The 57,671-nt window shown below is 40.8% G+C and carries 49 protein-coding genes, 2 pseudogenes and 1 riboswitch; of the genes and pseudogenes, 12 read left to right on the top strand and 39 right to left on the bottom strand.

What is annotated here, in order from left to right; genetic code table 11:
* Nucleotides 1–36 precede the first annotated feature (36 nt).
* The 22 genes and pseudogenes from NE257_RS07810 to NE257_RS07705 form a co-directional block, all read right to left on the bottom strand.
* Nucleotides 37–966, bottom strand: coding sequence for a conjugal transfer protein (locus NE257_RS07810; protein WP_000584387.1), 930 nt, complete (start codon nucleotides 964–966; stop codon nucleotides 37–39).
* A 16-nt stretch (nucleotides 967–982) separates the two neighbouring features.
* On the bottom strand, nucleotides 983–2,005 hold the full coding sequence (locus NE257_RS07805) for a bifunctional lytic transglycosylase/C40 family peptidase (RefSeq protein WP_000768374.1): 1,023 nt from the start codon (nucleotides 2,003–2,005) through the stop codon (nucleotides 983–985).
* Nucleotides 2,002–4,029: a CD3337/EF1877 family mobilome membrane protein gene (locus NE257_RS07800; RefSeq protein ID WP_251886170.1), complete on the bottom strand. Its 2,028-nt coding sequence runs from the start codon at nucleotides 4,027–4,029 to the stop codon at nucleotides 2,002–2,004. Before NE257_RS07800 ends, NE257_RS07805 begins: the two co-directional genes overlap by 4 nt.
* A complete protein-coding gene (gene tcpF / locus NE257_RS07795) occupies nucleotides 4,026–6,479 on the bottom strand; it encodes a conjugal transfer ATPase TcpF (RefSeq protein WP_000941001.1) in 2,454 nt (817 codons plus the stop codon). Before tcpF ends, NE257_RS07800 begins: the two co-directional genes overlap by 4 nt.
* The gene (locus NE257_RS07790) at nucleotides 6,463–6,858 is read right to left on the bottom strand and encodes a conjugal transfer protein (RefSeq protein WP_000723886.1); all 396 of its coding nucleotides are present in this window, start codon (nucleotides 6,856–6,858) and stop codon (nucleotides 6,463–6,465) included. The genes tcpF and NE257_RS07790 overlap by 17 nt, the downstream gene beginning before the upstream one ends.
* 70 nt (nucleotides 6,859–6,928) lie before the next feature.
* Nucleotides 6,929–7,954, bottom strand: a complete 1,026-nt coding sequence (locus tag NE257_RS07785) for a hypothetical protein (RefSeq protein ID WP_251886169.1) — start codon at nucleotides 7,952–7,954, stop codon at nucleotides 6,929–6,931.
* 71 nt (nucleotides 7,955–8,025) lie between these two features.
* On the bottom strand, nucleotides 8,026–8,526 hold the full coding sequence (locus NE257_RS07780; protein WP_000421245.1) for an antirestriction protein ArdA: 501 nt from the start codon (nucleotides 8,524–8,526) through the stop codon (nucleotides 8,026–8,028).
* Nucleotides 8,527–8,587: 61 nt separating this feature from the next.
* Nucleotides 8,588–9,349, bottom strand: a complete 762-nt coding sequence (locus tag NE257_RS07775; RefSeq protein ID WP_000494842.1) for an abortive infection family protein — start codon at nucleotides 9,347–9,349, stop codon at nucleotides 8,588–8,590.
* Between the two features lie 59 nt (nucleotides 9,350–9,408).
* Nucleotides 9,409–9,630 carry a hypothetical protein gene (locus NE257_RS07770; protein ID WP_001009054.1) on the bottom strand — a complete coding sequence of 74 codons (222 nt, stop codon included), beginning with the start codon at nucleotides 9,628–9,630 and terminating at the stop codon, nucleotides 9,409–9,411.
* The gene (locus NE257_RS07765) at nucleotides 9,627–9,899 is read right to left on the bottom strand and encodes a hypothetical protein (protein ID WP_000055367.1); all 273 of its coding nucleotides are present in this window, start codon (nucleotides 9,897–9,899) and stop codon (nucleotides 9,627–9,629) included. Before NE257_RS07765 ends, NE257_RS07770 begins: the two co-directional genes overlap by 4 nt.
* A complete protein-coding gene (gene mobT / locus NE257_RS07760) occupies nucleotides 9,896–11,080 on the bottom strand; it encodes a MobT family relaxase (RefSeq protein WP_000426691.1) in 1,185 nt (394 codons plus the stop codon). The genes NE257_RS07765 and mobT overlap by 4 nt, the downstream gene beginning before the upstream one ends.
* Nucleotides 11,081–11,261: 181 nt before the next feature.
* Complete coding sequence (locus NE257_RS07755; protein WP_001130247.1) at nucleotides 11,262–12,665, bottom strand: FtsK/SpoIIIE domain-containing protein; 1,404 nt, start codon at nucleotides 12,663–12,665, stop codon at nucleotides 11,262–11,264.
* Between the two features lie 21 nt (nucleotides 12,666–12,686).
* On the bottom strand, nucleotides 12,687–13,460 hold the full coding sequence (locus NE257_RS07750) for a Mom family adenine methylcarbamoylation protein (protein WP_000185760.1): 774 nt from the start codon (nucleotides 13,458–13,460) through the stop codon (nucleotides 12,687–12,689).
* Nucleotides 13,461–13,469: 9 nt separating this feature from the next.
* The gene (locus tag NE257_RS07745) at nucleotides 13,470–13,847 is read right to left on the bottom strand and encodes a YdcP family protein (protein WP_001234189.1); all 378 of its coding nucleotides are present in this window, start codon (nucleotides 13,845–13,847) and stop codon (nucleotides 13,470–13,472) included.
* A 20-nt stretch (nucleotides 13,848–13,867) separates the two neighbouring features.
* The gene (locus NE257_RS07740) at nucleotides 13,868–14,182 is read right to left on the bottom strand and encodes a YdcP family protein (protein ID WP_000421280.1); all 315 of its coding nucleotides are present in this window, start codon (nucleotides 14,180–14,182) and stop codon (nucleotides 13,868–13,870) included.
* A 659-nt stretch (nucleotides 14,183–14,841) separates the two neighbouring features.
* Nucleotides 14,842–16,150, bottom strand: a pseudogene (locus NE257_RS07735) (IS1380 family transposase).
* Nucleotides 16,151–16,454: 304 nt separating this feature from the next.
* The gene (locus NE257_RS07730) at nucleotides 16,455–17,153 is read right to left on the bottom strand and encodes a response regulator transcription factor (protein WP_251851991.1); all 699 of its coding nucleotides are present in this window, start codon (nucleotides 17,151–17,153) and stop codon (nucleotides 16,455–16,457) included.
* Nucleotides 17,154–17,164: 11 nt separating this feature from the next.
* Nucleotides 17,165–19,765: a sensor histidine kinase gene (locus NE257_RS07725; protein ID WP_251851990.1), complete on the bottom strand. Its 2,601-nt coding sequence runs from the start codon at nucleotides 19,763–19,765 to the stop codon at nucleotides 17,165–17,167.
* A 12-nt stretch (nucleotides 19,766–19,777) separates the two neighbouring features.
* Nucleotides 19,778–20,314 (bottom strand): potassium-transporting ATPase subunit C, encoded by a 537-nt coding sequence (locus NE257_RS07720; RefSeq protein ID WP_251851989.1) that lies wholly within the window; start codon nucleotides 20,312–20,314, stop codon nucleotides 19,778–19,780.
* 41 nt (nucleotides 20,315–20,355) lie between these two features.
* On the bottom strand, nucleotides 20,356–22,386 hold the full coding sequence (gene kdpB / locus NE257_RS07715; protein ID WP_251851988.1) for a potassium-transporting ATPase subunit KdpB: 2,031 nt from the start codon (nucleotides 22,384–22,386) through the stop codon (nucleotides 20,356–20,358).
* A 12-nt stretch (nucleotides 22,387–22,398) separates the two neighbouring features.
* Nucleotides 22,399–24,075, bottom strand: a complete 1,677-nt coding sequence (kdpA, locus tag NE257_RS07710; RefSeq protein ID WP_251851987.1) for a potassium-transporting ATPase subunit KdpA — start codon at nucleotides 24,073–24,075, stop codon at nucleotides 22,399–22,401.
* 456 nt (nucleotides 24,076–24,531) lie between these two features.
* Nucleotides 24,532–26,532, bottom strand: a complete 2,001-nt coding sequence (locus tag NE257_RS07705) for a KUP/HAK/KT family potassium transporter (RefSeq protein ID WP_251886168.1) — start codon at nucleotides 26,530–26,532, stop codon at nucleotides 24,532–24,534.
* Nucleotides 26,533–26,973: 441 nt separating this feature from the next.
* Here NE257_RS07705 and NE257_RS07700 point away from each other — a divergent pair, with 441 nt between their 5' ends.
* On the top strand, nucleotides 26,974–27,525 hold the full coding sequence (locus tag NE257_RS07700) for an NADPH-dependent FMN reductase (RefSeq protein WP_251869895.1): 552 nt from the start codon (nucleotides 26,974–26,976) through the stop codon (nucleotides 27,523–27,525).
* Nucleotides 27,526–27,607: 82 nt separating this feature from the next.
* On the opposite strand, the gene NE257_RS07695 is transcribed toward NE257_RS07700, so the two are convergent.
* Nucleotides 27,608–28,108 (bottom strand): GNAT family N-acetyltransferase, encoded by a 501-nt coding sequence (locus NE257_RS07695; protein ID WP_251886167.1) that lies wholly within the window; start codon nucleotides 28,106–28,108, stop codon nucleotides 27,608–27,610.
* A gap of 138 nt (nucleotides 28,109–28,246) precedes the next feature.
* Nucleotides 28,247–28,871: pseudogene (gene tenA / locus NE257_RS07690) on the bottom strand (thiaminase II).
* 134 nt (nucleotides 28,872–29,005) lie between these two features.
* A riboswitch (TPP riboswitch) is annotated at nucleotides 29,006–29,094 on the bottom strand.
* A 517-nt stretch (nucleotides 29,095–29,611) separates the two neighbouring features.
* Between tenA and msrA the strand changes: the two are divergent.
* Nucleotides 29,612–30,436, top strand: coding sequence for a peptide-methionine (S)-S-oxide reductase MsrA (msrA, locus tag NE257_RS07685; protein WP_251869897.1), 825 nt, complete (start codon nucleotides 29,612–29,614; stop codon nucleotides 30,434–30,436).
* Between the two features lie 57 nt (nucleotides 30,437–30,493).
* Here msrA and NE257_RS07680 read toward each other — a convergent pair whose 3' ends face one another.
* Complete coding sequence (locus tag NE257_RS07680) at nucleotides 30,494–30,862, bottom strand: winged helix-turn-helix transcriptional regulator (RefSeq protein WP_433961354.1); 369 nt, start codon at nucleotides 30,860–30,862, stop codon at nucleotides 30,494–30,496.
* Between the two features lie 347 nt (nucleotides 30,863–31,209).
* Here NE257_RS07680 and NE257_RS07675 point away from each other — a divergent pair, with 347 nt between their 5' ends.
* Nucleotides 31,210–32,328, top strand: coding sequence for an S-(hydroxymethyl)glutathione dehydrogenase/class III alcohol dehydrogenase (locus NE257_RS07675; RefSeq protein WP_251869898.1), 1,119 nt, complete (start codon nucleotides 31,210–31,212; stop codon nucleotides 32,326–32,328).
* A gap of 1 nt (nucleotide 32,329) precedes the next feature.
* Complete coding sequence (fghA, locus tag NE257_RS07670; RefSeq protein ID WP_071859115.1) at nucleotides 32,330–33,166, top strand: S-formylglutathione hydrolase; 837 nt, start codon at nucleotides 32,330–32,332, stop codon at nucleotides 33,164–33,166.
* A gap of 277 nt (nucleotides 33,167–33,443) precedes the next feature.
* On the opposite strand, the gene NE257_RS07665 is transcribed toward fghA, so the two are convergent.
* The 3 genes from NE257_RS07665 to NE257_RS07655 form a co-directional block, all read right to left on the bottom strand.
* Entirely contained in the window at nucleotides 33,444–34,811 is a 1,368-nt protein-coding gene (locus NE257_RS07665; protein ID WP_251851979.1) for an MFS transporter, read from the bottom strand.
* A gap of 156 nt (nucleotides 34,812–34,967) precedes the next feature.
* Nucleotides 34,968–36,200: an L-lactate MFS transporter gene (locus NE257_RS07660; protein ID WP_040367174.1), complete on the bottom strand. Its 1,233-nt coding sequence runs from the start codon at nucleotides 36,198–36,200 to the stop codon at nucleotides 34,968–34,970.
* Nucleotides 36,201–36,474: 274 nt separating this feature from the next.
* Nucleotides 36,475–36,768 carry a hypothetical protein gene (locus NE257_RS07655; protein ID WP_007207668.1) on the bottom strand — a complete coding sequence of 98 codons (294 nt, stop codon included), beginning with the start codon at nucleotides 36,766–36,768 and terminating at the stop codon, nucleotides 36,475–36,477.
* 77 nt (nucleotides 36,769–36,845) lie between these two features.
* On the opposite strand from NE257_RS07655, the gene NE257_RS07650 reads away from it, so the two are divergent.
* Nucleotides 36,846–37,199 carry a MerR family transcriptional regulator gene (locus NE257_RS07650; RefSeq protein WP_007207669.1) on the top strand — a complete coding sequence of 118 codons (354 nt, stop codon included), beginning with the start codon at nucleotides 36,846–36,848 and terminating at the stop codon, nucleotides 37,197–37,199.
* Here NE257_RS07650 and NE257_RS07645 read toward each other — a convergent pair.
* The gene (locus NE257_RS07645; protein ID WP_007207670.1) at nucleotides 37,196–38,212 is read right to left on the bottom strand and encodes an NADP-dependent oxidoreductase; all 1,017 of its coding nucleotides are present in this window, start codon (nucleotides 38,210–38,212) and stop codon (nucleotides 37,196–37,198) included. The genes NE257_RS07650 and NE257_RS07645 overlap by 4 nt on opposite strands.
* 179 nt (nucleotides 38,213–38,391) lie before the next feature.
* On the opposite strand from NE257_RS07645, the gene NE257_RS07640 reads away from it, so the two are divergent.
* Nucleotides 38,392–39,336, top strand: coding sequence for a Gfo/Idh/MocA family protein (locus NE257_RS07640; protein WP_007207672.1), 945 nt, complete (start codon nucleotides 38,392–38,394; stop codon nucleotides 39,334–39,336).
* Between the two features lie 17 nt (nucleotides 39,337–39,353).
* On the opposite strand, the gene NE257_RS07635 is transcribed toward NE257_RS07640, so the two are convergent.
* The 7 genes from NE257_RS07635 to menB form a co-directional block, all read right to left on the bottom strand.
* Nucleotides 39,354–40,028 carry an HAD family hydrolase gene (locus NE257_RS07635; RefSeq protein WP_052607472.1) on the bottom strand — a complete coding sequence of 225 codons (675 nt, stop codon included), beginning with the start codon at nucleotides 40,026–40,028 and terminating at the stop codon, nucleotides 39,354–39,356.
* A 71-nt stretch (nucleotides 40,029–40,099) separates the two neighbouring features.
* Nucleotides 40,100–41,200, bottom strand: coding sequence for an o-succinylbenzoate synthase (gene menC / locus NE257_RS07630; RefSeq protein ID WP_251886166.1), 1,101 nt, complete (start codon nucleotides 41,198–41,200; stop codon nucleotides 40,100–40,102).
* On the bottom strand, nucleotides 41,197–42,015 hold the full coding sequence (gene menH, locus NE257_RS07625) for a 2-succinyl-6-hydroxy-2,4-cyclohexadiene-1-carboxylate synthase (RefSeq protein WP_251886165.1): 819 nt from the start codon (nucleotides 42,013–42,015) through the stop codon (nucleotides 41,197–41,199). Before menH ends, menC begins: the two co-directional genes overlap by 4 nt.
* Nucleotides 42,015–43,724, bottom strand: a complete 1,710-nt coding sequence (menD, locus tag NE257_RS07620; RefSeq protein ID WP_251886164.1) for a 2-succinyl-5-enolpyruvyl-6-hydroxy-3-cyclohexene-1-carboxylic-acid synthase — start codon at nucleotides 43,722–43,724, stop codon at nucleotides 42,015–42,017. The genes menH and menD overlap by 1 nt, the downstream gene beginning before the upstream one ends.
* Nucleotides 43,696–45,066, bottom strand: coding sequence for an isochorismate synthase (locus NE257_RS07615; RefSeq protein WP_251869535.1), 1,371 nt, complete (start codon nucleotides 45,064–45,066; stop codon nucleotides 43,696–43,698). Before NE257_RS07615 ends, menD begins: the two co-directional genes overlap by 29 nt.
* A complete protein-coding gene (gene menE, locus NE257_RS07610) occupies nucleotides 45,044–46,513 on the bottom strand; it encodes an o-succinylbenzoate--CoA ligase (protein WP_251886163.1) in 1,470 nt (489 codons plus the stop codon). The genes NE257_RS07615 and menE overlap by 23 nt, the downstream gene beginning before the upstream one ends.
* Nucleotides 46,513–47,328 (bottom strand): 1,4-dihydroxy-2-naphthoyl-CoA synthase, encoded by an 816-nt coding sequence (menB, locus tag NE257_RS07605; RefSeq protein ID WP_251851971.1) that lies wholly within the window; start codon nucleotides 47,326–47,328, stop codon nucleotides 46,513–46,515. Before menB ends, menE begins: the two co-directional genes overlap by 1 nt.
* A gap of 98 nt (nucleotides 47,329–47,426) precedes the next feature.
* Between menB and NE257_RS07600 the strand changes: the two genes are divergently transcribed.
* The 6 genes from NE257_RS07600 to NE257_RS07575 all read left to right on the top strand — a co-directional run bounded on the left by NE257_RS07600 (nucleotide 47,427) and on the right by NE257_RS07575 (nucleotide 52,469).
* Nucleotides 47,427–47,789 carry a PaaI family thioesterase gene (locus tag NE257_RS07600; protein WP_251851970.1) on the top strand — a complete coding sequence of 121 codons (363 nt, stop codon included), beginning with the start codon at nucleotides 47,427–47,429 and terminating at the stop codon, nucleotides 47,787–47,789.
* Nucleotides 47,790–48,008: 219 nt separating this feature from the next.
* A complete protein-coding gene (locus NE257_RS07595) occupies nucleotides 48,009–48,719 on the top strand; it encodes an amino acid ABC transporter permease (RefSeq protein ID WP_251886162.1) in 711 nt (236 codons plus the stop codon).
* Nucleotides 48,712–49,446 carry an amino acid ABC transporter ATP-binding protein gene (locus tag NE257_RS07590; RefSeq protein WP_251886161.1) on the top strand — a complete coding sequence of 245 codons (735 nt, stop codon included), beginning with the start codon at nucleotides 48,712–48,714 and terminating at the stop codon, nucleotides 49,444–49,446. Before NE257_RS07595 ends, NE257_RS07590 begins: the two co-directional genes overlap by 8 nt.
* Before the next feature lie 27 nt (nucleotides 49,447–49,473).
* Nucleotides 49,474–50,343 carry a transporter substrate-binding domain-containing protein gene (locus tag NE257_RS07585; protein WP_251886160.1) on the top strand — a complete coding sequence of 290 codons (870 nt, stop codon included), beginning with the start codon at nucleotides 49,474–49,476 and terminating at the stop codon, nucleotides 50,341–50,343.
* 28 nt (nucleotides 50,344–50,371) lie between these two features.
* A complete protein-coding gene (locus NE257_RS07580) occupies nucleotides 50,372–51,565 on the top strand; it encodes a M20 family metallopeptidase (RefSeq protein ID WP_251886159.1) in 1,194 nt (397 codons plus the stop codon).
* A 121-nt stretch (nucleotides 51,566–51,686) separates the two neighbouring features.
* A complete protein-coding gene (locus NE257_RS07575; RefSeq protein WP_251886158.1) occupies nucleotides 51,687–52,469 on the top strand; it encodes a 2-keto-4-pentenoate hydratase in 783 nt (260 codons plus the stop codon).
* Between the two features lie 250 nt (nucleotides 52,470–52,719).
* On the opposite strand, the gene NE257_RS07570 is transcribed toward NE257_RS07575, so the two are convergent.
* From NE257_RS07570 to NE257_RS07560, 3 genes are read right to left on the bottom strand one after another with little or no spacing between them, the layout of a single operon-like run.
* The gene (locus NE257_RS07570) at nucleotides 52,720–53,724 is read right to left on the bottom strand and encodes a LacI family DNA-binding transcriptional regulator (protein WP_251886157.1); all 1,005 of its coding nucleotides are present in this window, start codon (nucleotides 53,722–53,724) and stop codon (nucleotides 52,720–52,722) included.
* 8 nt (nucleotides 53,725–53,732) lie between these two features.
* Nucleotides 53,733–55,460: a glycoside hydrolase family 13 protein gene (locus tag NE257_RS07565; protein WP_251886156.1), complete on the bottom strand. Its 1,728-nt coding sequence runs from the start codon at nucleotides 55,458–55,460 to the stop codon at nucleotides 53,733–53,735.
* Between the two features lie 23 nt (nucleotides 55,461–55,483).
* The gene (locus NE257_RS07560; RefSeq protein WP_251886155.1) at nucleotides 55,484–57,337 is read right to left on the bottom strand and encodes a glycoside hydrolase family 66 protein; all 1,854 of its coding nucleotides are present in this window, start codon (nucleotides 57,335–57,337) and stop codon (nucleotides 55,484–55,486) included.
* Nucleotides 57,338–57,671: the final 334 nt, after the last annotated feature.

The following is a 57,671-nucleotide window of genomic DNA, read 5'->3' as shown; positions in this document are numbered from 1 at the left end:
GATTACAAAGTATCTGTAATCATGTACCAATATTTGTTATTTTACAATCTTCCAATTATCTTGTTTTTCTAATATCAACTCAAATTGCGAGATTTGGGTTGCCTTTGTTTCTTGATCTAAATATTTCACAGCGACATTCACGATTACTTGGTTATCTTTTCTGGTAAAGATAGGATTCACCAATTCCTCGAAAACATATTCCTTGTTAATCATAGGTAACACATGATTACTTACATAGTAAGTCAATTCTTTTTCTGTGGCGGTAGGATAGAGCTGGAAGAACGTTTCTAAAAAGCTAGTGATTTCGTCCATCGTTTCTGTATCTACTGTATGGTCACTTTCTAGCTGTTTGGGTTGGTAGTCCGATTTTTGAGGTTTCTTACTCATTGTCGGATTTTTGATAATAACCATATTATCTGATTCATCTATATGGACAACCACATGAAAGCTAGACGATATAGTTTCCTTGTCTTTGTCTTCGGTAATAACTTGTTCAACAGAAAACAGTACCTCAAAGGTGTTCTCATTCACTTGAGAAACCTGCCACACCTGTATATCGTTCACACTAGAACTAGTAGGAATATCCTTACGAATCATTTCTTCATTTAATACCTGCAATTCTTCCGTCAAATAATGGGTCAATTTTTCATTTCGTTTATCAATGGCTTCTTGGGATTGTTGCCACGAAAAGTAGTCTTTCGCAAAGGATTTCACAAAACTTTCTACTTGGTTGGTATCGACAATCTGCTGTTTAATGATTTCTGTTTCACGGACAGTATGAGTGTCAATGGCAGTAAAATTTTTATAGATTCCAAATCCGACACTACCAATCAATAAAACCCATAAAACAAAGGTTAATTTCTTATGCGTGCCAACTTTAATCATCGGAACTTTTCTTTGCTTGCTCGGTTTTTTAGATTTCTTTGGTTTCTCCTTCTTTTCTTTTCGCTCGATTTTTATAATCATTTGATTCATTCCTTTCTTAGTTATGAATAACACGTCTAGCCCCAATCAGATGGTCTTGCCAATAACGACTGCTTAAGTCGCCATAACCGATTGGGTCGCCTGCATGATAAAAGCGATTTCCCTCTAAATATATCGCCACATGAGTCACATATGTGCCTGCATTATAGGTTGAATGAAAGAAGATAAGGTCGCCTGCTTGGGCTTCTTCCATAGAGATTTCTTGCGTAGCGTCATACTGATCTTGGGCGACACGAGGGAGAGAAATGCCAGCTTTGTCATACACCCATTGTATTAAGCCACTACAATCAAAAGAGGTGGTAGGCGACGCCCCTCCAAAGACATAGGGAAACCCTTCGTATTTCAAGGCTTCGTCCATAATGACTTGCACGGTTTCATCATCAAATTCTGTTGGGGAAGTGTCGGTTAGGTATTGTGAAACCAACTGAACATAAAACTGATTTCCATAGTTATATCGCCAACCACCATTCACAGGTATGGCTATGGGATTGGGATAGTCTGCTTTTTGACCACCCGACTTCTCTTTAGAAAACTGTTCGGCTAATTCATAGGTATATTTTTTCCCATGACTCCTCACATAATTTAAAAAGCCACCGCCATAATTATAAGATTGGATAACAGAATCTATATCCACTCCTTGTTGTTCTGCACTGGTTAATAATTCACTGAAATATTTAACCCCTTGTTTGATGGACTCTTCGGTACTCAAACTGTTGGGCGGTAAACCCAAAGATTCGGAACTTTGCATAACATCTTCTGCTGTACCGCCCGATTCCACTTGCATAATGGCTAAGATATAAGAAACATAGTCTTCAATCCCATATTCCTTACCATATTTTTCAATCAACGGACGGTGTGCCAACACTTCTGGTGAAACGGTCACACCGCCTTGTGAAATAGAAGAATCCTTGTTGTTTTCGCCACTGTCCGTATCATCTGCAAAGAAAATGACTAGGAATAATAAGAGAAAAAAGAAGAGAGAGAAGACCACACTACAAATCACTGTTATTTTTAGCTTCATGTTTGTTGTCCTCGCTTATCCGTTCTTTTATTTAGCTTCCTCTGATTGAATTGCTTCGGTGGTGTCTTTTGTTTTTGCTCTTTTTTCAATGGTCGCTGATGATTTTCACGTTTAGTGTTTTGTGACAAAACAGGCGTGACGGTTTGCTGACGCTTGCGAACATGCTGCTGGTTATTCTGAACAGGAGATGATGGGTTTTCTTTTCGTCTTTTTTCTTTTGCTTTATCCAGCTCCAAACGCTTTTGAGCAATGTTCTTTCGTTTTTGCTCCTGCTGGTTCATACGCTGTTGTTTGCGTTGAGCTTTGGTATCTGCCATAGATTGTTTAAAGTCTGTTACATTATGAGTGACATTCTCTTTTCCTTGATGAAGGGCATATTTGACATGGGTTGGTGTCGCCTGTATCTGTTGTTTAGCCTGCTTTCTTTTATTGACTAGACGATTTTTCGTGTCCAATACATGGGCTGTCTTTTCACCTAATCGTTGCCCGATACCGCCTTGTTGCTTTTTCACATTGGAAAGTGCTGTTTCTTTCTTTGGTGTAGTCCGTTCATTTTGACGAGTATGGTTAGCTTTATTGGTTTGATTCTGCTTTGTTGTCATTGTCTTTTGCTTCGTTGACCCTGCTTTTCCACGAAAAATCTTACTCATACTGCGTTGAAATCTTCTGGTTTGTCGATTCATCATTTGACGAGGTCTGCGAAACACTTGTCTGCCCATGTTTTGAGAGTCGTTGCTTTGTAAAGAGAATAGGCTCATTAAATCGCCCAGTTTAAAATAAATCCCTGCAAAGGTCACAATTTGTAAAAACATAATCATGAAAAAGGGAGAACTTGCTGACAGCGAATAAAGCATAGTGGAAATACTAAAGGCAACGGTAATAATCAAGGTAATACCAGCCCTTGTCATAATCACATTAAATAACTTGGTAATGGCATGCCTGCCCATGCCATCAAAACTCGGCAACATACTTAATAGGAAACTGATTGGCAAAAACATAGCGAAAATAATAAATAGCACTTGCGAAAAAATCATGATTCCTGTTAGAAGGAAAACAAAAATCGAGATACCAATATTGAATACAAACAAAAAGAAGACCGTTCCTAATCGGGAAATGGTCTTCGGGAGTGTTAAATAGGTATTGTCATGATCTTCAATTTCTTCAATCACTACATTTTCTCTATCTTCACCATTGTTTGTATCTGGACTGGTAGCCAATAACTTTTCCACACGGTCTTCACCTAAGGTTTCTATATCGGTTGAGCCATATTGAAGTAATAACCACGGTTGCTTGACTTGAACAGAAAATAGGCTATCACGTATCATATCCACACTGTCTTTGCCTTGACTATCCGTATCGGGAAGGACAATCTTTGTCCCAATATCTAAACTGGCAGTGCTCACATCTTTGGAAAAATCATTGATTTTCGCAATATAATCGGGAGCATACGCAATAAAGGAAGCTGATAGAATAAACACCACCACAAAATTTAACACAGCTCGTATAGCTTTGGTCGTTTCTCGTTTCACCAGTCCTGTATAGGCAACGTAGATTCCAACAATCAGAATAAAAAGAAGAAGGAAGCCGACATAAAAACCCGAACTGGAAAAGCCATTCGGTGTAATCCCTGCAATGGTCTGCATGTTCTCACCAATCGCTTGAGACGTTTGACTAATGAAATCCAAGGCGTAGGCTTCTTTGACCAAATAGCCTGTGGCGTTGGAAAGATAAAGAGAAATCGTCCAAATGAAATTGGTAATGGCATACAGTCCATACATCACTGATTGCCCTATGCCGTCACTCCAATTCCACGGCAGCCAGCCCCAGCTATTGTCCACATAATAATCAAGCTGATAATGATTTAAACCATACTTGGAATACTCGTTGCTTGTATCAATGGTTTCATCAACTAAGCCTGTTGCTTGTACTGCATTGCCCAGCGTGCCTAATAAAAGTAAAATAACGCCCACACAAAGGAGCGTTATCCAACTATAGTGAAGAGATTTCTTTTGTTTTTGTGTCATTTTTCCCCCTCATTTCGCACAGGCGGTCTGGTATCAAAGGCATGAAGCAACTCTTCAAAAATCGGGTGAAACTGCATAACCCCTACACGACCATAGATGTCTGAAACTAAACATTGTCCATTTTCTAATTCACGTAAGCGTTTCTGATTGTTTTCATCTTCCTTGTCCACGCCAAAAAATTCTAAGGTCTTTTTGATTTCCACTAGGTCAGTGGAACGAAAGGCGAATTTCAAGCCAATATTATTCTTCATCTTTTCATCTAGTAAATCGTCGGCGTTTTGAGTAACGAAATAGACCCCTGCATTCATGGCACGCCCTGCCCGAACTAAACGCATAGATAGAGCTTTTCCTTGTGCCACTTGTAAAAAACTCCAAGCTTCATCAAGGTCAACAATTTTAAAAATGGAACGGTCAGAGTGGATAAAGTCTAAAGCAAAGGTACTAATGACAATCAGCATTGCCACACTTAATAATTCCATGGTGGTGTATTCTTCAAAAGAGCTATTGGAATCGGGTAAGACCAAATCTGCCACTTGAATAATATTGAGTTGTTTTTCCAAGCTAATGGATTGGGTGACATTGCCATCACTGAATAACAGATGGGCAAAATCATAATCGACAAAGCTTTCGATATGGTCAGCAATACTATTGCTGATGGGTGTATCTTCTTTTCGCAATTCATCAATCACCAATAACAACCCTCGTTGTTCGCTTTGAGTGACACTCCGAATCGCTTTACGCAGGACAGGAAACTTCTCGCTATCTCGGCTGGAAATGCCTGTTAAGAACGTGAGAATATCAATGGCTAGGCTTTCTGAATCTTTCGGGAGTTTTAAGATCACATAAGGGTCAAGTAACCCTTTATTGTCGTTCTCACTCGTGAGATTAACGATATTGATTTCATGGGCAATATCAGGTAAGGTTTCTTTCCATTTGCCACGTTCAGCTTTTGGGTCTACAATGATTGCCTGTCCGCCAAAGAGTACCGAATAATAGACCAGCATATTGTTAGAGAATGATTTTCCGCCACCTAATGAACCAATAAAAGCAGACGCTAACGCATTCGTCACAGAGCCTTTAATTCCTTGACTTGCAAGGCTGGGTTGGAGATAAATATTTCTGCCTGTATCGAGATTGTAACCGACGTAAATACCAGAATTTTCACCAAGCATTTGTGTAGCTCCGAAACCAAGACCAGCCAAAAAATCCGACGTGACATATTGAATATAGTCATTGATATATCGCTTGCTTGAGGGAATAAATTCATTATGCAAGCCTAGCATATCGCCAAAAGGTCGTACTAATTTGATAGACAAATCATCATAAAAATCTTTTACTTCATCACAACGTTGTTTCAACTCGTCCAGATTTTTTGCCGATACCCGTACCACATAGCTTAGTTTGTACATGGATTCTTTGGTTTGGTCTAGGTTGGTTTCTAATTCGTCGACAGATTCTAAAGCGTCCACCACATTGGTACTGGTTTCATTGTCGCTTTCCCATGCGTGACTATCCAAGTCTTTCAATTCTTTCTTTTTGTTGCGAACGGTAGACAGAGCTTTTTTATTAGCAACAATTTCAACATTCATGCTGGTATCAATCGGGAAAGTGAACTGTTGTTGCTGGTAATAAAAAATCTCACTATTGGGGAAATCCAATTCGCCGACGATACTGTTAATCGTAAAATACGCCACATAAGTGGTAGTATCTTCCTGTTCCATCCGTAAGTAGCGTTGCTTTTCTTCGATTAAACAGCGAGTGGGTTTAATAATATCGTATTTCTTTACCAACACTTTTTTATCTTCATATCGTTTGGGTAAATGGTAGTCGTAGTCATCAAAAGGAATCCCTGTTTGACCGTAAAGGTGGGCAATGATATACCCAAAATCATCTTTCCCCAATGGGCGAATGTGAAAGCGTCTGGATAATTTACTTTCTAATAACTGTTCCATTTTAGAAAAGCGTTCGATTTCTGACATAGGCATAGAAACAAAATCGCCCATCAACTTGTGATTCACGCCATGAAAGAATTCCGCAAATGCTTTTTGAATGTCTTTGCCAATATTTTTGACCGATACTTCCTGTTCATTCAGCAAGAGTTTAAAACCAATAAAAAAGCGATAGTCCACTTGATTGTCACCAATCATAGAAACTAACGCTTCGGTCTGTTCATCTATTTTTTCGTAAGCTATCTCTTTTAATCGTCCAGTGATTTCTTTTTTCGATTGTTCCTGTGTCGCTCGAATACTTGATTCGGTTGCTAGTTGCAGGGCATGAATCTTACCATCACGATTTTGGGCAATCAATTGACGGAAATTATCATGAACTTGAACTTTTTCATCGGAACTTAAAAAACTGTAATTATAGGGAATTAATTCATAATAAGCAAATACTTCGCCATCATGATTAAATACGAGATTATCTTCGATATATTTAATGGGGTGTGCCATTTAATTGTTCACTCCTTACAATCGTGATTGATTCATTCATTTTTTCTTTATTTAATCGTATTTGTTTGCCAGCATAGGTTATTTTAGGGCGTAGAGCATAGGTAATAATAGATTTTAAAAATCCATAGGGTTTCTTCCCGTCAAAGGTTTTTTGACACATGAACCAAGTGAGGACAACGGGAATCCCTAAGTATTTGAGTAGTGCTCCGTCAATCAAGGAAAGTGGTGGTAAACTGCCAAAGATTATAACGACAAACAAAGAAACGATAAACCATGTCATTTGTGTAAAGGTTATGGGAAAAGGGAGTTGTAAATCATTAATTGCATAAATCACTTTTTCTACTGACCAAATACTGGTGTAACTTCTTATTTTTTTCATGTCTTCACGTCCTTTCCGTAAAAATAGAAAAAGAGCAATCAAAATAGGTGATTGCTCTATAAAATAATAATTATTTTGTGACTTTTAATTGTTGAAAAATAGTTATTCTGAGTAAATCATCTAAAAGACAGCAGGTATGAAGTAATACCCAATTTAATCTACTGTATTCTGTATAGTCAAAATGAAAGTGTTTCATAAATTTTTGAGCGAATTTTTCTGCTTTTTCGTTAAAACCTTTGAAATCACCATGTCCGATTTTATTTCTCATTTGTCTTAATAATTTTGCTACTTCACTCGAAACCTCTCCATATTTCTTATCAAGATAAGGTATTAGTAATTTGTCAATTTCATTTGTATTCTGATTTGGTTTTAATAATACAAGTTCTAACAAAGTAAAAGTCTTTAAATAATGATTTTGATTATAACTATTATCACTATATATCCCGTTCATAATATAATCTAATTTGTAATAATCGTTTTCCGATTTTAGTATAGAATCAATTCGGTTGCCCATTTTTTTAAGTTCCGTAATGTAGTCGTCTGTAGTCCTGCACCCTTTAAAGTTTGAATCAATTCTAAAACTTAGATTTGATAATATCCTAGTATGCTCTTTAGGATTCATATTACTTGTATAAATGCAGTTCATATGAATACCATTTTGTATATCATGATTTACAAAGTTACTAAAATACATCACTTTTTCAGCGTAATCCTCTTCACAAAAACGACCATCAAAGCAATTGCTTGTCCAATCAAAAAAAGGCATATCCTGATATTCATAGTCAAAGAATAGACATATCATATTATCAACAAGGCATTGAAGACATGACTCAATAGAATCTAAATTATATTTTGTATAGTCTTCAACATTGGCGTGAACGATTTCTTTCAAATAAGATATAGAATATTCTGTTTGAAATGTTTTACCATACCTTTTCAAATTATCTGCCATGTCAATTTTTTGTTGTCGAATTTCTTGTAACATGTCTTCTATAATGCTTTCCTTCCAGTCATCAGAAACATTAGATATATATAGTTTCAATTTATCTGACAATTTTATTTTTGTTATTTTCCCATAAACATCTATTATTACCAATTGAACAATCCTCCTTAATTCAGAACGTATAAAATTATTATAGCAGTATTGCTAGTTTAGAGTAATCCATGTTAATTAGAATACTCAAATACTCCATGAGAGGTGATAAGATAATTTCCCTCTATTTCCATATCACGTCCCAAAGCTTGATAATCAATATAATTTTGTAAATTAGAAGGTACTTCACCAAGTTGTCCTGTTTCTTCCACATAATAACGGGCGACATCTTCCATAGAATCACATTCACTATAACAATGAATATTCTCTTTGTTTTCCAGTAATTCTTCCAAGCTACTAAACCACATGCCTTGAATTTCTTTGAGTTCATTATAAATAGGTGTACCTTCGATTTCTTGAATGGCTTCACATAGACGGTTGATTTCACTAATTGGCGTGTATTCGTCCACATCAAAAGGAAGCTCAAAATCATGTATGGCGTATTCTTCGTAGTTCTCATTTAAACCGATTCTTTCTGCCATTTCTTCCTCATCAATTGGTGGAGTAAACCATGATCCAACTAATTCACCTTCATTATACCGTCCCAAATTTGCCACATAGACTTTCAATTCCAATTCTTATCACATCCTTTTTATAAAATATAGTCAAAAAAAAAGTAGCAATCAGTTAATGACGCTACTTATCAAGGTATCCGCTAATATAATCTGTAACTGTACTTGAAATACCTATTATTAGTTTTGCTTCTCTCTTTCCAATAATATTTGTATTAGGATGTGCAAGTGAATGCCTATTTCTTGCTTCATTAAGAGAGCTAATCATTCCATTTGATGACCTTATCGTTGTCTTCACTATATCAGCAAGTTCAGTAGGTTGAATTTCTTTTTCAATTAATTGTTGTATCCTACTATATAATTTAGATAGATTTTCGTCTCTAGGAACTGTAATTTCATATTTTTTTAGTATTTCAATTAAATATCCATGAAAAGCAGTGTGAACTCTGTCAAAGGCACGTTGATATTCACCATTACTCATGAAAGACTCAGCGTCTTCAATAGCTTGTGAAATCACATCACTAATTTTCAACTGACTAAAGTTAATTACTTCGTAATTCTCTGGAAGTGGTACTAAAATAGTATCCACTAATACATTATCACCTTGTTTATCATATATGGAGCTTGCTGTCTGGGTAAGCAAATCTTTATGACTTTCAAAAAAGTCTAAATCATCAAAAGGAGCTCTTATTTTAAGATAGGTGCAAAGCGTATTCCAATCCCTTTTGTATCCTTTATAATAAGTAAACTCGTTAGTCTCATCTAAAGTTACCTCTGATATTTTCATTTTAGAAACAATCTCGTTACCTCCTTCATAATAATTTGAAGAGCTCTTTCTTTCTAATGTTTTAATTAAAAGAGATTTAAATTGATCATTTGTAAACATATTCATGGATCCTTTCATAACAAAATATATACTTCCTATTTTATCATGAAAAATATCTGTTAAGCACCAATGATTCGGTTAAATAAGTTTAATAACACATCTTTCACGCCAGCTGCATTGAACACAAGTCCGACGGCGATTAAAGCAATAATCAAAAAGCCAATAAGTTTTGAAAATTCTCGTTTAAAACCTAAAAACAGTCCAATGACGACAATCGCTAACAATACCAATGACTGTGCATTATCCAAGAACCAGTTGTACAAATTCTGCCCAAAATTCATGTGATTGTCCTCCTTTCCTTAAGATATTTTTCTCGATAGTAGATATAGCTTTTTACACGCTTTAATAATTGAAAAGGAGTTAAATGCTCTCCATAAACAGTTATTCGACTGGTATAATTCTTATAAAAGCTCACTTTGTAAAAATCATAGGTATAGATGGTATCACCAGCTTGCCGTTTTCCCTCAATAATGAGAGACGTATATTTCCCTGTATTTTGTATATACGCTTGAAACCCTAACTTCTTTAATTCTTCTGTTAAGAGGCTCATGTAATCAAATCCTCCATGCCTAGATGTTGTTGTTCAATTAATTTCTCATGTTTTTCTGTCAGTTTGGCTTCATGAATCATGGTGGAAATAATGGTTGTACCGTTGAGAATATCTAAAATGCTTGCGACTTTTAATGTAGGGGCGACTTGATGATGTAACCAGTTCAATGTTCGTTCAAAAGAATAAGGTTCTGGCTGTATGGTTAGGCGTAATGCTCCACGATTTTTGCCGATAAACCATTCCCAGCGTTCATTGGTTTGCCAATCACTCCGTCGCTTGGTTTCGTCCTTATCGGCAAAGCGAATATAACGATTGATAATCTCAAACGCTGTTTTTTCTGCATTTTGATGTTCCAACAAATCTTTCATGGCTTGAGTGGCTCTGTCGTTTTTCAAACGAATTTCAAAGCGATTCTTTATTTCTGCGTCTTCTAAGGCAATATCATTTTTCACGTATTGCTCATAATCTTTCTCATATATACAGAAATAGACTTCGCTTTTTAATGAGCCAATATAAAGGGTGTTTCCCATGTCTGGTTTTTCATCACGGTGAACCAATTCACCACTGCGATAATTTTTAAAGCTCCGAAAGACGGAAATACATTCTTCCTGTTTACATTTCTTTGCCAATTCTGGAATATTCAAAATCCCTGTTTTATCGTTGATGGCTAAATCCAAGCGTTTGAAAATACCTTTATGTTCCATGCAATCTTGAAAGAAACCATACCAGCTCCGATGTTGAGCCAATAGAAAGTTTTCAAATTGCCGACAGCCTTTTCCTTTCAGTTCTAATAAAACCCCTTTACTTACATCATGAGAGACTAGGACAACAATATCACCGAAACGATAGTGTTCGGGATAAGAATAATAGCCAAAGTCTTCGTGTAGCATATAATCCATATTCAAGCGTAAAACCTCACCGATAATTTGAGACACATCATTGGTAGGGAATCGAATCCGTACATAGTCGAATAACATCTCCAATGGGTTATCGGGATTGAAGCGTTCCAAAGCGTTCAGTAAATCTTCTTTCACCTGTTGAGTAGGGACTGCCTTGCCTGTTTCAATATCCGATAGGTAAGGTCTGGTAATATGAGAAGCAACCGCCAGTTTATTTTGAGAAACGCCATAAGCCAGTCGCTTTTCTTTCAATTCCTTAATCCAAATTTTTTCGTTTTCCATTCGCAAACCTCCAATCTAAAAAAGATGTAAACTATGACCCTTGAGTTTACATCTTTCCTATTTTCCGCAATTCCTTGTACCATCAACATTGGTTGATGAGAATTGCCTGTTTTCAGTTGTATTTGTGCCCCCCTGTTAGGTAGAGGGGGCTAAAGGATTGGCGTGGCTAACGCCACACCAATCAAAGCAAGTCTGAACCTGTACCTTTCACTTCGTGCGGTACAGGCTCAGATTGCTTTTTTTGAATGACTTTTCCTATTTCTCCTAAGAAATCATACCTTTTTGGTACAAGGGGTGTATAAAACTCACTAATCACACTTTTTCCTGTATCCACATAACCTCTTCCCTTGATGGGTTTTAAGAAAAATTGTTTTTGTGTATCGCTTCCAAACATCATACCGAAGCCCATTTCAGACATACGACCCAAAGCCACACGGAAGTTAAAGTTATCTCGAATACCATCACTAAAATATTTTGCGTCTGGACGCTGACAGGCAAGAATTAAAAAGAAGCCTGCTTGTCGTCCGAGCATAACAATTTGTTTGAGTTTATTCATAACTTGTGCACTATCACGACCTAACATATCCATCATCGCCACATATTCATCAAAAATCAGGAAGTTCGCAGGTAGACCAAGATACGCATAATTTTCTCCTGTTTTGTAGTTCGGGTGTTGCTTCATGGTTTCACTACGGGCAATCATATCGTCGTAAAATTGACTAATACATGCCAGCATATCGTCTTTACGGTAATAGACATTATCTATGACCGCTCCTAAGTCTGCCAAATCAGCATTTTTAGGGTCGAGAATATAAAGCTTCGCATTTGTATGCAGGAGAGATTCAATCAATGTGAGAATAAAATAGGATTTTCCACTACCCGTGCCCCCAGCAATTAACATGTGAGGGAGAGAATCAAACTCCCAATAGACCGATTCCATCAATTTGACACGTCCATCTTGAGCTACCACATCTTCAATGCCAATTCGATTGCCAATGGTGTCATAAAGTAGAACATACTCTACATAAGAATCTTTCAACGTTTTTTCCACTAATTCACAATACAAGCCTGTTTCTAGTTTGTTTTCTAAGTGCAAGAGCTGATCTTGATATTTCCCTAAAGTGATTTCTACATGAATATGGATCAGTCCATCTTTCATTCGGTAATACATTTTAGGAAAATGGCGGATTCGTTGTTTGGTTTTCTTGCTGGATAAGTCTTTAAAGAATCCCTCTGATTGAGTTTCTTCGGCTTCATACCAATGGTTTTCTAAAATCATACGAGCTAACTTTTGACGGTGCTCTAACTGTTTTATAGAATCTATGCGATAGTGATAATAGAGCCAGCTGATGAGTCCGCATACAAAAAAAGCAGTGAGAATACTGCTCCAAAAGTATGGCGTATGCAGTTGATAGAAAAATGTATCTAACTGAACTGTTTGCCAATTCACCGATTGTAACGTTCTCCAATGAAAAGGGAGTAGAACGACTAGAAAAACTATCAGCAATGAAATCAGCACAAAATGATAGACCAAGTCCTTATCGTTGGCTTTGATTCGCTTTCCTCTGTCATGAAGCAATGGCATAAAAATCCTCCTTTCCATCTATCAAAATAATTGTGTATTGTAGATACGAGCCTGTTTATCAAAAGTTGGTTGAGAAATGGCTTCATATTTCCGATAAGCGATTCGCTTTTCAAAGCGTAAATCTTTTTCTTTCGGATAATAATGACGTCGATAGAGCGTGTGTCCTAACAGTTTTTTCGCTTCTTTTGTCAACGGATAGAGATAGCGAAACATGCGTCCATTGATTTTCTCAATCCCTTTGTATTCGCAAAATGCCTGGGAAAGCCAATGCTTTTTCTCTACCTGTTCAAAACGAGCATTTTCCTCTAATAAAAGGCGAGCACTTCGAGGGTGTATCTTTTCCCATGACTGTTTATCACGATAGACACTTGTCTTGAAATACCCGCAGTAAAAGAAGTTGGACGCTTGATAGACATAGCCACATTTTCCCTCAATTCCATCTGCCAATGTATATAAAAAATGACAGTCCGTATGTTCTTTCAACCACTTAATTAGAGCTGAAAGAGCTTGACTGCCAAAATAATTGGTTTGATTCATTTCTGGAAGAAAACACATCTTTCCAATTTCTAAATAATCTGTGGTTTGAAGGGAACTGTCGGGAAAGAGTTTGCGTATGGTTTGTAGGGGTTGCGTACCCCAGCCTAATTCCACAACGCCTAATAATTTTTCTTCTGAAAAAATCCCTAGAAAGTATTTACACAATCTAGGGAGTATCTTTGAATAATGGTATTGCCGAATAAAAGAAATGGCTTCATCTTTCGGAATTTCTTTCAAAATCAATGGTGTGTTTGTCATAAGCAACACCTATTTTTCACTTTCGGACGCTTCTTTTTTATATTTCTGATGAGGTTTTGTCTGTCCTTTTAATACAAGATCGTCTGCTTTCACGTACCAATCAACGTCTGCCCCTCGAAAAGTAGCTGTCGCTACGGTATCTGCCACAGGATTGATTAATTCCACTTCTGCGTTGTAGTCAAATTCTTTCAAAGGAACAGAAGCGGGGATACTGACTTGTATCATGCGTCCTTGTCCTTTTGATTTTAAGTCATAGGTACGTTCTTTAATTTCTTCGGAAACCGAACCATCTTCATTTTGAATACGAACCTCACGACGTAAAGCGGAAAATTTCAATGTGCCAAATGTCTGGTCTTTTTCAATCACAATACCTTCTGCTAATCTCATATTTTTTCACCTTTCCTTTCTTAAGCTTTCACCATATCGTCTGCGTGCATAATGTAATTGGTAAATCCTCTATTGCCAATTTTATAACCTTCTGCGGTAATACGTGGGTTGATGAGTCTGACTTTTTCGTCGGATTCAAAATGTTTCTCGCCAGCTTCGGAGGGAAGAATGACAACAATATCATCTGCTCGTTGAATCGTTGAGTATAAATTGTAGCTACGAGAGAGAATAGTTGGTCTGCCATTGACTCGACGTTGTTCAATATTCCCTTCACCAGCATATTCTAATTGACCAAATGTTTTTTCCATATTGGGAATGACATATTTTAATTCCATAAGTGTATCGTTCCTTTCTCACATAAAATATTTTTGGCTTACTTTATTCATTTAAAAATTTGTTAGTATCACAACCTTTCAAAGCATAAAAAATAGACGCTCATTATGAACGTCTATCATTTAAATGAATATTGAGTTTAGAATTCCATTTCGAATTTAATCAGGTCTGCTTAGGTGCAAATACTGCACTTTTATTGCACTTTTTATTTTTTTAAATATAATTTATTCGATTTTATACGTTTCCAAAATCCTTGATATTACAGCATTTTCGCTTATATGCCATACCCTTAAAACAGAGTGGGAGTAACAACAGGAAGTTTAGATTAAATTCAAAAGTCCGCTTAAATAGCGGACTTTTTGCATGTCTCCCTTGAGAATAGTGAGAAAAACGCGTTAGTGATGTCAAAATGATGTCAAAAACTATTTGATTCCAAATTAAGAAGTAAACTAAATACCTGAATAATTCATAGCCTTAATTTTTTTGAATAGTTATTTAAAAAAAACGGACGTTTCTTTAAACGTTCTCTCTATTTCTAACAAAATTTAATTTTTTGTTCTACTTTTCTTGGCTATTGCTATTAAAGTGAAAGTCAATTCAGTTTTTTGGCAGACTCCACCCCTTTGATTTTTCATCCTTTTTTTCTAAGGTTAGGAAGGATTTATTGGCACCGCCTTAGGCGCCTGAAAATTGCATAGAATTCGTTTTGTTGCACATGATAGCTTGATAATTTAAGGTATATTTTTCTGGCTGTTTGAACAAGTTTTCCAGCAATTTTAAGAAAATGTAAACGAATCGTCTGGATAGTCATTCCTTGGTCTATTTTTTTGAATGCAATCGTTTTTAAAAAATTAACAAGGTTGTAAGCAAGAACGCTTATCACCATTCTCGTATGATTTTCTACAAAACGTGGACTATCTGTCTTGTCAAAAAAAAACCGTTTTGGCTTCTTTGATAAAATTTTCCATCGTTCCGCGTTTTTCATAAAGAGAGAAGACAACTTTAGGTGAGACATTTTTGGATAAATTGGTCACAATAAATGCGTGATGAAAGAGAAGTTCACCACTCTCGCGAACCGATCGTATGCAGACACGACGAGGTTTTGACCAAGATTGTGCTTGGTAAAAGGAAGAAAAATAATATACCTCTTGTTCATCCCATTTTTGATTGTCATCGTATTGAACAAATTGTTCTGCCAACTGGCTTAACTTGTTATTATTTTTCAATCGAATGACGTAGTGACTGTTGGTATTCTCGCAAGGTTCATACACCTCTGGTGTTGCAAACCCACTATCACCACGTACGAGTATATCTGTAGTAGGTAATGCTTCAATATAATGAGATAGCAATGGTTCAATGAACGCTTTTATTCCTTTCGAGGTGTATTGATTTCCTGGACGTAGTTCTGCTTTTAAAAAGTCACCAGTTAGTCCATCAAAGGCAACTAGCGGATGATATCCATAGGTTTGATAATGTGCATTGTAATTTGTTTGTTCTTGACGTCCAAATGTATCGGAGTGAGTGGAATCAATGTCAATCACTAATTCGGTGTTATTGCGAATCAAACGTACTTGATCTACCAATGCTTGATTTAACGCTTGCAATTGATGAATATTTTTCTCCATAAAACGATCAAAAAAACGAGAAAGTGAAGATTGAGAGGCTAGTTGCTTCTTACCTAAAATAGCTTGAAATACAGGGTCTTGTCTTAAAATATTCGCTGAAGAATCAGCCGAATAACCACTAATCAATTGCAAGATAAGTTGTTCCAATATTTCCACGTTATCATGTGTATAATAATTGCGCTTGTCCTCTATGTGAAGGAAATGCTTTGCTAGTTTTGAAAATTGAAGAGTATCCATTAACTCCTTCATTAGAACTAACCCTGAATCACTGGATAAGCAGCCACCTGTGTGTGAAATTATCATCGTTGAATTGAATTTCATTTGACTGTCATGTAAACTAGTCATTAGAAGAACTCCTTTCTTTTGGTTGGTTTAAGCACCTTTACCATAACAGAACGGAGTTCTTTTTTCATCACCTAATGGGTGAAAATGAAAAATGAGTGTTTTGATTATTGTTAAGCGATTTGTGAGCATTCGAATAGAATGTATGAATTATTCAGGTTTAATTATACTTTTTTATGAATAATGCTTATTTTGAATATCGAATTGCATATAATTGAGTTTTATTTTTATCGCAAACATCAAATTAAGCAACCACGAAAAACCTCATCCTGAGATTTAGGATGAGGTTTTTCGTGGTTGAATTATATTATATCGAGGTTTCTGTTGGATACTCCCGCAAACGATACCCCACACCGATTTCCGTGATCAGATATTCTGGCTGCAGCGTATTGGTTTCGATTTTTTTGCGAATGTTGGAGATATTGACTCGCAAGGTTTGTGCATCCGCTGCAATTGGTCCCCAGACTTCGCTGGTCAATGTATCATAAGTGACGACTTTGCCTAAATTCTTGAACATAACTGCCATGATGCGATATTCATTTTTGGTCAAATGAATCTCTTTTTTATTCTTGTACAGGATTTTCTTATCAAAGTCGATCGTTAACTCCTTGTTTACCAGAATCGAGCTTCTAAAGGAAGCCGTTTCCATGTGCCGTAGCGCAGTGCGGATGCGGGCAAACAATTCATTGGTGCTGAAGGGCTTCGTTACATAATCATCGGCACCGAGGTCTAATGCTTGCACTTTGTCTTGTTCATCTTTGCGGGCAGAGATCACGATGATCGGTGTGTTCATGCGCTTACGAATGATTTTCAACAGCTCCATGCCGTCAATGTCCGGTAAGCCCAGATCCAGCAAAATGAAGTCGATAGTTTCTTCCTGCAAGAGCATCAATGCCTCCATGCCTGTGCCGACTGACGTAAAGTTGTAATGCTCTCTTTGCAAGACGACTTCCATAAAATCAACGATATTCGAATCATCTTCAATTAATAAAAAATGTCGCTGCATGTTCTCCCTCCTTACTGTTTTAAATAAATACGAAAGATCGTACTGCCGGCTTTCGTTTCGATTGCTAATTTGCCTTCATGGGCATGGATGATGGTTTTGACGATACTCAATCCGATGCCTAGTCCATTTTTGGAATCCACCGGCACTTCGGTATCATTGGTCAAATTCGCCTGGATTTTTTGGTATTGCCCTAAGGGAATCTCCCCTTGGTTTTCGATTTCAATAACCACATCTTGCTCTTGAGAAACTCGCAAGAAAATCGGTGTGTCGGCGGTTCCATGGCGAACGCCATTTTCAATCAGATTAAACAAAGCTTGTTCGATCAAGATTGGATCGACTTTGACAAAAATCAGCTGATCGGGCATCTTCACGATGATTTTTTGTTGCGGATAGACTTTTTTCAGGTGCGTCAAAACCGCTTCGATAATTTCTTCGATCGGTTCTTCACTGCGCTTGACCGCCATATTAGTCAAATTGATGCGGGTCACCGACAGTAAGTTTTCGACCATACGGATCAACCACTGGGATTCACTTTGGATATCCCCTAGCAGTTTTTGTTTCGTTTCCATTTTGATCAAGCCTTCGGTTTCACTCAATGTTTCGGCTATACCGGAAATCGTCGTCAGTGGCGTCCGCAAGTCATGAGAAACCGCACGCAGTAGATTGCTGCGGACTTTTTCCCGTTCGTTTTCTAATTGAATCTGTTCTTTCTCACTCGCCAGAGAGACTTGTTCTAACACGGTCGCGATTTGGGTGATCACAAGGCGCAAGTAATTCAATTGACTATTGGCCAACTGATGCTCCTCGTTGCGTTCTACCCCAAGGGCACCTAGTGGTTTGCCGTTTAAAACGATCGGCAAGTAAAATCCATTGGCACCAATCAACGTATCTGTACCGCGACCGGCTTCTTTTTGATTTTTCACGACCCAAAAAGCGACGGCTTTCTCATCCTTGCCAGTCAGTTGAGACAGTGTTTCTCTTGATGAATGCAGACTTCTTAAATGGCCTTCTCTGTCATATAACGCCACTTCTCGCTGGAGTAATCGTGCCAAATAGGTGGTCGTACTTTCATAGATTTCTTGCTCATTCCGTGTTTCCATGTATTGTTTGTTCAGTTCATACAATATCTCCATTTGATGCTCTTTTTCCTTGGCATTTTCTGCTTGGGTCTTCAATCGAACCATCAAGTTACTGATCATCAAGGCAACGATCAGCATGATCACTAATGTGATTGGATAGCCTGCTTTATAGACCGTCAAGGAATACAAGGGTTCGACAAAGAACCAGTTGTAAGAAAGGACACCAATGATCGATGCCATGGCACTCCATAGATAGCCACTCGTGTAACGGGCCACTAAGAGAACAAAAAAGATATAAACCAGCATCAAATTCTGATCGCCGAAATGTAAGTACTGCATGCCTTCTGTCACTAAGGTGGCGAGCATAATCAGCCCAAAGGTCAAGGTGAAATCTCGACCACCGCCTTCAAATAATTGCGAAAACGTCAGCCGTGGTCGCTGCATTTTTTCTTTAAAAGGAATCAAATGGATCTCAATGTCATCAAGGCGCCGAATCAAGCGGTCTTCTAAATCCTCGACAAACAATTTTTGGAACCACTTCTGAGAAACCTGTTTCCCCATGATAATGTCACTGGCACCCGTCATTTTGGCATACTCTACGATAGTTTCAAAACTGTCATCCGCTTCAATGTTGATAACTTCTGCCCCCAAACGCTCTGCCAATGGCACTTCGGTAGGTGTATCATCTAACGATCGAACTTGGATAACCGTCCATTCGGCACCCACTCCTTGTGCTAAGCGGGCGGTCCAACGAATGCATTTCTCTGCCATTTTCGGCAAGCGATCATCAATGATCGTCAAAAGCTTGCTTTGGACTCGTTTTCGACCGCCGTTCATTTGATTGATATGATTGGAAGCTTTTTGGATCGCTAATCCCCGCAGATGATCAAGTTTTTCTGGTGTAAAAAAGTTTTTTAGTGCCTGCTTGGCATTTTCATCGGCATAGATTTTTCCTTGTTCCAACCGATCAATCAGTTCGTCTGGTTCAACGTCCACCACTCGTAAACTGGCGTGCTGGAAAAAGGTGTCGGGTACAGTTTCTCTGACTTCCACTTCCGTGACCTTTTCCACGATGTCATTGAGACTTTCGATATGCTGGACATTGATGGTCGTGTAGACGGTGATTCCTGCATGCAATAGTTCATCAACATCTTGGTAACGTTTTTTGTTTCGCGCACCAATGGGATTGGTATGTGCCAACTCATCGATCAAGACGATATCTGGTTTTAGTTGGATCAGTCGATCGATATCTGGCTCATAAAGGGTCAATTGCTTGTGCTGGTATTGCTTTAATGGTACTTGTGGTAACCCTTCAAGCAATCGATTGGTATCGGGACGTTTGTGGGGTTCGATATAGCCAATCACCACATTTTTGCCCATGAGCAAACACTCATGGGCTTCGGTTAACATCGTATAGGTTTTTCCGACGCCGGCAGCAAAACCGAAAAATACCCGCAGCTTGCCACGTTTAGGACCAAATCCGGCTTGCAGCAGCATCTCTTCTGGGATCGTCTGCTGGTTGTTTTCACTCATAGATGCTTCCCCCTACTCTTCGGGTAATTGATCGAGCTGCTGATTCAAGGTCATGATATTGACGTATTCTCTCGTGGAGAACAGATCAGCTACTTTATTTCTGTTTATTATATCACGAATTGTTTGCTCATCGATGCCTCTTGTGTCAGCGATCCGCGACAGTTGAAAAAGTGCCGCTTCGACACTGATATCAGGATCAACGCCACTACCCGAAGCGGTCACAAGATCGATCGGCACACTGGTTTGGGTTGGGTTTTCTGCCAGTAACGCCGCTGTCCGCTCAGCTATAGTCTTTTTTTGGGTCGGATCATAGGGCGACAATTGTGAAACGGTTTGATCACGGCCTTGGAAGTAACCTGCTTGGTCAAAGGGTTCCGCAAGCATCTCAGACCCTTTGACCGCTCCGTCTTCCACGATTTGACTGCCGTTGGCTTGATGGGCAAAAAAGACTTGTCCGACACCGGTGACCAATAATGTATAGAGACCGCCAAATAGCACGGTACTAAATAGTAAAAATTTGATACTGGCAAAGAGGGTGTTCTTCATCATGTTTTCCTCCTAAATGACTCTTTGACTCTGATGGACTTCTCTTATAGTAGAACAGCTGACAAAAGCAAATCTACTAGCTTGATACAAATGAATGGTGCGATGATGCCGCCTAGGCCGTAGACGACAAGATTGTGCCGCAGCATTTGGCTTGCTGGTTTTTCTTGGTACTTGACCCCTTTCAACGCCAGAGGGATCAAGGCGATGATTACGACTGCATTGTAGATGACTGCGGACAAAATCGCCGTTAAGGGACTACCAAGATTCATGATATTCAGCGCTGCGAGCTCTGGATAAATCGCATAAAACAGGACAGGAATCACTGCGAAATATTTGGCGATATCATTCGCGATACTAAAGGTCGTCAATGCCCCACGGGTCATCAGAAGCTGTTTACCAATTTGGACTACTTGCAGTAATTTGGTAGGGCTGGAATCAAGGTCGATCATATTGCCCGCTTCTTTGGCTGCTTGCGTACCAGTGTTCATCGCCATTGCCACATCGGCTTGGGCGAGTGCGGGTGCATCGTTGGTTCCATCCCCTGTCATCGCCACCAAATGTCCTTTTTCCTGATATTCGCGAATCAGATTCATTTTGTTTTCTGGTGTTGCTTCGGCCAAGAAATCATCGACTCCCGCTTCGGCGGCAATAGCAGCTGCCGTCAAGGGGTTGTCCCCAGTGATCATGATTGTCTTGATGCCCATCTTGCGCATGTCGGCAAATTTTTCTTTGACGCCGTTTTTCACGATGTCTTTTAAATAAACGACTCCGAGTACTTGGCCATTTTTTACTACGACCAATGGGGTTCCACCAGCTTTAGCGACTTTTTCTACGATCTCATCACATGCCGCGGGATAGGTCTGCCCTTTTACCGTCACATATTGCTTGATCGTATCAGCAGCTCCTTTACGGATCTCATCGCCACGATAATCGATCCCAGACATTCGTGTTTTGGCACTAAAATCGATCCAGTGGACATCGGCTTGCTGAAATTCCCGTTCCCGAATATTGAAGGCTTCTTTGGCTAAAATCACGATACTGCGGCCTTCCGCTGTTTCATCGGCAAAAGATGCCAACTGCGCTGCATCTGCTAACTCTTTGGCGGTGACCCCTGGTACCGGCAAGAACTCGCTGGCACGGCGATTTCCCAAAGTAATGGTTCCTGTTTTATCCAGCAGCAAAACATCCACATCTCCTGCAGCTTCAATCGCGCGGCCACTCATGGCAATGACATTTTCTTTAGTCAAACGACTCATTCCAGCGATCCCAATTGAGGAAATCAAGGCGCCGATCGTGGTTGGTGCGAGACAAATCAGTAAAGCGATCACGATCACACTGGAAATCGCCGTTCCCCGACCAGATAACTGACTGCTAAAATCGGTAAAAGGAATCAATGTGATGGAAACAGCCAAGAAGATGATGGTCAGTGTCACTAAGAACAGCTGCAGGCCAATCTCATTGGGTGTTTTTTTCCGCTGCGTCCCTTCCACCATCGCAATCATCTTATCTAAAAAAGAATGACCATTTTCAGCGGTCACTTTGATGACCAAGTAATCAGAAACGACTAACGTTCCTCCCGTGACTGCACTACGGTCGCCACCAGACTCACGAATGACAGGTGCTGATTCTCCTGTGATGGCACTTTCGTCCACCGAAGCAGCACCTTCAACGACGTCCCCATCGGCAGGAATTTGTTCACCAGAAGGAACATAAACCAAGTCGCCTTTTTTCAAATCGGAGGAACAGACTTCGATAAAATCCTCTTTGGCGACATCTTCCAAGGACATGACTTTATAGGTCATGATCTCTTTTTTGGCTTGCTTCAAACTATCCGCTTGCGCTTTACCGCGCCCTTCTGCCACTGCTTCGGCAAAATTGGCAAACAACAAGGTCAACCATAAGAAGACAGTCACACTGATGCTAAACCACAACGGGACTGTTTGTTCTTGAAAACATAAAATCGTTGTCAAGATCGCCCCTAAGTAGACCACAAACATCACGGGGTTTTTGATTTGTTGGCGAGGGTCCAATTTCTTAAAGGATTCGCCGATCGCCCATTGATAGATTTTTTTCATTTTTTCTCTCTCCTATTTCGTTGTAAAGAAGTCTGCGATTGGTCCTAAAGCCATCGCTGGTAAAAAGCTCAGTGCACCGATCACGATGATCACAATGATCAGCATCGTGACAAAGACTGGACTCGTGGTTGACAAGGTTCCTTCATTACGAACGGTTTTCTTTTTGGCACCCATGTTTTCTGCGAGATACAAAATGGCTGCGATGGGAACGAAACGTGAAACGAACATCAAGATACTACCCAAACTATTTAGGAAAACAGTATCTGCGGTCAAGCCGCCAAAGGCACTCCCGTTGTTGTTGCTGAAAGAAGTTGCTGCATACAACAGTTCGCTAAAGCCATGAGCGCCTTGGTTGGTTAGCCAGCTCATGATGTCAGGATGCAAGGTCATCAACATAGCCCCGAAAAGCGTCAGTAGCAATGGCGTCAAAATAACGATACTCGTCATTTTAATGTCAAAAGCTTCGATTTTTTTGCCGATATACTCGGGTGTTCGTCCGACTAATAAACCAGCGATAAAGACCGTCAATAATAGAAAAGCGATCATGCCATAAAGCCCGCTACCGACACCGCCAAAGATGATTTCTCCCAGCTGCATCAAGAACAACGGAATCGCACCCCCGAGTGGTGTGAAACTATCCAGCATGGCATTGACTGATCCACTGGAAGCAGCGGTGGTACTCACTGCCCAGAGACTCGACCAACCGACACCGAAACGTACTTCTTTGCCTTCTAAATTGGCATTCCCAAGCACTTGACTGAATTGCGGTCCATAACCTTCACTGATCACTACGCCAATAAAAGCTAGAATCAAAAAGACGGTTGCGGTGATCAAGATCGTACGTCCTTGTTTCCACTCTTTGATCCAAAAGCCAAAGGCAAAAATCAAAGCAGCTGGCAGCAACAAGATCGCTAAGTTTTCTAAAAAATTACTGAACATCGTTGGGTTTTCAAATGGGTGGGCAGCGTTGGCACCAAAGAAGCCGCCGCCGTTGGTCCCTAATTGCTTGATGGCGATTTGACTCGCTACCGGTCCGAGCGCCATCCAAAAGGATTCCCCTTCAAATCCATTGACTTCAACGCCGCTACTGAACGTTTGAACGACACCTTGAGACAGGAGCAAGATCGCTAAAATCAATGAAAGTGGTAAAAGAATATAGAGCAAAGAACGGGTGATGTCTTGCCAAAAATTTCCTACCGTTCGTTTTTGCTTTTGTTGCAGCCCACGAATCAAGGCACACAGTACGGCTAGTCCGACTGCCGCAGATAAGAAATTTTGCACCGTTAATCCTAATGCTTGGGAAAGATTGGTCAGTGCTTCTTCCCCAGCGTAAGCTTGCCAGTTCGTGTTCGTCACAAAACTGACGGCTGTGTTCAATGCTAAGTCAAAGGACATATTCTCAACGGCTGCCCCTTGTGGTAACCAGTGCTGGACCATCAATAATCCGGTCAAACCGATGATAGAAAAAACACTGACGACCAAGACTGAAAATAAATAGGTTTTAGCAGTCATTTCTTTTTTGCTGACCGAACCAATCACCCGGTAGATCAGGCGTTCGATGGGTTGAATAAAGCGGACAAACCGCGGTGTTTTCCCTTGCATAATCTCTTTGATGTACCAGCCCAAAGGTACCGCTACTGTCAGTAAGATCAGTAAAAATAAAAAGCCTTGAACAAAATAGCTGCTCATCGTTCTCCCCCCTTAAACAAATACCAAAAGAGATAGATCATGACGATCACTCCGATTATTCCTAAGACAAGATTCATATTCTTCACTCCTTCATGACGTAAGCATACGCAAAAAGAAATAAAAATAGTGTAAATCTTCTGAGATACTCTTTATATCTTTTTTATACGATTTTTAAGGAAATCGCATTTTTTGGCAAAAAAAAAGTTAATATCGCTAAAGATATTCGCCTACTAAGTATATTACGCTCTTTGCACTGAACAACATTTAAGTAGTCATTAACGTCTAAAAAGCTCTTATCGAAACTGTAAACCGAATAATTTTGTTCATTGTCATATTTTTTATATATTTTTGATTTTTATATTTGTGATTTGAGCAAAACAACAGCAATTGACAAAGAACCTCATTTCAAGGAACCCTCATTCAGAGCTATCTATTGGATAGGTTCGTATGAATCATTTACAAAAAAGGACGTTCCGTTAATCTTGTTTTTTTTATGGTTCCAATCACCATTGGAACAGTTTCATAATCAACATCGCTATACTCTAACCCAAACCATCTTTCTGAACTTGAAAGATGCCTTTTAATCATTGACTTAGTTTGCAAAATTTGACGATTCCATTTTGTGATATCCGTCTGAACTGATATTTCCTCTTGAACGAGAATAAATCTAAAATCACCAACTTCGCGTCCTGGTGTCAATGAATACTTTTGAATTTGTTTTTCTAATCTTCCCTGTTTCATTAAATCATGAATAATTTGACGAATATAAACGTTAATATCTTGCGGAACTCTGAATCCCAAATGCAACTTAATTTTTACAATGAAATTTGTACCCATCATATCAACTGAATATGACTTAGTGTATGGTTCATCTGTAACTTCAACACAAACAAACCAATAAACTTTGGCCCGCTTCAGTCTTTTGTCGAGAATGGAATAGATATATTGTTGACCAATTTTGTTATTGTCTAGTTTTGGAACTAAAAACACAACGTTTGTTTGGTACATGGGTATTGTTTCATCGTTTCTCAGTGCTGCCAATTGAGGAATATATGTTTTAAAGTCAACTTCTTTTAATGCTTGATTCTGCAATTGATTGCTTCGATACCAAATATACATAACACTTAATATTAGAAGTGCTATTATGATGGCAACAAATCCTCCGTGGAAAAACTTTGTTACACTAGAAATAAAGAAAATGGTCTCAATTCCACCAAAAAACAACGCACTCACAATTGCCATAATCTTTGGAATTTTGTGATTAATCATGAAAGCATATAGTAATACCGTCGTCATTAGCATCGTTATCGTTATTGACAAACCGTATGCTGCTTCCATATTTGATGCAGTTTGAAAAACAATAACGACAATTGAACAGGCAATCCATAGAAATAAATTAATTGTCGGAATATACATTTGTCCAATGTTTTTACCAGGAAACATAATTTGCATTCTAGGAAGTAACTTCAGTTTGATAGCTTCTGAGACAAGAGTAAACGATCCTGAGATTAATGCTTGAGAAGCGATAACAGCAGCAATCGTTGCAAAAATAACACCAATACCTGTTAAAAAATGAGGCAACATTTGGAAAAAAGGATTAAAATTTTGCATAATTTGATTTACATCACCATTTTTAATGCTTAGCAACCATGCTGCCTGTCCAAAATAGTTAAGCACCAGACAAAGTTTAACAAAAGGCCAACTAATTCTAATGTTTATTTTACCCACATGCCCCATGTCTGAATACAAAGCTTCTGCACCTGTTGTTGCAAGAAAAACGTTACCTAAAATAAAAACACCAAGGTGATTGTCAGGACTAAATAGCAATTTCACAGCATAATAAGGATTGATTGCACGAAGCACAGTCCAATCAACTTGCATATTATAAAGGCCGACTAATCCTAAAAACGTAAACCATATCATCATTGCTGGTCCGAAAAACTTACCCACCAAGTCTGTTCCAAATCGTTGCATATAAAAAAGAACCAAGAGAATAATCAGCGTAATAATGATAATGACATCTTGTCTTGTACCAAAGACATCATAGAATTCAGGCAACCCTCTCAAGCCCTCAATGGCTGTTGTAACTGTTACTGCTGGGGTAAGAACACCATCAGCTAGCAAAGTAGCCCCACCAATTAACGCAGGAATTACTAAATATTTGCTTTTCTTACGCACAAGTGCATAAAGTGAAAAAATTCCCCCTTCACCATGGTTGTCTGCGTTTAAGGCAATCATTACATATTTTATAGATGTTAAAATGGTTAATGTCCAAAAAACTAATGAAACAGTTCCGTAAATGAAATCCGAGCTAATTTCAGATAAGCCGCCATTGCCTAAAACAATGGCTTTCATAACATATAACGGGCTTGTCCCAATGTCACCATACACAACACCCAGCGCAACTAACAAACCACCAAGTGATACCTTGCTTAGCTGACGATTCTTTTTATCCAACTGCTTTTTCTCCTTCTGAATTTTAACGTAAAGAATCCTTTTTTATGCACCATTCGATATTGTTAACGATGGTAATTATCGCTAATTTTTATTAAAAAGTCAACGGATAATGAAAAAGGCGAATAGTCGGCATAAAAAACTGACTTCGCCTTTTAATCGACCTCATTGTATTTTAGCTGATAGACATTCTTTTCTATCTTACAACCACATTTTTTGTCCACCGTCAAACGGTAAGAACTTTGCAATATTTACCGTGTAAACTCTCTAAGTTCATGCTATCTATCTTTCAAAACTATTTCATTCATCAGTTTTTTTGGGGAACTATCTCCACTTTCCATCGTTTCTTATTGAAAAAAATCTTAATACGAAGCATTTTGTTTTACTTATAAAAAGTAAGTGATATACTAACTATTGTAAATAATAAATAGAAGAGGTGCTCATATGTTAAAAATTGGTGTTGTATTAGGAAGCGTTCGTGAAGGAAGAAATGGTTTAGCTGTTGCAAATTGGACTGTTGAAAAAGCAAAAGCATTTAGTAATGCTGAAGATGTTCAATTTGAATTAGTAGATTTAGCAGATTACGATCTTCCATTTTTAGGTAAAACGCCTACTGTTGAACAAGGTGCTGCAATTGGTGCTTGGTCAGAAAAAATTGCTTCATTTGATGGCTATATTTTTATCACTGCCGAATACAATCATGGTGTAGCCGGTGCATTCAAAAATGCGTTGGACTTTTTGAAACCTGAATTTAAAGACAAAGCTGTTGCTTTTGTTGGTTACGGTGGTCTAGGAGCAGCACGCTCAATCGAGAACCTACGTGTGGTTTTAGCAGAACAAGGTCTTGCTTCAACACAACGTACCGTGAACTTTTCATTAATCACAGACTTTGAAAATATGTCTACTTTTAAACCAGCCGCTTTCCATGAAGGTGAATTACAAGAGCTTCTTGGTCAATTAATTGGCTGGAGTGGTGCTTTAAAAACTTTACGTTAAAAAAATAAGCAAAAAAAACTGTTTGTAGGGCTATGCAATGCCCCTCAAACAGTTTTTTTTTGCTTAAACTTATCTTCCTGTGCTAGGAATCAGCTTCCCTTTTGCCTCTGAGTAGCCTTAATTGGTAGGTGAAATCATCCACCCATTGATTAGCCAGAAACAGCGTCCCATTTTTTTCTTCCATTCGTTTGAATCTCATATATTCATATAAGCGGATTGCTCGTGGGTTCGTCCCGAGAACATGCAGTTGAATAAATGCTATGTGTTGTTCTTCAGCACAACAAAGCAGCTGCTTCAATAATTTTTTAGCGATTCCTTTGCCTTGCTCCTCTGGCCGAACAAATAGTTCAAATTCCCAAAAGGTATGTTCAGGTGTTGTGACTGGATAATAGATGAGGGCACCTAAAACATTCAGGTTTTCAATCATCATAATAGCCTTTCCCTGCTGAATTTTTTGCAAGAAGCGATCGTATTCATCCGGTCTGTAAGGATGAGGATCCACTTCAATGGTCATCGTTTGTTGGCTGATCTGCCACAATTGTTTTTTTTCATCATGATTGACAATACCTACTTTGATTTCCAATACTTCCTATCCTTTCTTTAGGCTTATTTCTGTCGATAAGCAAAATGTGGAACCATCTCTTTGGAGCTCGTGCTGGACTTACCCCCGTGATCTACGTGGTTTTTTCTATGAACCTGCGATAAATTGCTATAACTAAGGCTAACTATCCCATCGTTCCATTGTATATGCCATTTCCCAAAAGCGGAGTTCATAGATACTGCTTCGGTAGAAAGCATGTTTCATTGCTTCGCGTTCTTGTTCATCCACTTCACTGGCTGCTTGATTGGTCAAGTCAAGCATTGTTTGGACATCCTCCGTATAGGCTTCGCTATCATAGGTGGCAATCCATTGCTGATACAAAGAAACAGGCGATCCCTCAGCAATCAGACGTTTGCCAATCTCATTATACAGGCAATAAACTGGCTATTGTCCGTTGAGTGGTTCCATGATAAAGTTGCTCGTACATATGGTTAACATAATTGTACGCACTAGGAGCAATAGGTGTTAACTGAATTTCATCAGAAGAAATGGCAAGTTGCTGGAAGAACGCTTTTCGAATTTCTACTTCGCCATTCTTTAGATTTTCTGCATTCGCTCTTAAAAATTCAGCTGTGCGAGCATCACTACTTTTTTGAGCAGCTAGGCCATGAATTTTTCCAAACTCTTCTAGATAATAGCGATCCTGCAATAAATAATATCGGAACACGGAGGGTGCTAGTTCGCCGGAAGCAATCTCCTTGATAAATGGATGTTTATAACTTTTAATCCAAACGGGTTGTGCCATATCGAATAATTGATCTGCGAACTTTGTCATTTTAACCTCTCCCACTAACAAATTATTTTTTGATGTCTTATTGTAGACAATGGATACTAATCAAAAAAAGCCCAACATTTTCATGCGGGCACCTACTCGGAATGATCATTCTTTGCTCAGCTCCCTACGCTAGTACTAACTAGATCAGGTAATATGGGTAATTCTCAGCCATCAGGCACCCCAGCTTCTTTTTTAAAATTATAACAAGCCTTTTCTTTGATGTCAAAATTATTTTAAACCGCTTTCTTTTAACGACAATTATTTTTTGATGCAAAAAAAAGAGGCCTAGCAGGATTTATTGTTTTTTTCCGTCATACATTTCATGATGGAGTGTCTATTTGTTGCTCCAACGTTGACTTAAACACCTGCTAGGCCATATTCAGTTAGTAAGGAATTCGTCAATCTCCCACGCCTTTCTAAAATTTGTAACCTTTAATTCACTTTCACATAGTCAATTACCCTATGTTTCAACTAGCTTTTTGTTTCACTGACTTTGTATTCACTGTGTTGTCTTACAAACTCATTTGACTCAATTTAACTAATTGTGGGAATCATTGGTTCCTTACAAGTTCATTATAAGGGATGTCTTCTTTTTTTGCAAGCGTTTTCTATTAAAAAATTCTTTTGCTTTATCAGGCATTCTCGATTCTTCCTCTTAACAAACAGGGTATAATAAATACAGTTGCTAACAGATTAAGGAAGGAGCCTTTATGAAACAATCAACTGAAGAAACATTGACTACACTTTACAATCTCATTCTTAATCCTCGGACGCGTGATTGGGAACGTCAACAATTAGAGACTGCCAAACAAGGTCTGTACAATCATGAGCGCTTAGCGGATACACTTGCCCAGCTTGAAGCCGTTCTTCGTCCTTTGGCTACACGACACTCACTCACACCCGATGTTGCCGAATTTTACGCAACGTTAGCCGGCAATTCTGCTTTCTCACAACCTTTTGATGAGCACCTTCATTTTACCAAGGATGGTCCTTTTATCGAACGAGCAATTTTCGCTGGTGGGTGCTTTTGGTGTATGGTAGAACCATTTGAGACACGAACAGGTATTTTAGCTGTTTATTCAGGCTATACTGGTGGGTCAACTGCTAACCCTAGCTATGAAGAGGTTTCTAGAGGACAATCAGGCCACGTTGAGGCTGTTGAAATTATATTTGATCGTCGGAAAATTTCTTATCAACAATTGAATGCAATCTATTGGCAATTGATTGATCCGACCGATGCCAATGGTCAAATTAATGATCGAGGTACACAATATCGACCAACAATCTTTTATCAAAATGCGGAACAACAGCATCTTGCCGAACAAGCAAAGCAAGCGGCAGCCACTCGCTACCATCGACCAATTGTCGTGGAGATTCAACCCGCTCAGCCCTTTTGGTTGGCAGAGAACTATCACCAACAGTTTTATCAAAAAGAAAAGCAGCGTTATCATCGAATCGAACGTGCACGTAAACAATATCTGCTATTTTTAAAGATGCAAAACAATGTGTGCTCTTTTTTTCATAAAGCGAGGTAATTCTTGTTATCCCTGCGTGTACTTGCTTTACAAAAGGGACTTCGTAGCAAACGTTCCTTACGCTTTTTCTTCAAGCGAATCTGGAGACTCTTTTGCTGCAACCTCTTCCCAAAACTGGTCACCCCATTGACAGATGGATTGAACGATGTCGGCCAAATCCGTTCCTATCTCTGTCAATTCATATTCTACTTTTGGTGGCACAATGGGATAAACACGTCGTTTAACAATCTGATCTTGTTCCAATTCTCGAAGTTGCCGAATAATCATTCGTTGATTGATTGTTGGTAGCATCCGTTCAAATTCACTTAGTCTTAAGACCGGTTCTTGCAAAAGTGCCCATACGATGGCAATTTTATATTTTCCACCTATCACAGACATTGCCAAGTCTTTCGTAGTTATAAATCGTTTGTTTCGATATTCGTACACCGCTGTTCCCCCTTATCACTTTCTTCCAATTTCATTTAGTTGCTCGATTGATTGTAGTTTATGGAATAAAAAAAAACTGCCTTCATCGGCATTTTTCAAATATCCAGTACCAATAGCCATCCTCCTCATCTATACCAGTCAGGTAACAACGATCGTGTGCGTGAATGGCGACTCGTCGCTTAACTATATATAGTATAGCCTATAACTGACAAATTTGTCAGTATTGTTTTTTCTCTACGTTACTTTATGATAGAAAAGAGTTCATTTCTACTCATTCCCAGATTAAGTACCTTTTATGAAGGGCCGTGAGTAGCACCTCATCAATTACGAAAGAAGGAAGACAACGTATGAAAAGTAAAGCTGCTGTTGCATTTGCTCCAGGAAAACCCCTAGAAATTGTGGAAATTGACGTGGAAGATCCAAAAGAAAATGAAGTAATGGTAAAAATTTTATACACATCTGTGTGCCATACAGATGCATTCACTTTGTCTGGCGACGATCCTGAAGGGGTTTTCCCAGTTGTTTTAGGCCATGAAGGTGCAGGCGTTGTTGTAAAAGTTGGAACAAATGTGACCGATTTTAAAGAAGGCGATCACGTTATCCCCTTGTACACACCTGAATGTGGGAAATGTGAATTCTGTTTATCCGGGAAAACAAATTTATGCTCTGCTGTTCGCGAAACGCAGGGTAAAGGACTAATGCCAGATGGTACCACTCGCTTTTCTTATCAAGGAGAACCTGTATATCATTATATGGGGACCAGTACATTCAGTGAATATACCGTCGTGAATGATATTAATCTGGTGAAAATTGATAAACAAGCACCCCTAGACAAAGTTCCGCTACTAGGATGTGGGGTTACCACTGGTTTGGGTGCGGTTGAAAATACTGCCAAAGTAGAAGAAGGAGCCACTGCTGCCGTTTTTGGATTAGGAGCGATTGGACTAGCTGTGATTCAAGGACTGAAAAAAGCGAAGGCGCAACGAATTATCGCTATTGATATGAATCCTGATAAATGGCCTTTAGCCCAAAAAATGGGGGCAACCGATTTTGTTAATCCAAAAGATTATGCTCACCCAATTCAAGAGGTTCTTGTTGAAATGACCAATGGTGGAGTTGACTATAGTTTTGAATGTATTGGAAATGTTGAAGTGATGCGTTCAGCTTTAGAGGCTTGTCACAAAGGCTGGGGTGTTAGTGTGATTATTGGTGTTGCTGGTGCCGGAAAAGAAATTCACACACGACCATTCCAATTAGTAACCGGGCGCGTTTGGAAAGGGTCTGCTTTTGGGGGAGTGAAAGGGCGTACCCAATTACCTGGAATGGTGGAAGATTTTATGAACGGTGAAATTGATCTCGATTCCTTTATTACACATCATTTGCACTTTTCTCAAATTAATGAATCCCTCGAACTGCTACATCGCGGGGAGTCAATTCGTACAATGCTAACTTATGGAGGAGAATGAGATGAGGATCGAACGTATTGAACAACATCAAGCATTCGGAGGACAACAATTGAAATACCGGCATCATTCAGATAGTTTGCATTGCTCGATGACTTTCAGTTTGTATTTGCCAAAGCCCTCCGCATCTCCAACCTCGTTAATTTGGTGGCTTTCTGGCTTAACCTGCACAGACGATAATTTCAGTCAAAAGGGCGCCTTCCAAAAATATGCTTCCCAAGAAAATGTTGCCTTTCTCATCCCTGATACATCACCAAGAGGCGAACTTCCTGACGATGAAGCTTGGGACTTAGGCCAAGGTGCAGGGTTTTATGTCAATGCAACTTGCGAGCCTTGGAAGCAAAATTATCAAATGTACGACTACTTGGTGAATGAATTACCTGGAATTGTTTACGACCTGATTCCAAACTATTCCGGCAAAGAAAGTATTATGGGCCATTCCATGGGTGGTCATGGTGCATTGATTGTGGGACTAAAACAGCCTGAGCGTTTTTCTGCAATCTCTGCTTTTGCACCAATTCTTAACCCGTCTAATGTACCTTGGGGCAAAAAAGCCTTCACAGCCTATTTAGGAACCGATGAAACTACTTGGAAAACCTGGGATGCAACCGAGCTTTTACAAAAAGTTGGCGAAATTCATCCTCCCATTCTGCTTACGCAAGGAACAGCGGATCCTTTCTACGCGGTTCAATTAAATGAAACAGCCTTCTTAGCCAACGTGAAAGATACAGACGAACAAGTACGGTACGAAAAAAAAGAAGGGTATGACCATAGTTATTTCACCATAGCAACTTTTATTGAAGAACACCTTGCGTTTCACTGTCAACAATTTCATAAATAGCAAGCGAGTATTGCCCTAACAAACTTGGCGGATACAGGGAACACAAGCCTACTTGATGAGTCCACTTTGTATTTCATTTGCCAAAAAGGCCTTTATCACGTCCCGCTAGTGGACGCTGATAAAGGTCTTTGTTTATTCTTTTCCTTGGATGAGGGATAGGATTGTTTCTTTCCGTTCGAAAAATTGCTCATCCATCGTTATAAAAAGAATAAGAGATCATTCTTACCTAATTAAGTAAAAACGACCTCTTATTTCGTCAAAATTCTTTTAAATCATTCTATTTTTTTCTTCTTAAAAAGTAATAACTACTTGCAATCAAACTACTTAGCAAAAGTAGGGACAATGTTAAAACAGAAACAATTGATCCGGAGGTTGTCCCTTGTACAATCGATGTGTTGGGAATTGTTTGAAAAAAACCTAGGATAACAGCAACAATAGTGGTCGCAATTGCCCCTGAAAATTGTTGCAGCGTATTATAGATGGTATTGCCATCACTATACGCTTCTTTTGCTAGTTGGTTCATTCCCATAGTCATCATGTTACTATAGCACAGGCCATTTCCAATCATGAACACCACATGTCCCAATACAAGAAGGGAAACTTGTGTCATTTGCATAAAAAGAGCAAGTGAAAGCCAACCAATACAGGCAATACTTAACCCAAGCAGAATTGGATATTTCGGGCCTCTTCGATCAAATAGCTTGCCAGCAACAGGCGCCAACAATGCCCCTACCAAAGCACCAGGTAACATCATCAATCCAGCGATGAAGGAAGTTTTTCCAAGAACGAATTGAACATAGTTTGGCAATACAAAAGAAATTCCTAGCAATAGAAACTGACACACTAAAAACCCAAACAAAAAAATTCGAAAGCTTTTTTGTTTCATCACATCTAATCGCACTAGCGGATGTTTCGTTGTCTTCACTCGGTAAAAAAACAATCCGAATCCTATCATGGCAAATGCCAAGCCTATCCACCCAATTGGTTGCGTAAGTTGATTCAAAAAGAGTAAGCTTCCTGTGAAAAAACAGCCGATGCCAATTATTCCAGGGACATCTAACTTACTGGTTAATGCAACACTTATTTCAGGAATCCCACGTAATCCAATGACCAGCGAACAAAGTAATACTGGTATTAAACACAAATAAATTGCATGCCAAGTAAAAACGGATGACAAAAATCCACCATACGTTGGACCAATCGCTGGGGCAATTGCCGTCGTTAGCGTTCCCACCCCAATCATTGTGCCTCGTTTTTCCAAAGGATAGTATGTAAGAATGATGTGAAACATTAACGGTAAGGCTATTCCTGTGCCAATTCCTTGCAATAAGCGACCAAGCAAAAGTAGTCCAAACGTCGAGGCAATCGCATTTAAGACCACCCCTATTAAAAAGAGCAGATTGGCACTCATAAATAATTTTCGAATCGAAAAACGTTTGATCAAGTCATTGGATAATGGAACCATTATAGAAATCATCAGGAGATAGATGGTTGTTACCCACTGGACAGCCTTCGTCGAGATACCAAATTGTTGAATAAGATCCGGAAAGGTGACATTCATCGCCGTTTCGATCAATACACCTGAAAAGGTCAAGATGCCCGTTGCCAAAACGGCAAGTTGTTTATTAAGTTGTGCTTGTTTCATTCTTTTCCCCCATTCTGTCCAGAAAAAAAGAGACGATTTCTATCGAAATAGAAACCGCCTCTTTCATCGATATGTTCTTTCACATACCCTCTGTACGATTAAACAAGGTTAGTTTACTGAGGAATATGGATGCTGTCAAACTTCATGAGAAAATCATTAAAGGACTGTTCGTTCCTTCAGTGACGGGGCAAAGGTCTTACGTATAACCAACGACACACCTAGACCCACCACATTCAAGCCAATAAAGATTAACAGTGATGGTCGATAACTTCCTGTTACTTCATGCAGATAAGAGAGCAGGACAGGGCCAGCAATACCAGCCATCGCCCAAGCCGTAAGGACGTATCCATGAATTGCTCCTAGTTCTTTCGTACCAAAAACATCCCCTAAATACGCCGGAATAACAGAGAAGCCTGCACCATAACAAGACAGCAATAAACAAAAGGCTAAAACGAAGAAATACATATTGCCGAGAATAAAAATACTTGCAAACATCACTAGATTCACGATAAAGATGACTGTGAATGTATTCGGCCGACCGATATAATCTGAAAGTGTGGCCCAAATCAATCGACCAAAGCCATTAAATAACCCTAAAATCCCCACCATAAAGGCTGCGACAACTGCCGACATATTGGTCATCTCTTGCGCCATTGGAGATGCCGCAGATACTAAACCAATTCCACAAGTGATATTAATAAATAGCATCACCCATAAGTACATAAAAGAACGCGTCTTGACTGCTTCATTAGCTGAAAGTTGCTTTCCCCCAATTAGGCTTGTGCCAACAGGTACTCGCTTCTGCGTTGAATGGGGGAGTGGCTCATCTGGCTTGCGAATAAATTGAGCAGCCACAATCATAATAACAAAATAAACAATGCCTAAACTATAAAAAGTCGGAACTACACCAATCGTCCCTATCAATTGCTGCGCAATCGGACCAGTCAACATTGCTGCAAATCCGAAGCCCATTATGGCTAAGCCCGTCGCCAATCCGCGTTTATCGGGAAACCATTTGATAATTGTCGATACCGGCGTCACGTAGCCTGCTCCCAGACCCAATCCGCCAATAACGCCGTACCCTACGTACAACAACCAAAGTACGTCCGTCTGAACGGCTAAACCTGTTAATACAGTCCCTAAACCATAACAAATACTAGAAATCGTCCCTGTGATATGTGGTCCAAATTTTTCAACCAACCGTCCCATAAAGGCTGCCGAAATCCCTAAGAAAAAAATTGCGAGACTAAAAGCCAATGAAATGGAAGATTCTGACCAAGTGGTTGCTTGAGCGATAGGAACGGAAAAAACACTCCACGCGTATACAGAACCAATCATTAAGTGTAGCAAGACACCAGCAAAAGCAACGACATACCGATTTTTCTTCAACATAACCCCTCCAAATCGTTTTTAAAAACGAACATTTTTTCATAAAAAGCGTATACTGTTCGTTTATGAATTCATAATAAAGAAAGTTTGTGCAAAAGAAAAGTGAAAGATAACAAATTTGTTCAAATAAAATCCGAACGTTCTTCTTTTCCTTCTTTTTCGGTTCCTTTTCTCACAATAAAGAGGATTTTTCAATTTAGCAACCATTTGCTAGTATCTATTTTCTCCATTACCGCTTCACAAAAATCCTTCTCAAATTCACAGTCTTTGGTTATCAACTGATCCAGTAGACGAAACTAACGAGAATAAGTGAAAAAATCAAACGAATCAGCATGTGTCTGGGTGTTACTTTTTGGAACACAATCACCCCATTTAAAATAGCCGCAAAGAATAATGTCCCTATTCCTAAATACAAAAACGGCAATTTTACTAAGGATAGAAAAACCAAAACTACTCCAATAAGATTGCACAATAAAGTGCCTGGATAGTGTCGAATAGAAATCGTCTTAATTGCAGCTCCTCCCATCGCACTAGCATACAAAAGTGACAGCCCAATCATGACATACATCTTATAACCTCCTTTTTGCTATACTAATAGTAAAACATACGTGGTGCACCACCTGACAAGCATGGGGGGAATAAATTTTGTACATTGGTGAATTTATCAAAGAAGTTGCTTCAACGAGGGAAACCGTTCGGTACTATATTGAAGAACAATTACTGACTCCTCAAAAAAGGGAAGGAAAGTATTATTTTACAAGTGAAGATCTAGCAGATTTCATGGCAGTTAGAGAATTACGTGCGCTAGGTCTCCCCATTCAATTAATCAAAGAGATTAATCAAAATCGAAAAGCTTGTGGTACTAAGACACAATGGCAAGCCAATTTACAAATCATTGAACAAGAACTCAACCGAGTACAAACAGAAATCAATACCTTAACTCAACAGCAAAACCAACTGCTAGATTTACAAAACCAATTGAGAAAGAAACTTTCTTAATGCGTAGTAGTCATCTCTTCCTCTGGTCGAATGACAATGACAACTTTTCCTTTCACATGACCTTTTCTCACTAAATTGATGGCCGCTTGCCCATTATCCATCGAAAATTGCTCCTCAATATGAATAGGATACTGATTTTGATCAATTAACTGAGCAATCTTTTGCAATTGATTGCCATTTGATTGAGTAAAGAAGGCATAAAAATGGCCTTCTTTTTTACGTGCAAGTCGTGTAAATCTCGAAGTGGCTACTTTTACGAACAATTGGGCGCCCTTACCAAGACCAATTTTTTGAGCAAAGTCTGCGGTTGGTAGCGAAACGATGGTTGCGACGCGTCCACCTTTTTTTAACACGGAAAAGGAATCAACTAAGGTTTGGCCGCCTCTCGTATCAAAAACTGCATCTACTGAAGAAAGGACTTCCTTGAAATTGGTTGTTTGATAGTCAATGATTTTTTCAGGATGATAGGCTGCTAAAAATGCTGCTCCTTGTGCACTAGCAGTGGTCACCACTTGGGCACCCATTGCATGAGCTAACGCAATCGCGGCAGACCCCACACCTCCCGACCCACCGGTAATCAAAAGCGTTTGCTTTGGTTGAAGTTGTAGTCCTTCTTCCAGGGCTTGCCAAGCAGTTAAAGCAGCCAAAGGGACAGATGCTGCTTCAATTAACGAAATGCTTGCCGGCGCATGTGCAATATCGTTGGGTTGGACAGCAATGTATTCACAAAAACTTCCTGTATGAGGCGCACGACCAAATACTTTGTCCCCAATTTGGTATCCTTGAACATTCACACCAACCTCCTTTACAATTCCTGAAAAATCATGACCTAATGTCAGAGGAAGTTTGTTGCCCAATACCCACTTTCCATCACCTTGTTGAATTTTATAATCAACCGGATTGACACTTGCTGCCACAACTTCAATACATAGATGATCCGCTGTGATTGTTGGTTTCTCAACTTCTTGTATCTGCACATCTTCACCATAATGATTTATTTGTAATGCTCGCATTTTTTCTCCTACTTTCTTTTATAGTTGACCAGTCAACAATAAAAGATGGTCTTTCATTTTGCAAGCGGTTCGCTAAAAAACTATTGTATAATAAAGCCAAATTCGTTTGCCCTTTTTTTCGATAGTTAGCAAAAAAGGGCATCTAGTCACGCAACCAAAAAAAGAAAGTAGGTTAACAAATGATTAAATGGGGAATTATTGGTGCTGGTACGATTGCGCAACGGTTTGCAGCAAGCTTAACCAAAATAGAAGAGGCTCAATTAGTAGCTGTCGCTAATCGAACGCTGCCCAAAGCGAGAGCGTTTCAACAAAAACACCATGCTAGCATGGCATTTGATAGTTATCAAGAACTACTTGATCTTGCAGAATTAGACATGGTCTACATTGCTCTACCGCATGCCTATCATGCCGAATGGATCAAAAAAGCGATTGTCGCTGGCAAAGGGATTTTGTGTGAAAAGCCGGCCGTCCTGCATGCCGCTGAATGGCTAGACATTCAAAAATTATTAGCTACGCACCCGGTCTTCTTGATGGAGGCGATGAAAAGTCGTTTTACGCCAGCCTATCAAAAGATGGCCCAACTAGTGAAAGATGGGGAAATTGGCACGATTCAAAAAATTGAAACTTGTCTACGGCGAGACATGCCAAAAGAAGGAACCACGTACCATTACTTGCCTGAACAAGGTGGTTGCTTATTAGACATGGGGATATACAATATTGCCTTGTTGACTGATTTTGTACACGGCACGCCTACTGTCGACTCTTTGACGGCGACGTTTGCAGATGGCATTGAAACTTCGATCGAAGCCACGCTGACGTGCGATCAGATTCCTTTAGTCCTCGAAAGTGGGTTTGACTTATTTAAACCAGCTGTCGCGACGATAAAAGGAACCCAAGGCACGGTCACGATGCCTGACTTCCATCGTCCCACGTCCTTTCGCATTGATTATCTGAATGGTCAAAGCCAATCCTACGAGCTGCCTTATATTCAGGATGACTTTCATGGGGAGATTGTTCACGCGATGACTTGTTTTAAGCAAGGCCTTTACGAAAGTCCCCAAATGACTTGGTCAGACTCTTTGCGCTTTGCCCAGTGGATTGATTGGCTAAAAAGTAAGCAATAACTTTTTCAATCAACACTTTAACGAATCCGCTTTGTTTCTCGTAACCAGCTCAATGCGGCTTGAAAGTCAGTCGCTTCCATTAACGCGTGCTGCCAGTCGCCTTGTTGCTCAGTGATACCGACTGGACTTTCTGGGATAAGTATAAAGGGAATTTCGGCCGCCTCGGCAGCACGTGCACCCGTCAATGAATCCTCAAAGACCAGCCCTTGATTCGGTGATAGTGCCAGCTTCGCTAATGCAAGCTGATAGATTGCTGGATTGGGCTTGGTTTCTTGAACAAGGTCGCCCGTAACCACGACATCAAAATATGGATCTAATTGATACGTATCAAAAATTTTGCGGGTACGCTCTTGCGCCGTCGAAGTGACTAAAGCTGTCTGGTACCCTTGCTTTTTCAAATAGTAGATAGTCTCTAGAAAATAGGGCTTAAGTGGAATGCGACCGGCTTGCAATTCTTGTAAAAAATAGACTTCACGCGCTTGCCGAATCCGAAAAATCTTCTCGCGGTCATGCAGAATTTCTTCTAGCAGTGCTGTTGTCTGTTGAACACTTTTCCCTGAAGTTTGTGCCAAAAAACTCTCTGGCAATGTCTCGCCATTCACATCGGCTCCTACACGCCATCCATCACGATATACCCGCTCTGTATCAATAATTAAGCCATCCATATCAAACAATATTGCTTTCACTTGCATCTTCTTCCACTCCTTTTCTCCTGATAAAAACACCGTTCATCTCTATAGTAGCAGATAAACGGTGTATCTTCTTATGAAAAAACACGGTAATTTGTTTGCCATTCTTTTGGCTCGAAGCTGACGCCAATCCCAGCTTTGCCCGGTATCGTCAAGTTGCCATGGGATAGCTTTGCTGTGGGCGTAACGACGTCAGACTGAAAATAGCGATTCGATGCCGACAGATCACCTGGGAACGTCAGCTCTGAGCGCGCAGAAAAATGCAAATTACATGCGCGACCGACACCTAGTTCATACATTCCGCCGAGCCAAACGAGCATATCGGCCTCATTGGCTGCCCTAAGAATAGCCAAGGCCGCTGTCAATCCGCCCACACGCGGAATTTTTAGATTGATTGCTTGGCAACTGTTAAGCGCTACCGCTGTCTGGACATCTTCGACACTGCGAATGCTTTCATCCAGACAAATGGGTGTCTTGAGTGCTTGTTGCAACTGCGCATGACCGACAAAATCTCGCACGCCAAATGGCTGTTCAATCATCGCAAGCTGGAGTGTATCTAGTTGTTTAAACACTTGCCAGTCGTTCGTTCCTTGATACGCAGAGTTGGCATCAGCCATCAATGTAAGAGTAGGATACGCTGTGCGAATGACTTTCAGCGGATGGTAGTCATAGCCAGGCTTAATTTTCACTTTGATACGTGTGTAGCCATTGCTGACTGCTTCCTCGACGCGCTTAAGCAAATGACTACTATCGGCCTCGATGCCCAGACTTATGCCGACCGGAATGGGACGCTTCACACCGCCGAGTAATGAATACAGTGGCTGCTGCTGACTGCGAGCGTAGCAATCCCATGCAGCCGTCTCTAAAGCGGACTTGGCCATCCAGTTCCCTTGGACGTCAGCGAATAGCTGCTCAATGTCACTTGGATGCTGCCAGTCATGATGTAGTAAGCGCGGAATGAAGTATTGTGCCACCGTCTCACGAGCTGTCGCTAGATATTCTTCAATGTAATCCGGGTGAGCCAGTGCATCTAGCTCACCAAGACCAATCGCACCGCTCTCATCGTGGAGGACATAGATGGAGGCTTCTTTGGCAGTCGTCTGACCATAGCTCGTCTGAAACGGCCGTAAAAAAGGCACACAAAGATCATATTGCTCGATGCGAATAATGTTCATCTTGTCTCTCCTTGTTCGTCAAGCCAATGGCGCACTACTTGGGCAAAGGCATATGGTTGTTCGAGATGCACGCAATGGCCCGCTGCAATCACTTGTAGCACACCTTGTGGCAAGGCAGCTTTCATTTTTTGGGCAATCGCCACAAATTTTGGGTCTTGCTCGCCGACAATCAGCAAGACAGGCAGTGCCAGTGTCGCTAGAGCTTGCCAATAGCTCGGCTGACTGCCTGTCCCCATCTCCCGTAAGCTAGTGGCTAAGCCTTGTGGATTTTGCGACAGTCGTTCATTCCGGACTTGGTCTATCAATGCTTGGGGCAAGCGAGTCTGAGTGGCAAAAAGCGGCAGCTGCTCCCAATACGTAACAAACGCTCGTATTCCTTCTTGCTCGACTTTTTGCGCAAGTCGCATGTCGCTTTGTTGCCGCTCTCTGCGCTCCTTTTCACTTGCTAGTCCAGGAGAGCCACTTTCTAACAGCAGACTTTGGATGCGCTCGGGGTACTTTATCGCCCATCCTAAAGCCAGTCGAGCCCCCATCGAATAGCCGAGTAAGTGATACGTGTCAACCCCTAGAGACTTCACGGTGGCGGCCAGTGTGTCAATAACCGCTTCATAGCGATAGTGACGAGCAGCGATGGCAATGGCGCTCTCGCCATGACCTAGGCAGTCGAGCGCTAACCAATTGTAGTCTGGAAGTAAGTCAGCGATGGCGGCAAAGGTCTTTTTGGTACCGGTAAAACCATGGACACACACCATGACCGGCGCCCCTTCTTTAAATGACCCGAGCCATTCAGAAGCAATCATGCCTGTTGGTTTCATCACCTATCGCTCCCTTGTGTTTGGACTTGTCTTAAGAAGTCTTCCCAAATCGTCACTGGCTCATCAAATGTCCCTTGCACTTCTATCAGTGCTGGCCGACGACTGGCGACTGCTTCTTTTAGCCTCGTTTGATAGTTGGCTAAGCTGGTTGGTTTTTCATAAGCTAGGCTGTAAAGCGTAGCGACCTGAGCAAACTCCAAGTGTGTCGGCGTCGCAAAGAGTGGATCAAAGTCCGCCGCCACAAGTGTCCGCTGACTAAGAAAAGAAAAAATCCCGCCACCTTGGTTGTTCAATAGGACAATCGTGAGCGGCAATTGATACGCCTGAACCATTTGCAACCCATTCATATCATGAAAAAGCGCCAAGTCGCCCGTCAGTAAAATAGTCGGCTGGTTCGTGGCACAAGCAATCCCAGCCGCTGTCGAGACAATCCCGTCGATGCCATTCACCCCGCGATTGCCCCATACCGTAACTGCTTCACTCGGTTGAATAAAGCGATCAAGCATGCGAATCGCATTGCTATTGGACACAAATACCTGCGTCTCAGCCGGTAGCTCTTCTAAAGCATGATACACCGCACTTGTCTCGGATAATACTGTCGGCCAAGTCGCAGTATGAATCAGCTTGGTAAGTCTTGCTTGTTCTTGTTGCCATACATGTAGCCATTCATCTGCACACGGCTTAAGCATCAATTGCAAAATCGCCTGACAGCTCTCCGTGACCGTGTATGGAAGAAAATCCGTTGCGATTTGCAGTTGATCTAGCCATTCTTGGCCATCATCCACTAGTAACCAGCGCACATCTCCTGTCAGCCCTTTTAGCCAGAGCATGACGTTTTTACTCAGCGGTAGGCGACCAAAGCGCAAAATCACTTCCGGCTGCACCAATTGTGTGAACATAGCACTGCTTAGTAACCCGTCAATTTGACGCATATGCTGCTGGCTAGTAACGCCACAAGTTGCCAAATTGGTCAGCGGGTCACCGATAATTGGCCACTTCAATGTGTCTGCTACTTGCAACAACAAGCGTGCTTCTTCAGCCGTACGCTCTTCACCGACCACAATGACACCCTTTTTCTCAAATAGCGACTGATACTCAGTCAATGACACGGTAGTCTGAGTAATAGGATGATCCTCGACACTCGGGTAATTCCTCCGCTCCAAGTTCGGTAATAACGGCTCACGCAATGGCATATTTAAATGAACGGGACCCGCAGGAGATTGACAGGCTTTTTTAACAGCCTGTCTGCCTTGCCACTCACTGTAGCGTAGCAACTCTGGTGAGTCTTCCGCGACAGCCAGCGTGATGGACGACTTGACTTGTTTCCCAAATAATCCATCTTGGGCCATCGTCTGCGGTGCACCGACATGCTGCAATTCCGGTGGCCGATCAGTTGTCAGGACAACTAGTGGCACTCGGCTAGCTTTTGCCTCGCAAATTGCGGGATAGTAATTCGCCGCAGCGGTGCCCGATGTACAGACTAATAGCACAGCTGTTCGACTGGCTTTCGCTAAGCCCAAAGCAAAGAAAGCCGCAGAGCGTTCATCGACTGCCACATAATACTCAATACGAGGGTCGCGATGGATTAACAACGAGACCGGTGTGGAGCGTGAGCCTGGGCTAATGACCGCTTTTTGGATACCTGCAGCCACGAGGCCATCCAAAAAAGCCGTTACATAGTCAGTCATGATTTGTTGCTGGGTCTTCATCGCTAATTCCTCTTTTCATTGGTTGAAATTTGACACTCGTTTCCGCACGCTCTTCTATTGCGACTGAATCGGCTACAATGCCACAGCCAGCATAAAGTAGTGCGTGTTGCTTATACAAAACAGCCGAGCGAATCCCGACTGCAAACTCGCCACCATCTTCAGCTAATGAAAGCCAACCAATAGGGGCACCATATAGCCCTCTGCCGACTGGTTCTTGGTGACGAAGCCAGTGCAATGCTGCTTCCTTTGGTTCGCCGCCTAAAGCGGGCGTCGGATGCAACTGATCAATCATATCTAAAAAAGTCGGTCCCTTTGCTTGCCGTTTGCCGACAATAGGGGCATAGAGATGTTGAATGTCGCGATTTTTAAGCAAGGTTCGCTCGCCGACAGTCACCTGATTTTGGGTGAAAGGAGCGATTGCCTTGCGAATGCGATCCACCACGATTTGATGCTCATGCAAATTTTTTGCTGAATGCAACAAAGCTGCCCCAAGTGTCTGATCCTCATCGGCAGTCTGGCCGCGTTCGATTGAGCCAGCGACCGCAGCGGTATAAATGGTGTCCGTTTCACCCGCTAATAAGCGCTCCGGTGTCGCGCCGACAAAGATGCGCTCGTTACGCTGTAAGAAAAAAACATACGTCTGTGGCTGTTGCACCAGTAATCGTTGTACTAGTTGCGCCCCATCAATCTCTCGCTCCATCTCTAAGCGTAATTGCCTAGCTAGGACAATTTTTTTCAATGGATTGCCCGGATCTTTGATGGTCGCGACCGCCTCTTCAACAGTCGTTAACCACTGCGTTACAGCTAATTCTTCCATAGCTTGTACATGGTTGTCTTTTTTAGGGTGTGACGTTGTGACTGCGGCAAAAAAGCGTTGTTGCAGCTGATTAAAGTCAAGCGCTAGTTGCGCATAGGTCGCTGGTCGCTTAACGATGAGTGTGACGTGCCAGCGATGATGTTGGTAGACTAGCTCAATCTCTGGTAGCACAAAGCCCCCTTCAGCCAACTCGTCCCAAAGTGGGGCTTTCTTCGCTTGTGGATCAAACGGCAGTGCCCCCACTAAGCGACAAGCCTGTGACGGATCAAACAACTGTGTTCGTAATCGCTCTTTTTGCTGATGCATCTGCTGACTTTTAGCAGACGGTAGCTGAAACACTTCACCAATACCAAGTAACGTCAAAGACTGATCCGGCGTTTGCCAAAAAAACCGAGTCTCTGCTGGATCAAACGCCTGCAACATCATGGCCGGTGTCAGTGAGGTCTCATATTCAAATGTATAACTAAAATAAGATTTAGCAGCTTGGTAAGCTTGTTCATACTCAGGTGCCAAGCGGATAATCAATGTACTTCACTCTTTCTTCTGTTAAAAGTGGTCGCTTCAAGACTTTCCCGCTGGCTGTTTTTGGCAAAGCATGGACGACATAAATTTCTTTTGGTTGTTTATATGTTGCTAGTGATTGTTGCAAGTATGCTTGCAGCATAGCCAAGGTTACCTGACTACTGACTTGAATGTAGGCAGTCGGGACTTGTCCCCAGCGCACATCTTCACGACCAACGACGGCCGCTTCCTCAATCGACGGATGCTGGAGTAGCACTTGCTCCACTTCCGAGGGATAGATATTTTCGCCCCCTGAAATAATCAATTCACTCAGACGACTCTTTACATATAAGGCGCCATCCTCATCAAGATACCCTAGATCCCCAGTGTTAAACCAGCCATCTTGCGTCCACGCACTTGTTTGTGAATGATTCAAGTATGACTGGATGACTGATGGTCCTTGGATGAATATCTCCCCAACTTTTCCGGGAGCCATTTTTGGGTCACCAATTTTGATTGCCACATCGTGTAAGGGATAGCCCGCAGCACCGATTTTATTGGCTACTTCATCTGTAGGGACTGCTACGATTTGCGAACAAGTCTCCGTCATCCCAAACGAGGGCATGATGGGGATATTTTTCGCTAAAGCTTGTTGCACGACTGGCTGTGTGATTGGATCACCACCAAGTAATAGTGTTTTTAGCTGCGGATAGCCCGTAGCTGAGAGATAAGGCAGTAGCTGCTGCAAGGCACTCGTTACCAATGAGAGGACCGTGACTTGTTTGTCTTGCAAGCTCTCCTCTATCGCAATAGGGTCAAAGCCATCATACAAATACACCGCTAACCCTAATCGCAGCGAGCGTAGAAGAATCGACAGCCCACTAATATGAAACAGCGGCAAGACCAAGCCCCAGCAATCAGCTTGCGTTAAGTGCATGGACTGTTGCGTCGCCAAGGCACTTGCCTGATGATTGGCAAAAGACTGCGGTACTCCTTTGGGCCGACCTGTCGTACCTGACGTATACATAATTGAGGCGACTGCTTGTTCCTGATACCCCTTATCTATATAGTGCGTCTCAGGTACTGCAGGTAACGTCTTTGGTATCGTTAGCTGCTGCATAAAGTCAGGGACAGCGAGTGGCTCATCGCTAATCAAAAAAGTCGTCTGCGCATCGGCCATCTGAAAGAGCCATTCTTGCTCCGTCAAGCGCCGATTCAGCAATTGAACCTCAATTCCTAATTCCCATAGACCAGTAATTGAAAAATAACACTCCGGTGAATTTTTGCTAAAAAGTGCCACTCGTTTCGTATTTTGGGGAATGTGTGCCCCATAGTAGGCAGCGTAGCGCTGAGCAAGTTGGGCAAGCAAAGAAAACGACCAGCTTTCTTTTTTCCATAAAAAAGCGGGTCGTTCTGGATGAAGCAATGCTTGCTGTTGCAACCAACTGCTTGGTTTGTTCGTAGGTTGCATTATGGGAATTTTGGAAATTGGTCAAAATCCGGCGTGCGTTTTTCTTTAAACGCATCGCGGCCTTCTTTGGCTTCATCCATTGTATAGTAAAGAAGTGTCGCATCGCCTGCTAATTGTTGAATACCAGCTAAGCCATCGGTATCGGCATTCATCGCAGCCTTAATCATCCGTAAAGCAAGTGGACTTTTCGTCAGCATTTCTTCTGCCCATTCCATTGTTACATCTTCAACTTCCGCTAAAGGAACAACCGTGTTAATCCAGTTCATTTGCAAAGCTTCTTCAGCTGTATATTGTTTCGTCATAAACCAAACTTCTTTCGCTTTTTTATGACCGATAACACGTGCCAAGTAGCCTGCACCATAGCCACCATCAAAGCTTCCGACATTTGGTCCTGTTTGACCAAACTTCGCATTGTCAGCAGCAATTGTAATGTCACACACCAATTGCAACACATTTCCGCCACCAATCGACCAGCCTTTGACCATCGCAATGACAGGCTTTGGAATAACACGAATCAAGCGTTGTAAATCAAGAACATTCAAGCGTGGCACTTGGTCTTCACCTACGTAACCACCGTTGCCTCGCACTTTTTGGTCGCCACCGGAACAAAAGGCCAAATCCCCTTCACCCGTCAAAATAATGACGCCGATATCCGTTTTGTCACGGCTAATTGAAAATGCATCAATCAATTCAAATACAGTTTTTGGTGTAAACGCATTGTGGACATGCGGACGATTGATACTTATTTTTGCGACTTTTCCATGTTGTTGAAACAAAATTTCCTCATACTCTTTTACTGTTTGCCATTCTCTCAAACCATTGACCTCCTTAAGTCGTTTCCTGTACTATTATACACAATTAGAGCTTTTTTTCCCAACGAACGAGATTAGAAACATGAACTGGAGGTACTGCTATGAATTTACTGACCCATCTTGGGATTAAAACCGAACAAGTTACCGCTGAAAAAGTCATTCTTTCGTTACAAGTAAACGAAACACACCAGCAACCATATGGCGTCATGCACGGTGGCGTGAGTGCTGTATTGATTGAGACTGCTTGTAGTATCGGTGGCAATGCCAATCTGCAACATGCCCATGCGGTCGGTATCGATCTGTCGGTGAATCACTTAAAAAGTATCGCCACAGGACCTGTCACCGTCGTCGCCACGCCCGATCGAATCGGACGTACCATTCAAGTATGGCAAGCGACTCTCTATAATGACCAACAAGAAAAACTAGCAGTCGGTCGTTGCACACTCGCTGTTGTCACGCATTAAGGTAAAAATTTTTTAGAAAATAAGCAAAAATAAGAATCTCATCTAAAACTGATGATTATTCGTTATTTTTGCTTATTCTTTTTTATTTATGCGTTAAAAACCCGCTTTTTTATAATAATTATTCAAAATAACTTTACTTTTGCTACATTCTATCTTATGATAAGCATACTTAATTGAATAAAAATTCAAAATAAACAGTATAAAACGAGGTTTTTGTATATGAATGCATATTTAGGAATTGTTATTGATTTCTCTAAAGTCGTCAAATGGTTACCTACATTTTGGCAAGGCACCATCGTCACTGTCGCCTTAGCGATCATGACCGTCATTATCGGTTCGTTGATTGGCTTATTGGCAACCATCATGAAGCAATCAAGTTTTGCGCCTTTGCGCTGGTTAGCCAAAGCGTATACCCAAGTCGTCCGCGGCACTCCCTTACTGCTTCAGCTCTTTATGTGGTTATACGGCTTTCCCATTATCGGCATCTCAATCCCACCCATCCCACTACTCGGTGATGTGTTTGGTTCACGCGAATTTTTGACCGCTGTAGTAGCTCTTTCTATTAATTCAGGTGCATACATATGCGAATTACTACGAGGTGGCTTGGAATCGATTGATAAAGGTCAGATGGAAGCTGGCAGATCATTGGGTCTTAGTCGCTGGCAAACCATGAAAGCCATCATTATCCCACAAGCTGTCCGCGTAGTCTTACCAGGATTGGGGAACGAATTTATTATGATGATTAAAGAATCTTCCATCGTATCGGTCGTAGGAGTCTTCGATGTCATGTATACCTACAACATCGTCAAAGCGTCGACCTATTCGATTTTTGAACCGCTGATTGTTGTCGGGATTATTTATTTTCTTTTGACAGCCGGCCTAACTTCTTTAATGTCTATGCTAGAAAAGAGGATGCATGTCTATGATTAAAACAGTGAACGTCACCAAAAAATTTGGCGACTTAGAAGTATTAAAAGGGATTTCGACCGATATTCAAAAAGGTGAAGTCGTCGCAATTATCGGTCCTTCTGGCTCAGGGAAGTCAACGTTTCTCCGTTGTTTAAACTTAATGGAGACCCCGACAAGTGGGGAAGTCATCTTCGAAAACCAAGATCTGACAGCCAAGAAATTAAAAGAAGCCGATATTGACCAGGTTCGCGAAAAAATCGGCATGGTCTTTCAACACTTCAATCTTTTCCCAAATAAGACCGTCCTTGAAAATATCACTTTGGCACCAATCATGCGTAAAAAGATGAGCAAGGTACAAGCGGAACAAAAAGCAGATGAACTGTTGCAAAAAGTCGGCTTAGCAGAGAAAAAATATGCCTATCCAAACCAACTATCCGGTGGTCAAAAACAACGGGTCGCTATCGCTAGATCACTCGCAATGGAGCCCTATCTGATGCTTTTTGATGAACCGACCTCTGCCTTAGATCCGGAGATGGTCAAGGAAGTCTTGCTTGTGATTCAAGACTTGACCAAAAGTCATATGACGACTGTCATTGTGACCCACGAAATGAATTTTGCGAAAAAAGTCGCCTCGCGCGTGCTCTTTATTGACCAAGGACGCATCGTTGAAGAAGGGACACCTGAAGAATTGTTCCAACATCCAAAAGAGGAACGCACCAAATTATTCCTCGATAAAATCACCTTTTAATGACACTTACTGAATGGAGAGAATACTATGAAAAAAAATTGGGTATATACGAGCATCTTTGCACTACTAGCGGTCGTGACACTAGCGGCTTGCGGATCATCTTCTAGCTCTAGTAACACAGATTCCGATACACTAGCGAAAATCAAAGCAAGTGGCAAATTTGTCGTGGGGACGTCACCTGATTTTCCGCCATCTGAATTTTATATTTTAAATGATCAAGGTGAAAAAGAAATTGTAGGCAGCGATATTTCATTAGCTAAAGCCATTGCCAAAGAAATCGGCGTAAAATTAGATATCAAAGCAACTGACTTTAACGGCGTACTTGCCAACATTCAGACTGGCAGTGTCGATATTGGTATCTCTGGTTTCGTTGGAACAGATGAACGAAAAAAAATCATGGACTTTTCCGATGGCTATGAGCAAGAAGTCAGCGATGGTTATCAGGGTATTTTAACGACAAAAGAGATTGCTGAAAAGTATTCATCGTTAGCTGATTTGAAGAAAGCAAAATTAAAAGTTGGCGCTCAATCTGGATCAATTCAGTATGAATTAGCTTCCGGATTGACCTCAACAGCCAACTTAAAACAATACGGCACGATGGATGCGGCAGTTCTTGCACTAAATGCTGGTGACATTGATGCGGTGACGGTGTCCACCACTTCGGTAGAACCGCTATTGACTTCTTTCCCTAACTTAACAATCTTAAGCAAAGAAGAATTTAATCTTGACCCTGACAACAAATATGCGACCAATGTCATTGGTATTCCTAAAGATGATGCCAACAAATCACTTATTAAAGTCATCAACAAAGTTATCAAAGAAAATAAAGAAAATGGAAACTTAGAGAAATGGAAAGACGAAGCCACTGAGCAAGCCAAAAAAGCAATTAGTGAATAATGATTGAATGAGAAAGAAGGCTATCTACATGACGGTAAAAGAACAGCTGATTGCATCAATTGAAACGAATATCGATGCATATATGGAGATTGTACAAACGCTATACGACAATCCTGAAATTGGTAATGAAGAGTTTGAAACAATGAAATTATTGGTATCCTATCTTACAAAAGCTGGGTTCGATACCCAATCAGCATACATTGTTCCGACTGGCTTTTTAGGAACATATGACACGCATAAGCCCGGACCGACGATTGCAGTAATGTGCGAGTATGACGCCCTACCTGAAGTTGGTCATGGCTGCGGCCACAATCTAATTGCAGCTATCGGTGTCGCCACTGGTGAAGCTGTTAAAGGTATTATCGATCAATTTGGTGGAAAACTACTTGTCGTCGGCACACCTGCAGAAGAAAACTTTGGTGGCAAAGTAAGTATGGCTGAAGCTGGCGTCTTTGATGCTGTTGATGTTGCCCTTATGGTTCACCCCGGCGTTAAAAATGGTGTCGGTGGTCGTTCAAATGCCCTAAATCCGATTAAATTTGAATTTTTTGGTAAAAATGCGCACGGCTGTCACCCTGACTTAGGTCGATCTGCTCTCGATGCAGCAGTGATGAGCTATCTGCAAATCAACTTATTGCGTCAATTTGCCAAACCACACACCTACATTCACGGTATTATCAAAGATGGCGGCCGAGCAGCCAATGTCATTCCTGGCTATGCGTCATTAGAATATTACTTCCGTGCACCCACTATGTCTTATGCGAAGTATTTAACAGAGCGCGCGACCAAAGCGGTGGAAGGCATCTGTCTAGCTAACGATGTGACGTTTAAGACGTCCACTTATGAATGCCCTTATGAAGATACATTAATCAACTACACATTGGCAGATATCTTAATGGAAAAATACCAAGAAATCGGCTTAACAGATATCGCACCCGTCGAAGAAGTAGCTGCTGGGTCGACAGATGTCGGTGCAGTCAGCTATAAGTGCCCTACCATTCAAGGGAATATCAAAATCGCTGATAGTCATGTCGGTGCCCACACAAAAGAAATGGCCGCTGCCACCATCTCACCTGACGGAAAAAAAGGGCTGATTTCAGCAGCCAAAGGACTCGCCTTGACCATTCTTGAATTACTTGAAAATCCTGAATTATTAGCAGCAGTCAAAGCCGAGCATCAAGAAACGATTAAAAAAGCACTGACCCTTGATTCGCTTGCCTAGTAAAAAAGACCAACCCTTCTGATAAATCCAGGAGATTGGTCTTTTTAATTGGCATTTGGTGATTCGTTGCAGGATTAATAGGAGTATGTTACAGTTTTAGCAAATAAAAGGAGGGATTTTCATGACATTATCTACTGAACAACACGCACTGGCAGAAGCTTTACTTGACGCCTATAAAAAAAGACATTCACTACCTATTAGCGAGGCCGAATTAACCGTTGGAAAACTGGAAGATGCGTATGCCATCCAAGCTTTAATCAGCGAACAAAAAGATACCCCCGTTGCCGGCTACAAAGTCAGCTTAACGAGTGAAAAAACACAAAAACTTTTTGACTCAACTGAACCATTATACGGAGCAGAAGAACAAGCTCAAATCCTGACCTCTCCTGCGACTGTCAACTTAGCAGACTTTTTAGAACCTTTAGTTGAAATCGAGCTGGTCTTCACTGCAACAAGCACGCTATCTGAGACAGATACACTCCCTGAACTATGCGAAAAATTAACCGTAGCCCCAGGTATTGAACTCCCTGATTCACGCTTTGCAGATTGGTTCCCTGATTTGAATAAATATCTAGTCGTATCAGATGGGGCTGTAGGTGGAAACATTGTCTTAGGTGCCTCTCAACCAGTCTCAGCGATTTCATTTGATGAACTTGGACAAATTGAAGGAACCTTGTTCGTAGATGACGAACAAGTAGCACAAGGCTTATCTTCTGAAGTGTTGTCAAATCCTCTCATCTCAGTCCAATGGTTAATCAAAAAATTAGCCCAATCGAATCAACAAATTACTGAGGGAATGCACATTTCAAGTGGGACATTTATTTTTCCAGTACCTTTAAAAAAAGGGACGTTCAAGGCCGTTTATTCACATGGTATTGGTGAAGTTGTCGTACACGCAAAATAAAAAAGCACACTAGTTGGGGGCTAGTGTACTCGGGAGAAAGAAATGAAAAAAAGTTTGGTTTGTTTGGGTATGAATAGAGTATAGCTACCCAAACTCAAACAAACCATAAAGAGACGTATCCATTCTTTTTTACTACTACATCCGAATCGACCAGACAAACTAGCTCCTAAATAAGACCAGAAAATCCCAAAGGTTGAGACATACCTTTGGGATTTTCTGGTCTTTTTATAACCAACAATATTTCACTTTTTTATCGGGCTAACTTACGAACGGTTTGCCGTTCCTTTAATTCAAAGGGAATAATCTCTGATGTCATTACTTGCTTTTTGGTAATCGAGTGAATCAACCGCTGACAGCCGCGCGCGCCCATCTCATAAAAAGGCTGGGCAATCGTTGTAAGTGGCGGTGTCGTCATCCACGCGATACTTGTGTCATCATAGCCCACTACGGATAATTGCTCTGGAACACGAATGCCCGCCTGATGGGCCACTGAGATCACTCCTAAGGCGACATCGTCACTAGCACAGACGATGGCAGTCGGCATCGTCTGATGAAGGTACTGCTTCATCGCTTGCTGACCAGACTCAAAGCTGAAATCACCAAATACAATCAACGAGTCATCCACAGCTAGTTGGTTGTCCTCAAGACAATTGAGATACCCAGCCAGACGTGGTTTACCGGCCACTGCATCGTCGGGATTGATGCCAGCTAGTGCTATCTTTTGATGATTTTGCTGAATTAAATAGTGTGTAGCATGATACATTGCTTCATAGTCATCAACTTTGATATATGGTAGTTGCTTGTCTTCAGAAATCGTCGATAACAAAATAGTTGGCACGCCTAATTGACGAACCAATTCTTGCCGCTCTTGATTCAGATAGATAGAGACAATCATAATCCCATCCACTCGCCGATTGACCATTAATTTCAGGCTATTAACCAAACGTTTCCCTTCAACACCAGCATGTGTCAGAATGACACTATACCCAAAATCATAGGCTATATCCTCAATTCCCGTAACGATATTTCCATAAAACGATGTACTGACATCGGGAATAATGATGCCGATGGTTTTGGTTTTATTGGTGACCAAACTGGTCGCCGCTTCGTTCTTGTAATAACCAAGCTCCTTTGCCGCAGCTAACACGCGGTCTCTAGTCTCGTCTCCATAGCCACCGATGTCATTGATGACGCGTGAAACAGTAGCCGTAGAAACATTCGCCCGCCGCGCGATATCTTTGATTGTGGTTGCCATGATTTTACCTACCTTATCTTTTCATTGAATGTCTCTTTGACACGCTGATTCATATGGTATACACGGGCTTCATATGGAGCAAGTGCCATCGTTTTTTGGTGTTGTGTCAGCTGTAGCTCATGCTCACTACTTGCCCCCTCAACAGAATGATTGTCGATGACCAGCGTCCAACTCTGACCACTAATTGCAGCTGGTAAGTCAATTTCAGCCGCATCTTTGGTTAAGTTTACCACCACGAGCATTCGCTCTGTTCCTAAAAAGCGTTCATAAACATAGACTTTGGGATCATCGAGTAAGTAATCATGGTAATGACCCGTAACGAATACCGCACGATTTTTTCTTAGCTGAATCAATTGCTTGTAATACGACAAAATCGAGTTAGGCTGTTTTAACTGTGCAGCTACGTTAATCTCTTCATAGTTTGGATTGACCACTAGCCATGGCTCTGCTGTCGAAAAACCAGCATTTTCCTCCGTACTCCACTGCATTGGCGTACGGCTATTGTCTCTAGAGATGCTACTCATTAGTTCTAGTATTTCCAGATTACGCTCACCACTATCTTCAAGCTTTCGCAGCTCTTCAATTTGCTGCTTGGCAGTCACGTCATCAAGCTGATCCAAGTCCGTAAAGGTCATATTGGTCATACCAAGCTCTTGCCCTTGATAAATAAATGGCGTGCCTTGTAACAGTAAATACATTGTAGCCAAGGCGGTCGCTGCCTTTTGGCGGTACACAGGCTGATCATTACCAAATACCGAGACACTCCGCGGCACGTCATGGTTTTCCATGTACAATGCGTTCCATCCTTTGCCGTAATCCAGTTGCTTTTGCCAATGACTGAGCGCTTTTTTCAGTGCGATGACATCAATTGTGTCCTGTTTTTCTCGCTTCCATAAAGAAATATGCTCGAATTCAAAAATCATATTGAAATACCCATCTTCACCGACCCACTCAGGTGCTTGCTCGGCCGTCACACCAGATGCTTCACCGACTGTCACAATATCATATTCTTTAAATATTTGACCCAATTCCGTCAAGTAAACATCGATGCCTGCTACATTGGTGAACGGTGAAAATGCCCAATCTGCTTGCGGCTTAGTATCCCAAGAAGATTTTTTAATATGTGAGATAGCATCAATGCGAAATCCATCAATTCCTAAATCTAGCCACCAACGAATCATTTTATATAGATCTTGCCGCATCTGCTTGTTTTCCCAGTTTAAGTCCGGCTGTTCTTTGGCAAACACATGAAGGTACTGTTTCTTTAGAGAAGGCACCTCTTGCCAAATCGATCCACCAAAAATGGATTCCCATTCATTAGGCTTTTGTATGCCATCTGCCCAAATATAATAATCATGATAGGGATTGTCTGGTCCTTTGAGTGCTTCTTGAAACCACGGATGCTGATCTGACGTATGATTGATGACTAAGTCCATAATAATCTTAATGCCATGCGCATGCGCCTCTTTGATTAAATCCACCATCTCCGCCATAGTACCATACTCAGGATTAATCGCTTGGTAATCACTAATATCATACCCATTATCGACATTGGGTGAAGCATAGATGGGATTCAGCCAAACAAAATCAATGCCCAGCTCTTTTAAATACGGCAATCTTTGGCGAATGCCATTTAAATCTCCGATGCCATCATGATTGGTATCTTGAAAACTTTTTGGATAGATTTGATAGCCTATCGCATCTTTCCACCAAGGAATCGTTTGTTCTTCGTGCATAATAATACTCCTTTTTTACATTATTATTGAAAATAGATCATATCCCAATATTCTAGGCTACTAACCGGTACTTCTAAATATTTTCCTTTACTATCTTCTCCTCTTGTCATCGCCACGACTTTTGATCGACTATCAAAATCCGGATCTGGTGAAGTAAGATAGGCATGCTGATAGTCATTTTCTGTATAATAGCGAACTGTCAATTTTTCTTTCTTATTTGGAGTTGCTTTTTGACCTTCATTTGCTCGCCAAGTAACATCTTTAACGCCACTCAAATTAATGAGCTGAATTGCTTCAATACCTTTTTTTTCTTTTGCATAGGCCCAAATAGTATCAGGTTGGCCATCACTGCTGGTTTGTTCATCGACGATTTGAATCAATTTTTGATTATCTTCCAAGCCATCACGTAAGATATTTTGATAAGCTACAATAAATTCTTGCAGTGCATGTTGGCGTTTTTGGTGCTCTTTACTCATATATAGGTTCTTATTAGGGAAATACTCATTTGAAAGCATTTCTGTGCCATTCCCTAATTCAATTCTTGAACCACCCGCTGCATAAACGGCTGCATTGGTTAATAAAACGGCTGCTTGATTAAATGGTTTACGTTTCCCTTGGGCTGCTGCATAATCATATTCCATATAAGCCGGTATAATTAACGATTTTCCATTGCTTTCTTTACGTGACTGATCGATTTCTCGCTTCAAGCTCATATAATCATCATACGTATGCCCTTCACTGTCTTTATCCCAAGGCCAAATTTCAGAGTAGAGGACATCAACATTTGATGCATTTACCTGCTCGATGCCCTGCGCACCTACTGGATTAAAAGAAAGGTAGTAGCGATCCCCTAGACGTTCTTTTACGGTATTTAAAAATGACTTGTAGCTATCTTTCACATATTTTGCTTTTTCGGGTTTCCCAATATCCGCAGTGGTCCACATTTTTCCCCATTCCCCAACAGTGTCACCATGCCAACCATCAAATCCCATTACTTCTAATGCTTCTTTGTTTTTTTCGATGATATAATCTTGCCATTCAGGGTTATCTAAATCAAAGAAAAATAGATTTGATTGACCCGTGGGACTTGCACCCATTTTAAAGGTAAAGACATCCCCTGGCCGTCTACCAGCTTCTCCATGATCCTCAGCATAATGCAACAACCATTCGTCTTTAATTCCGTACTTCCTATAATTATTCGTTGCTGCGTAGACCATATTATAACTCATATTCACGATATTTTCTTGCTTAGCCAGCTGAATATATTCTTTTACTTTATTGCCATCAATTTGTCTGCCTGACCAATCCTGCCAAGTCATTGAGCCATCATCAGGAATCAGTTGATGATGCAAAAATTTCCAATCATAATATTCAATAGAGTTTAGCTGCCAATCTTTCATCTGTGCGATGGTTTTAGTGGGCGTTGCTTCATCGCCAAATTCTGTTAAATAGCCATAACGTGGAAACTTGGTCCAGTTACTCGAAACATCCACCGCTTTATTGGTTTGAGCAATGGTTTCTCCGGATTGATTTTTCATTTCAATTTGCAATAAATATCCTTGAAAATCGGTTTTTGGAGGCTGCCATTCAATGGTCATCTGTCCCTTACCGTTAACGGTTTCCCATTTTGCAGCTTTTTGATCAACTTTTTTCCCCAAATGAGTCACCCGTAATTGATAGGTTCCTTGATTTTTTTTTGCTTCATCCGCTAATGAAACGGTTAAGGTTACCTTGTCCCCAGGTCGATAGACGGCTTGGTCTGCGCTTATCTTATCAATTGACACGTTTGCCTGTTTTTGATTATTCGTTCTCACCACTCCAAAGATTACTCCGACAACCAGAGCCCCACTTATTATTCCAAAAACAATTTTTTTCATATTTGCTCCCTTCAGTGCATGATTGTAAACAGTCGTTCTTATCAAAAAAACCGAACCATAATGAGACTGGTTCATGTCACTGCTTGTAACAAGTGAGATTCATCATCACTATCGTTCGGGTCTGGTTTTACTGCTATACATACATGTCCCTTTTTACTCAGCTAGTCACTCTGCACGTTGGTCCGTGTATTCGCATTCAAACAGTGCTTGTGATAACTCACGAGAAGGTACTTGGGAAAGTAAATTGAATCGTTTTTTCTTACTTGATTCATTCCGGTAACGATCCCATAATTGATCTTTTAATTCATTCTCAATATTTGCTCGTTTTAAGATA

Origin of the sequence: Enterococcus italicus (genome assembly GCF_023743875.1) — a bacterium.
In the GTDB taxonomy this organism is placed as follows: domain Bacteria; phylum Bacillota; class Bacilli; order Lactobacillales; family Enterococcaceae; genus Enterococcus_G; species Enterococcus_G italicus.
The sequence above is the reverse complement of the archived record's forward strand: the minus strand, read 5'-3'. Positions and strand labels throughout refer to the sequence as shown.

Coding starts and splice junctions, on each gene's coding strand:
- NE257_RS07810 (WP_000584387.1), bottom strand. CDS start 966: ATGATTATAAAAATCGAGCGAAAAGAAAAGAAGGAGAAACCAAAGAAA.
- NE257_RS07805 (WP_000768374.1), bottom strand. CDS start 2,005: ATGAAGCTAAAAATAACAGTGATTTGTAGTGTGGTCTTCTCTCTCTTC.
- NE257_RS07800 (WP_251886170.1), bottom strand. CDS start 4,029: ATGACACAAAAACAAAAGAAATCTCTTCACTATAGTTGGATAACGCTC.
- tcpF (WP_000941001.1), bottom strand. CDS start 6,479: ATGGCACACCCCATTAAATATATCGAAGATAATCTCGTATTTAATCAT.
- NE257_RS07790 (WP_000723886.1), bottom strand. CDS start 6,858: ATGAAAAAAATAAGAAGTTACACCAGTATTTGGTCAGTAGAAAAAGTG.
- NE257_RS07775 (WP_000494842.1), bottom strand. CDS start 9,349: ATGTTTACAAATGATCAATTTAAATCTCTTTTAATTAAAACATTAGAA.
- NE257_RS07770 (WP_001009054.1), bottom strand. CDS start 9,630: ATGAATTTTGGGCAGAATTTGTACAACTGGTTCTTGGATAATGCACAG.
- NE257_RS07765 (WP_000055367.1), bottom strand. CDS start 9,899: ATGAGCCTCTTAACAGAAGAATTAAAGAAGTTAGGGTTTCAAGCGTAT.
- mobT (WP_000426691.1), bottom strand. CDS start 11,080: ATGGAAAACGAAAAAATTTGGATTAAGGAATTGAAAGAAAAGCGACTG.
- NE257_RS07755 (WP_001130247.1), bottom strand. CDS start 12,665: ATGCCATTGCTTCATGACAGAGGAAAGCGAATCAAAGCCAACGATAAG.
- NE257_RS07750 (WP_000185760.1), bottom strand. CDS start 13,460: ATGACAAACACACCATTGATTTTGAAAGAAATTCCGAAAGATGAAGCC.
- NE257_RS07745 (WP_001234189.1), bottom strand. CDS start 13,847: ATGAGATTAGCAGAAGGTATTGTGATTGAAAAAGACCAGACATTTGGC.
- NE257_RS07740 (WP_000421280.1), bottom strand. CDS start 14,182: ATGGAATTAAAATATGTCATTCCCAATATGGAAAAAACATTTGGTCAA.
- NE257_RS07730 (WP_251851991.1), bottom strand. CDS start 17,153: ATGCAGCGACATTTTTTATTAATTGAAGATGATTCGAATATCGTTGAT.
- NE257_RS07725 (WP_251851990.1), bottom strand. CDS start 19,765: ATGAGTGAAAACAACCAGCAGACGATCCCAGAAGAGATGCTGCTGCAA.
- NE257_RS07720 (WP_251851989.1), bottom strand. CDS start 20,314: ATGATGAAGAACACCCTCTTTGCCAGTATCAAATTTTTACTATTTAGT.
- kdpB (WP_251851988.1), bottom strand. CDS start 22,386: ATGAAAAAAATCTATCAATGGGCGATCGGCGAATCCTTTAAGAAATTG.
- kdpA (WP_251851987.1), bottom strand. CDS start 24,075: ATGAGCAGCTATTTTGTTCAAGGCTTTTTATTTTTACTGATCTTACTG.
- NE257_RS07700 (WP_251869895.1), top strand. CDS start 26,974: ATGTTAAAAATTGGTGTTGTATTAGGAAGCGTTCGTGAAGGAAGAAAT.
- msrA (WP_251869897.1), top strand. CDS start 29,612: ATGAAACAATCAACTGAAGAAACATTGACTACACTTTACAATCTCATT.
- NE257_RS07675 (WP_251869898.1), top strand. CDS start 31,210: ATGAAAAGTAAAGCTGCTGTTGCATTTGCTCCAGGAAAACCCCTAGAA.
- fghA (WP_071859115.1), top strand. CDS start 32,330: ATGAGGATCGAACGTATTGAACAACATCAAGCATTCGGAGGACAACAA.
- NE257_RS07665 (WP_251851979.1), bottom strand. CDS start 34,811: ATGAAACAAGCACAACTTAATAAACAACTTGCCGTTTTGGCAACGGGC.
- NE257_RS07655 (WP_007207668.1), bottom strand. CDS start 36,768: ATGTATGTCATGATTGGGCTGTCACTTTTGTATGCTAGTGCGATGGGA.
- NE257_RS07645 (WP_007207670.1), bottom strand. CDS start 38,212: ATGCGAGCATTACAAATAAATCATTATGGTGAAGATGTGCAGATACAA.
- NE257_RS07640 (WP_007207672.1), top strand. CDS start 38,392: ATGATTAAATGGGGAATTATTGGTGCTGGTACGATTGCGCAACGGTTT.
- NE257_RS07635 (WP_052607472.1), bottom strand. CDS start 40,028: ATGCAAGTGAAAGCAATATTGTTTGATATGGATGGCTTAATTATTGAT.
- menC (WP_251886166.1), bottom strand. CDS start 41,200: ATGAACATTATTCGCATCGAGCAATATGATCTTTGTGTGCCTTTTTTA.
- menH (WP_251886165.1), bottom strand. CDS start 42,015: ATGAAACCAACAGGCATGATTGCTTCTGAATGGCTCGGGTCATTTAAA.
- menD (WP_251886164.1), bottom strand. CDS start 43,724: ATGAAGACCCAGCAACAAATCATGACTGACTATGTAACGGCTTTTTTG.
- menE (WP_251886163.1), bottom strand. CDS start 46,513: ATGCAACCTACGAACAAACCAAGCAGTTGGTTGCAACAGCAAGCATTG.
- NE257_RS07600 (WP_251851970.1), top strand. CDS start 47,427: ATGAATTTACTGACCCATCTTGGGATTAAAACCGAACAAGTTACCGCT.
- NE257_RS07595 (WP_251886162.1), top strand. CDS start 48,009: ATGAATGCATATTTAGGAATTGTTATTGATTTCTCTAAAGTCGTCAAA.
- NE257_RS07590 (WP_251886161.1), top strand. CDS start 48,712: ATGATTAAAACAGTGAACGTCACCAAAAAATTTGGCGACTTAGAAGTA.
- NE257_RS07585 (WP_251886160.1), top strand. CDS start 49,474: ATGAAAAAAAATTGGGTATATACGAGCATCTTTGCACTACTAGCGGTC.
- NE257_RS07580 (WP_251886159.1), top strand. CDS start 50,372: ATGACGGTAAAAGAACAGCTGATTGCATCAATTGAAACGAATATCGAT.
- NE257_RS07575 (WP_251886158.1), top strand. CDS start 51,687: ATGACATTATCTACTGAACAACACGCACTGGCAGAAGCTTTACTTGAC.
- NE257_RS07570 (WP_251886157.1), bottom strand. CDS start 53,724: ATGGCAACCACAATCAAAGATATCGCGCGGCGGGCGAATGTTTCTACG.
- NE257_RS07565 (WP_251886156.1), bottom strand. CDS start 55,460: ATGCACGAAGAACAAACGATTCCTTGGTGGAAAGATGCGATAGGCTAT.
- NE257_RS07560 (WP_251886155.1), bottom strand. CDS start 57,337: ATGAAAAAAATTGTTTTTGGAATAATAAGTGGGGCTCTGGTTGTCGGA.